The organism is Pseudomonas sp. Ga0074129 (genome assembly GCA_001465025.1).
Taxonomy (GTDB): domain Bacteria; phylum Pseudomonadota; class Gammaproteobacteria; order Pseudomonadales; family Pseudomonadaceae; genus Aquipseudomonas.
Window position 1 is genome coordinate 1 of the sequence record LNDO01000057.1, and the last position, 57,671, is coordinate 57,671.

Below are 57,671 nucleotides of genomic sequence, written 5' to 3' on the forward strand. Positions count from 1 at the left end.
TTGCTGCTGACGCAAACCCTCACCGATGGCGACGGCGACAGCGCCAGCGTGTCCATCGACCTCGGCGTGAAAGGCGTCTTCAACTTTGAAGACGATGCACCGCTGGCCCGACTCAACGTCGAAGCTCGACCATTACAAGCCGCCATCGTTGATGAAAGCCTGATCAGCCTCGGGGGTACTGGCAGCGACGGCGTGGCCAGCGCGGTGCTGAGTGCAACAGTGGTACAGGATCAATTCAACAGCCAATACGGCGCGGACGGTGCCGGTGCAGACGGCACCGTTTACCGCTTGGAACTGAACGGCGACGATGTGCCGAGCGGTCTGTTTGCGGTGGATGCCAGCGCTGCCGATGGCAAAGGCGAGCCAATCGTTCTCAACCAAGTGGGCAATGTCATCACCGGCAGTGCCGGCGGCGTGGCCTATTTCACCCTGACCATCGACCCGGCCAGCGGCGCTGTGACGCTGAACCTGCTCGATAATCTCTGGCACAGCGATGCGACCAATGCTGACGACAGCCAAAGCCTGAACCTCAGCGAGGGCACCTTGCTGCTGACGCAAACCCTCACCGATGGCGATGGTGACAGCGCCAGCGTGTCCATCGATCTGGGCACAAAAGGCGCTTTCAGTTTTGAAGACGATGCACCGCTGGCCCGACTCAACGTCGAAGCTCGGCCACTGCAAGCCGCCCTCGTCGATGAAAGCCTGATCAGCCTCGGTGGCGCTGGCAACGATGGCGTGGCCAGTGCAGTGCTGAGTGCAGCAGCGGTACAGGATCAATTTAATAGCCAATACGGCGCGGACGGTGCCGGTGCAGACGGCACCGTGTACCGCTTAGAACTGAACGGCGACGATGTGCCGAGCGGTTTGTTTGCGGTGGATGCCAGCGCGGCTGATGGCAAAGGCGAGCCAATCGTCCTCAACCAAGTGGGCAACGTCATCACCGGCAGCGCCTGCGGCGTGGACTATTTCACCCTGACCATCGACCCGGCCAACGGTGAAGTGACGCTGAACCTGCTCGATAACCTGTGGCACAGCGACGCGTCTAACGCGGACGACAGCCAAAGCTTGAACCTCAGCGAAGGCACCTTGCTGCTGACACAAACCCTCACCGATGGCGACGGCGACAGCGCCAGTGTGTCCATCGACTTAGGCGTGAAAGACGTGTTCCGCTTTGAGGATGATGCGCCGACTGCCGGCCAACTGACCGCTCAGGTTGTGCTGGATGATGAGGGTTTGGCGGGCGGTATCAATGGTGGTCCTGGGGATGTCAGCGGTGCGGCGACCAGCCTAAGTGGCAACCTTGTATTCACAGCCGGTGCTGATGGCTTTAAATCGTTGGCATTAAGTGGGCCGGCGACGCTTGGAACAGAAAGCGTGACCTCCAGTTGGGCGGAGGCCACACAGACCCTGACCATCAGCTCCGACCGGGGCGTTTTGGTGACGGTGCAGCTGACCGATCCTGCAAGTGGGGCTTACACACTGAATCTGCTTCAACCGCTGATGCATCCAGTCACCGGCACCGAGGACGACATCAGTCTGAACATTGGTTACACGGTTACTGACGGCGATGGCGACTCGGCAATGGGCTCGTTAGTGGTCAGCATTGATGACGACACCCCTACGATTCAAGCCGGCAGCATTGGCGTGAGCTCATTCGTGACTTTCCAAGGCACTAATGCCGGCTTCCACAACACCTATGGCTACTACAACAAAGCCGCTGATGGTACGCCGCTGGACGGCCAGGTGATCTGGGCTAACGTCAAGCTGCAATCCGTCGGTGCGGTGGCAGACCTGAGCGGCCTTGATCCTGCCAGCACCGGCTTCTTTATCATCCCCAATGGCGCGGCCAATCTGGCATTGAGCAATGGCGCGAGCCTCACCTTCGAACAGGTGGGTGGTAAGTGGACCGCCATGCTGGGTGGTCAACCGTTGACCGGTGCTGATGGGGCGAATGTGTTGTTCAGTGATGCGAGCCTCAACCCTGGCGGCTCGCATCTGCAAGACACCAGCAGTGCGGGTAATCAGAACTGGGAAGACCAGACCCTGACCTCTGATTTCGATTACAACGATGTCAGCACCAACGTCACTTGGGGCTCTTCGTTGCAGGTCGATGAGTCCAATCTGGCGTTTAATGCCACCGCTAATTTCAGCGGTGTATTCAATGTGCAGGCCGGTGCTGATGGTCTGAAAAATCTCAGCTATGACTTGAGTGTGCAGAACGCCAATTCAGGGCTTGTGGATGCCGAGACTAACGAGGCAGTGGTTCTCAGCTTGAATGCAGGCGTGATTGAAGGCCGCACCGCTGGCACAAATGAGCTGGTGTTTACCTTGAGCGTGAACGATTCCGGTGCAGTGACGCTCGATCAGATTCGCGCCATCGTTCACCCAACGGGCGACCCGGATGAAGCTAAATTCTTAGGTGCTGGACACGTCAAGCTGAACGCAACTGTCACCGATGGCGATGGTGATCAGGCCAGTGCCAGCATCGACATTGGCGCGGTGATCAGCTTCAAGGATGACGCGCCGCGCGCGCTACCTAATGCCCCCGTGCAACTGGATGACGACGCTTTACCCGGCGGGATTGCCGGTGGGGTGGGCGATGATGTTGAGTCAACCCTCACCAGTGGCACCTTGGGTCATCATTTCGGTGCGGATGGCGCCGGGAGTATGCAGTGGTTGGTCGGTGGTGCACCTGCGGGGTTCACCTACCAGACTTCGGGTAGCTCACTGCTGATTAAGCAGGGGGCTACCACCGTCCTGACTGTGACGCTGAATCAGTCAAACGGTGCTTATACGGTTACTCAAAACGCGCCCATCCAACATGCCACGGCTGATCAGGAAAACAACCAAGCCTTTACCCTGACGTATCAGGTGATTGATAAGGATGGCGACACCGCCACGGGTAGCTTGTCGATCAATGTTGACGATGACACCCCGCAAGCCCGGGACGACGTTGCCACCGTCCAGGCCTCGCAAGGCAAGGACTTCAATGTCGCCTTTGTGCTGGATTTCAGCGGCAGCGTTGATAACGCCGAACTCAATACCATGTTGCAGGCCGTTCGCGCGGCTGGGCAGGCCTTGTTCAATGGCACCTCGGGCGATGTCGTAATCAAGGTCGTTGCTTTCTCCGGGACTGCTAAATCCTTCGCTGCCGTCAGTGATTTTGCCGCTTTCTCAAATTTGATTGGTAGCCTCAATCCTGCAGAGAATGGCAGTCGTCCGTTCAATGGGCAGACGGACTTTACCGCCGCGGTTGAGGAAACCATGGCCGTCTATACACCGGTTGCCGGTGCGAGCAATCAGGTGTTCTTTATCAGTGACGGCAACCCTAATGAGCAGACGGGCACTAACGGCAACTCATTGTCAGACAGTACGGCGCAAGCCTGGCAAACCTTCCTCAGCAGCCATGCCATTGGAGTGACTGCGGTGGGCGTGGGCAGTGGCGTCAATATTGAGCGGTTGCAGGATGTTGATCTCGATGGCGTGGGCGCACCCATTCAGGTCGGCGATTTCACGGGCCTGATTGATACCTTACTGAGTCAGATCGGTGCGCTGGTCAGCGGCAATGTTTTGCTGGGTAGCGATGGTGTTGCTGGTGGTGGCGATGACGATGCTTTTGGCGCTGACGGGTCGGGCTATATCCAGTCCATCGTGATCAATGGCATCACCTACGTGTGGGACGGCGCAGGCACTATCGATCCGAGTTCTGGGCCTAACATTGCCGGCAGCCAGTTGAGCAATATCACGACGCCTGAAGGCGGCAAGCTGAGCTTCAACTTCAGCACCGGGGCGTGGACCTACCAGGCACCTATAAATGTCACCGGTGATAAGACCGAGGCCTTCACCTACAGCATCGTTGATAAGGACGGCGACCCCTCCAGCGCCAATCTGACCGTTAATGTGGCGGACATCAGCCCGGTTATTGCCAGGGTTGACGAGGACGAGTTGCCCGGCGGTATCACCGATAATGATGTGATTACCACGGTTGCCACCGGCAATGTTGGCGAACTGGTTGTGGGTTCGTCTGCGGGTGTTCAGTTCAGCCTCTCGGGCAGTACCGCAGGCCTGCAGCCAGCCAGTTCCGATGGCGTGGGCCTGGTCTACAGCGTTTCAAACAATACCCTGACCGCAAAAGCAGGCGCTGCTGGCCCGACCATCTTTACCTTGCAGGTGCAAACCAACGGCGACTACACCTTCACCCTCAGTGGCCCGCTGGACCATCCGGCGGCTGGGCGCGATGACAACGCGTTGCTGGTCATGAACTTTGCCAGCCTTCTGAAGGCCAGCGTTGGCGTGGATCCGGTTGCTCTGCTGGGTGATTTCTTGGTGCTTATCGAGAATGACATACCGACTGTCAGCGCCGGCTCGCCTGTTGCCGATTCCTTGCAGGTTGATGAAACCAATCTGGCGACCAATGCCAGCGCCGGCTTCGCATCATTGTTCTCTACCAACTACGGTGCCGATGGCCCCGGTAGTGCCACCACCTACAGCCTGCAAGTCAGCGTCAATGGTGTGGACAGCGGTTTGGACGATGTCGCGACCGGCAGCAATATTCTGCTGTACCTGGAAAGCGGTCAGGTCGTAGGTCGTGTTGGTGGTACGACAGGGGCTGTATCTTTCACCGTATCCGTAAATGCCAGTGGCGTGGTGACGCTGGATCAACAGCGGGCTATTGCGCATGCACCGAACACGACGGCGGATCAGGAGTCCAGCTTGGCCAGTGCCAATCTGGTGCAACTGAGCGCCACTGTCGTCGATGGCGATGGTGATTCCAGCAGCGCCATTTTGAATTTGGGCAGTGTCATCAGTTTCAGAGACGACGGCCCAAGCATAAGTGCTGGTGTCGCAACGGCTGATTCGCTGCAGGTGGATGAATCCAACTTGGCAACCAATGCCAACGTCAGCTTCGCCGGAGCATTTACGTCGAGCTACGGCGCTGATGGGGCTGGCACCATCACGTATGCGCTCACTGTCAGCGCCGCTGGGGTAGACAGCGGGCTTGATGACTCTGCCTCGGGTAGCAACATCCTCTTGTTCCTTGAGGGGGGTAATGTGGTGGGGCGTGTGGGCAGCGAAACAGGCGCTGTGTCATTCACTATTTCAGTGAACGCCAGCGGCGTGGTCAATTTGGATCAGCAACGCGCAATCATACATACGCCCAACAACGGGCCGAATCAGGAAGTCAGCCTGGCGTCTGCCAACTTGGTGCAACTGAAGGCGACCATCACTGATCGTGACGGCGATGGCAACAGTGCGACCATTAATCTGGGTGATGCTATCAGCTTCCGGGATGACGGGCCGAGCATCAGTGTCACTACCGCCGGCAACGATCGTCTGCAAGTGGACGAGAGCGACCTGGCAACCAATGTGACGGTTAACTTTGCGGGCTTGTTCACAGGGAGCTACGGTGCCGACGGTGCTGGCACCACCACCTATGGCCTGAATGTCAGTGCCGCTGGCGCAGACAGTGGTCTGGATGACTCTGCTACCGGCAGCAATATCCTGCTGTTTAACGAGGCGGGCGTGATTGTTGGCCGTGTAGGCAACGCCGGTGGCGCGGTGTCGTTTACTGTCTCGGTCAATGCGAGCGGTCAGGTCACCCTTGATCAACAGCGGGCGATTATCCATACCCCGAACAGTGAGGTAGATCAGGAGTCCAGTCTGGCAGCTGCCAACCTCGTGCAACTGAGCGCCACCATTACCGACAAGGATGGCGACACGGCTACGGCTTCGGTCAATCTGGGTAGTGCTATCAGCTTCCGGGATGATGGGCCGAGCATCAGTGCCACTGCCGCCGGCAACGATCGCCTGCAAGTGGATGAGAGCGACCTGGCAACCAATGCCACGGTTAACTTTGCGGGCTTGTTCACAGGCAGCTACGGTGCCGACGGTGCTGGCACCACCACGTATGCGCTCAACGTCAGCGCCGCTGGGGTAGACAGTGGTCTGGATGATTCTGCTACCGGCAGTAATATCCTGCTGTTTAACGAGGCGGGCGTGATTGTGGGCCGTGTAGGCAACGCCGGTGGCGCGGTGTCATTTACTGTCTCGGTCAATGCGAGCGGTCAGGTCACCCTTGATCAACAGCGGGCGATTATTCATACCCCGAACAGTGGGGCAGATCAGGAGTCCAGTTTGGCAGCTGCCAACCTCGTGCAACTGAGCGCCACCATTACCGACAAGGATGGCGACACGGCTACGGCATCGGTCAATCTGGGCAGTGCTATCAGCTTCAAGGATGACGGCCCGAGCATTAGCTCCAATGGGTTGGCCGCGGACAGTCTGCAGGTTGATGAGACCACTCTGTCCGGCAATACCAGCACCAGTTTTGCGGGTGCATTTACATCCAGTTATGGTGCCGATGGTGCCGGCACCACGGTTTATAGCCTCAATGTCAGTGCGGCAGGCGTGGACAGTGGTTTGGATGATTCGCTCACGGGTAGCAATATTCTGCTGTTCCTGGAGGCCGGCAGTGTGGTCGGTCGTGTGGGCAGTGCGGCGGGGGAGATTTCTTTCACCGTTGCAGTCAATGCCAGCAATGGCACCGTCTCCCTGGATCAACAACGGGCGATCATTCATACGCCCAATAGCGGGCCGAATCAGGAGGCCAGCTTGGCGGCAGCCAATCTGATCAAACTCAACGCCACAATCACCGACAAAGACGGAGATCAGGCCACGAGTTCGATTGATCTTGGGCATGCCATCAGCTTCTTGGATGATGCGCCAAACGCCGTCAATCAGGTCCACAGTGGTCAGGCGTCGACCCAGCTTAATACCAACCTAGTCATCATTCTGGACGTCTCGGACAGCATGAATAATGACTCGGGCGTTGGCGGCATGAGCCGTTTGCAAGTGGCCAAAAACGCGTTGCTGGAACTTTTGGAGCAGTACGATGCGCTGGGTGAGGTGAAGGTCAGCTTCACCACCTTTGCCACCAATGCTTCAAGCGCCGCGACTTGGTTGACACTTGATGCCGCGAAGGCGGCCATCGTGGCGGCCACTACCGGTTCGGTCACCAACTACGACGCGGCATTGATCGACGCCATCAACTCATTCAGTGAAAGCGGCAAACTCACCATGGGCAGCGTGCAAAACGTGGCTTACTTCCTCTCGGATGGTTATCCCAACCGACCAACGGGGGATGCAGGCATTTCAGATGTGGCGGGTACTGCGGCTGGTTGGCCGGCACCCTATGCCAATGGCGGTGTGTCAGAAGAACAGGCGTGGATCAACTTCCTCACGGCCAATAATATCCGGTCTTATGCCTTAGCTATGGGCTCGGGTGTGGATGCCGCAGCGCTGAACCCGATTGCCTACGACGGCACTAATGGCGGTAACAATACGGCTGCCACTGTCGTGGATGACTTCAACGATCTGACTGCAACCTTGGTGGCAACAGCCCAAGCGTCTCCCATCACTGGCAACCTCACAACCGGCGGCAGTTTTGGCAGTGACGGTGGTTTTGTTCATACGTTGGTGGTTAATGGCACGACCTACACCTATTCCAAATCGTCCAATACCGTTGTGGCGTCAGGAGGCACCAACAACGGCAGCCTAACGGGCACTTCGTTGAAGGTGCTGATGGGCTCTGGCTCTGACATCACCGTAAATATGCTCACCGGTGGCTACACCTATACACCGCCCAATACGATTACCACGGCCATTGCCTTGAGCATTGGTTTTACCCTGATCGATAACGATGCGGATGCCACTGCTCTGGGCAGTCTCAACATCGCGATCAGTCCGGACTCTGCCCCGTTGGTTGTGCGTGATGACCTCGTGTTGACCAATGTAAACACCCAGGACGGCAATGATGTCATCGCTATCCCAACCTGGGCATTGCTTGCCAACGACAGCGGGCCTAACAGCAGCCTGTTATCAGTATTAAACGTGGTAGGGGCTGTGGACGGCAGTGCAGCGCTGGTGGCCGCTACAGCGCGCTTTACTGAGGAAAGCGCAGGTGCAGCCGATGGTGGCAGATTCGCCTATGGTGCATCCATTAATGGCAGCACGGTTATAGATACCGGAGTTGTCGATGTTGTGCGCAGTGCCGATTCCACTTCGCTGACAGGTACTTTCCGCAATGAAATCCTTTTGGGCCGTGATGGTGGCAACGACACCCTTAGTGGGGGTGATGGCGATGACATTTTGATCGGCCTTGGGGGTAACGACACCCTGAACGGCGGTAATGGCAACGACATCCTGGCCGGTGGCGCCGGCAACGACACGTTAAATGGCGGAGCAGGTATCGATACTGCAAGTTATATCGATGCGGGCTCGGCTGTAACCGTCAGCCTTGTTGTTGCCACTGCGCAGAATACCGGCGGTGCAGGGACTGACACCCTCAATAGCATCGATAATCTGATCGGTTCCAGCTTTGGCGACACGCTAACGGGTAACGGCAGCGCCAACCTACTGTTTGGCGGCGCGGGTGGTGACACGCTAGTCGGTAATGGCGGTGATGACATCCTGATTGGCGGGTTGGGCGGTGACACCATGACCGGTGGCACCGGTAAAGACACCTTCCTTTGGCAAAAAGGCGGTTTGGGTGGCGGCCTGGATCACATCACAGATTTCACCATCAATACCAATGGCCTCAACTCCGACATTCTGGATCTGTCGCAGTTACTTTCAGGCGTTGGCACCGATCCAAATGTCCTGCAGGACTATCTGGATTTTGCCTTCTTGGGGACCACAACCACCATCAGCATCAGAACGGTTGCCAGTGGGCCGGTCGAGCAGCAGGTCATGCTTGATAACGTCAACCTCTCCACGCTTTATGGCAACAGCAATGAGGCGACGGTGATCATGAACATGCTGGATGACAATGCGCTGAAAATTGCCTAGCCCGTTTGCCCGGCTTATCGCCCTGCGATAAGCCGGTGGCAGGCATATTGTCTGTAATCGTCTGGATAAAAGCCGTCTAGGCGGTCGCCTGTTGCATCAGCCTGAGGTTTGTCGGGGCTTACGGCGTCTGCAACTGCCGCAGATAAGCCACCACATCTGGCGCCCCAGCCAGGCGCAGTCCCTCACCCAATGCAGTGGCTTCGGCCGAATGTTTGGGCAGCAGGAGAAACTCGGGTGAGCCCGCTCCAGCCAACAGTGACAACCGTGCATAAGGCAGGCCGCTGTCGAGCAGCAGCGCCATAAATGCTGGCTCGCTCCAGGCTGCATGCGGCATGGCCAGCACGTGGTAGTGCTGTTGCAGGTTATCCAGGCCGCTGTCACTTAAGCGGTAGTGGCTGATGATGGCCGGCAGGTTGACTTCCAGTCCGCGCATGCGCGCATACGCAATGGCGCAGGCAAAGGCTTCAGCGTGATGATCACCGCTCCAGAACAGCCGGTTATTGCGCCAGCTGGCTTGGCGCAGGCTGATTGCATCGCCTGCAAGAAAGCGCGGTAGGGCCAAACTGATGGTTTTGACGAAATCCTTGTAGCTGATGATCCGCACGGGGCGACATGACGTGCTGGCGGCGAATACCTCGAAGCTGGCATAACCCGCTTGCTCGGGGTTAAAACTGGACACGCCTTCAATCAGGCGCATATCAAGCGAACCCAGCGGCTGTTCCTGCGCCTCGATTATGCGCACTAACGTTGCGTGGGCCTGGGCTTTGTCCTCTTGTACGGGGCCGGAAAGCGCATTGCGCGGCAGATCTACCAGGCGCTGAAGCTGCAGGCCGTCTTGCCAGCAAATACTTGCACGCGGGGCGGGCAGGGGGCTGAAAGGCAGGCGTAGCTGACTGGCCCGATCAAGTATCTGGCGTTGGCCGCGACCGATAAAACCAAGGCGCTGTGCCAGCGCGCTTAGGCGAGCACTCAGGGTGACGTGCTGTTCAGACAGGCTCATGGTTGCCTCGTCATACGCCAGCTCCTACATCTCGCTTGCCGCTCGTGCTGAGCGCGAGCATTTTTGCGACAGTTTTCATGCCGAGCACGCGCGCCGTATATGGCAAGATTGCTGCAGTCAGTTGCAAAGGTGCCTCCATGCCCACTCTGGTGTTTGATATTGCGTTATCGGCCGAGCGCTTGCGGGTTGTGTATCAAGGCCATGCCAACCGGATATTAGTGCAAAGTCGCGATGGACGAAGCGTCAGTGTGCCAGCCCACTACTTTCGGCAATTTCTGACCCATGATGGCGTCTATGGTTCCTTCGAGCTTGAGTTCAGCACCGCCGGTAAACTGCTCAATCTTAAGCGCTTGGGCTGAGCGCCGCCGTGTGCCTCGCCTATCCGCTTCGCAGCCGGGTATAATCGCCGCCTTTGTAACTCTATCGAGCTAAGCCTGCCCATGTATACCCTGGCCCGCGAGCTGTTGTTCAAACTTTCCCCGGAATCGTCTCATGAACTGTCCATCGACCTGATCGGTGCTGCAGGTCGTTTGGGCCTTAGTGGGCTGCTGACCAAGCAGCCCGCTGCATTGCCGGTCACGGTAATGGGACTGGAGTTTGCCAACCCCGTCGGCTTGGCGGCCGGCCTCGACAAGAATGGCGACGCTATCGACGGCTTTGCCCAGTTGGGCTTTGGTTTTGTTGAAATTGGCACCGTGACTCCGCGTCCGCAGCCAGGCAATCCCAAGCCGCGTCTTTTCCGCTTGCCTGAGGCAGAGGCCATCATCAACCGCATGGGTTTTAACAACCTGGGCGTTGATCACCTACTGGCCCGTGTGCAAGCCGCCCAATACAGGGGTGTACTCGGCATCAACATCGGCAAGAATTTTGACACACCGGTCGAGAATGCCGTGGATGACTACTTGCTGTGCCTGGACAAGGTTTATCAGCATGCCAGCTACGTGACCGTTAACGTCAGTTCGCCCAATACCCCAGGCCTGCGCAGCCTGCAGTTCGGTGACTCGCTCAAGCAATTGCTTGAAGCGCTGCGCCAGCGCCAGGAAGACCTGGCCGCGCAGCATGGCAAGCGCGTACCGCTGGCGATCAAGATCGCCCCGGATATGAGCGATGAAGAAACCATTGAAGTGGCCAACGCTTTGGTTGAAGCCGGTATGGATGCGGTGATCGCCACCAACACTACGCTGAGCCGCGAAAGTGTCCAGGGGCTGGAGTACGCCGACGAAGCCGGTGGTTTGTCTGGCGCGCCGGTGCGTGACAAGAGCACCCACATCGTGAAAGTGCTGGCCGGTGAGTTGAAAGGTCGTCTGCCGATTATCGCCGTGGGCGGCATCAACGAGGGCAAGCATGCCGCAGAGAAGATCGCTGCCGGTGCGAGCTTGGTGCAGATTTACTCTGGCTTTATTTACAAGGGCCCTGCGCTGATTCGCGAGGCGGTTGATGCGATTGCGGCGCTGCCACACAAGGCCTGATAACAGAACAGCGATTAGCGTGTGCCATAAAAAAGGGCTCCTTAACGGAGCCCTTGGGCCTACGCCCGCCGCTCGGATGGAGCGCGCTTGGTGAGTCGGTAGGTTCCTGAATCAGCCGACGGCGTGAAGTTCGTTGAGTCGATGGATGCCGGCGGTGCCGGTCATGCCGTCCCAGTTGTCACCGCGACCTTCGCGCCAGCCGTTTAACCAAGCTTGGCGGACAGAGGGAAGGGTAAATGGACAGAGTTCGCGGGATTTGCCACTGATGCCGTATTGATAACCGCGCAAAAAAGCTCTTTCTAACGGATCACGCTTAAGTCTTCTCATAGGGTGTAGCCCTCAATGTTGACTGTTATGTCCCTTAGACCTTGAAGCAAGGTCAGGCAGAAATGGTCTGCCTACGGAGTTCGCTGCCGGCGTCGCGAGCCTCCTTGCCAGCGCCGTTGCAGCGCTGACCTAGGATGATTTCTAACCAATGTGCGGTTGCCTGTGAATGACCGTTTCGTCATAAGGCCGTAATGTTTTTGCGGGTCAGGCCATAAGGCGTTGTGGCAAGCACGTCGTTTTTTCGCGCAAAGGCCTATGCTGTGGGCGTAGGCGGGGCATGTGCTGTTAACGTGCTATCGCGAATGAATAGCGATTGAGACTATTGATTATTCCGACGAAGGGTCGCTCTGCGACTCGATAGTCACTTATTTTGGACGTGCTGAAAGCTCTGCACGCCGTTGATTGCCTTAGGCACTGGAAACCCCCATGTCGGATCGTTACGAACTCTTCCTCACCTGTCCCAAGGGCCTTGAAGGCCTGCTAATGGATGAGGCAACCCAGCTTGGCCTTGAAGAGGCGCGCGAGCACACCTCGGCCATTCGTGGCATGGCCGACATGGAAACGGCTTACCGCTTGTGCTTGTGGTCGCGCCTGGCCAACCGCGTGTTGTTGGTGCTCAAGCGCTACAGCGTGCAGGACGCTCAAAGCCTCTATGAGGGGGTGCTGGAGGTCGATTGGTTCGAGCACCTGGAGTCCACTGGCAGCCTAGCGGTTGAGTTCAGTGGCAATGGCTCGGGTATCGATAACACCCATTTCGGCGCGCTGAAAGTCAAAGACGCCATTGTCGATAAGCTGCGCCTGAAAGACGGCACCCGACCCTCGGTGGATAAGATCAACCCGGATTTGCGCGTGCACCTGCGTCTGGATCGCGGCGAGGCTATCTTGTCCCTCGACCTGTCCGGTCACAGCCTGCATCAACGTGGCTATCGCCTGCAGCAGGGTGCTGCACCGCTGAAAGAAAACCTCGCCGCTGCCGTGTTGATTCGTGCCGGCTGGCCGCGTATTGCAGCTGAAGGCGGCGCGCTGGCTGACCCCATGTGTGGCGTCGGTACCTTCTTGGTCGAAGCGGCGATGATCGCCGCCGACATCGCGCCGAACATGACCCGCGAGCAGTGGGGCTTCAGTAAATGGCTAGGCCACGTACCGGCCTTGTGGAAGAAAGTCCATGCCGAGGCCGAAGAGCGCGCAGCAGCGGGCATGGCCAAACCACCGCTGTGGATTCGCGGTTATGAAGCCGACCCTCGGTTGATCCAGCCCGCGCGCAACAACATCGAGCGTGCCGGTATGGGCGATTGGGTCAAGGTTTATCAGGGCGAAGTGGCGACCTTTGAGCCGCGTCCGGATCAGAACCAAAAAGGCCTGGTGATTTGCAACCCACCCTACGGCGAGCGTTTGGGTGAAGAAGCCAGTTTGCTGTACCTCTACCAGAACCTCGGTGAGCGTCTACGTCAGGCTTGCATGGGCTGGGAGGCGGCGGTGTTTACCGGCGCGCCGGACCTGGGCAAGCGCATGGGCATTCGCAGCCACAAGCAATACGCCTTCTGGAACGGTGCGTTGCCGTGCAAGTTGCTGCTAATTAAGGTGCAGCCCGAGCAGTTTGTCACGGGCGAGCGTCGTACCCCTGAGCAGCGTGAACGCGAGCGCGAACAGGCTGAGGCCGACAAGGCACCGCTTGAGCCGCTGGAGCGTCAGTACAACAAGAACGGCAACCCGATCAAACCCGCGCCAGCACCGGCGCCTGTGGTTGAGCAGGCGCGCTTGAGCGAAGGCGGGCAGATGTTTGCCAACCGCTTGCAAAAGAACCTCAAGCAGCTAGGTAAGTGGGCGCGTAAAGAGGGTGTTGAGTGCTATCGCTTGTACGATGCCGACATGCCGGAATATTCCATGGCGGTGGACTTATACGGTGATTGGGTGCACGTGCAGGAATATGCCGCGCCCAAGTCGATTGATCCGGAGAAAGCCAAAGAGCGTATGTTTGATGCCATCGCCGCGATTCCGCAGGCGCTGGGTGTTGACAAGAATAAGGTGGTGATCAAGCGCCGTGAACGCCAGAGCGGTACCAAACAGTACCAGCGCCAGGCCACGCAGGGGCAGTTCCTCGAAGTCCGCGAAGGCGGCGTCAAACTTTTGGTCAACCTGACCGACTATCTGGATACCGGCTTGTTCCTCGATCACCGGCCGCTGCGCCTGCGCATTCAGCGAGAGGCCGCCGGTAAGCGCTTCCTCAATCTGTTCTGCTATACGGCCACCGCCACTGTGCATGCGGCCAAGGGTGGTGCGCGCACCACTACCAGTGTCGATTTGTCGAAAACCTACCTCGACTGGGCGCGGCGCAACCTGTCGCTCAACGGCTACTCGGATAAGAACAAGCTGGAGCAAGGCGATGTAATGGCTTGGCTGGCCGAAGGCCGTGGTGAATACGAACTGATCTTTATCGATCCGCCGACCTTCTCTAATTCCAAGCGCATGGAAGGCATCTTCGATGTGCAGCGCGATCACTTGCAGTTGCTTGATTTGGCCATGGCTCGTCTAACCAAGGATGGGGTGCTGTATTTCTCCAACAACTTCCGCAAGTTTGAGCTCGATGAGAGCCTGGCCGCGCGTTATCAGGTGGAAGAAATCAGCGCGTCGACCCTTGATCCGGACTTTGCCCGTAATCCGAAAATCCACCGCGCCTGGCGGTTTAGCCTGCGCGGTTGAAATCGCCATGCCTTGTGGGAGGGGCTTTAGCCGCGAATAGCGCTTCCGATGGGCTTTGTCGCGGCGCGCCTCAACGGAACGCCGCGCGACCTAACCTACGGTTTATTGCGGATCAGCGTACGCAAGGCAAAACGATTCGGGTGACAGGCCTGTGCCACATCGACAGGCACGGGTAGCGGTTCGTCGTTTAGCCAGGCCGCAATCAACTCTCCGGACAGTGGCGCGGTAATTAGCCCACGTGAACCATGCCCGCTGTTGATATACAGGCCGTCGAGCCACGGACAGGTTATGTTCGGTACTTGGCGGGCATCCTTGCTCAGCACGGCATAGGCATCGGCAAATGCCGTGGCGTCAGCGAGTGGGCCAACAATCGGCAGGTAATCGGGGCTGGTGCAGCGAAAGGCGGCGCGGCCTTGCAGGTGCTCGTGATCAAGTGCTGCAGCATTCAGTGAGCTGGAAAGCGCTGGCGAAATTTCTTCCAGCAGTTGCAGATTGCTCGCGTGGTCGGCGCTGTTCAGTGTCAGGTCGTCACTGTTGAAGTCGAAGCTTGCACCTAGGGTGTGTTCGTCTTCGCGTACCGGCGCGATATAACCTTCAGCGCATACCACAGTGCTCAATGCGCGGCTGGTGGCTGTGGCGGGCAGGCGGGTGATCTGGCCGCGAATACGTTTGAGTGGCAAGTGTGCGGCCTGTTCAAAGCCTTTGATCTCTGCGGCGCTGGCCAGGATCACCACACTGGCGCTGGCCAGCAACTGCTCACCGTTCCAGGCGTGCCACTGGTCGTCAACCCGACGCAACTCCAGCGCTTGCTGATGCAGTTGCAGGTCAATGCTGGGCTGCTGACTCAGCCACTGGCACAGCGCTGGCGGATTAACCCAGCCCGCCTCGGGATAGAACAGACCGCCACTGGTCAGGGCAATGTCGGCTTTATCTTCGGCCTCGGCTTGCGTTAGTTCCACCAGCAAGTCGGCGGGGAATGCGGTTGCAAGCTGCGCCTGACGCTGGGCTTCCTTGGCATCAAAAGCCAGTTGCAGCACACCGCAGTTGTCCCAGTCCTGACCCTTGTGCAGGTGCTCCAGCACACGACGCGTGTGGCCGTAGCCGCTGACAATTAAGCGTGATAATGCGGTGTGATGGGCGGACAGCTTGAGGTACAGCACACCCTGCGGATTGCCCGAGGCTTCCTGGGCGATGCCATGGTGACGCTCCAGCAAGGTGACCTGCCAGCCGCGCTGCGCCAGGCTGGCGGCCGTTGCGCAGCCCGCCAGACCCGCGCCGATCACCAGCGCTGTGCGTTCACCTGTGACCGGTGTGGGGCGGGCGAACCAAGGTTTTCCTGCCGAGTCAGCGGTGCCGATAAAAGTGCCTTTAAGCACTTCCCATTTTTTCCCCAGGCCCGGTACGCGCTTCATCTTGAAGCCAGCGTCATTGAGCCGGCGGCGCACATAACCGGTGCTGGTAAAAGTGCCCAGCGTCGTATCGCTGTGGGACAGCCTGGCCAGTTGAGCAAACAGCTCCGGCGTCCACATGTCCGGGTTTTTCGCCGGTGCGAAACCGTCGAGGAACCAGGCATCGATCTTGGCGTCCAGTTGCCCGAAGAGCTCCAGCGCATCACCGATCAGCAGCGTCAGTACGATGCGCCCACCCGCCAGCACCATCCGTTGAAAGCCCGGATGCAGGGCCACGTACTGCGCCAGCAACTGTTCGGCGTAGGACGCCAGCTCTGGCCACAGCGCCAGTGCGCGTTGCAGATCGGCTTTGCTCAGGGGGTATTTTTCTACGCTGACAAAATGCAGGCGTGCGCCCGCCACCGCGTGCTGCTCAAACAATTGCCAGGCGCAGAGAAAATTAAGCCCCGTGCCGAAGCCGGTTTCGCCGATCACAAATTGCTCATGCGCCGTGAGCGCGTTGAAGCGTTCGGTTAATTGGTTATTGGCGAGAAACACATAGCGGGTTTCCGCCAGTGCGTTTTCGTTGGAGAAGTACACATCGGCGAACTCGCTGGACAGCGGTTGACCCTGCTCATCCCACTCAAGGCGGGCGTGCGGTAAGGCATTATCGGGGGCGGGGGGCATACTAGGCTTGGTCACGGGTAATCGATGGCCACGATGTACCAGGTTTTCTCGCCGGTGGGGGTGTGCACCCGCACTTCAGCGTCCAGGCCTTTACCAACCAGCGCGCGGGCCAGTGGCGAGTCGATGCTGATCAGGTGGTTTTTCAAATCCAGCTCATCCGGGCCGACGATGCGGTAGCGCGCTTCAATACCGTCTTCGTCTTCCACAGTGACCCATGCGCCGAAATAAACTTTATCCGGATCGCTGGGGTGTGTGCTGACCACTTTGAGGTTTTCCAGGCGCTTGGTTAGAAAGCGCACACGGCTGTCGATTTCGCGCAGCATCTTCTTGCCGTAGGTGTACTCGGCATTCTCTGAGCGGTCGCCCTGGGCGGCAGCCTCGCTGACGGACTGGGTCACTTGCGGACGGCGCACATGCCAAAGCTCATGCAGTTCGGCACGCATACGCGCTTCGCCTTCGGGCGTGATCAAAGGCGTGCCGGCGGAGCGGGGTGGGCGGTAGCGACTCATGGGTTCCTGTTCAACATCGGCTGCACGTCGAACCTACTGTTTAGTCAGTAGGTTCGACGGCATGAGAAAAATGCAGGCGCGAGTCTATCAGCCCTCGCGCAGCACCGTCAGCGGGCTGACGTTGAGTGCGCGGCGAGTGCCCATCACCCCGGCAGTGCCGACCAGCAATGCGCCGATCAGCGGCAACAGCAGCAGCCAAGGGTGCGGTTGCCAGACGAGGTCGAAAGCAAAGCGATACAGCAGAAAGCTGATCAGTTCACAGCCCACGGCTGCCAGCAGACCGCTTGACGCGCCCAGCAAACCGAATTCAGCCCGCCGCGCCTTGATCAACAGCTTGCGCTCAGCGCCCAGCGCGCGCAGCAGGGCGCCTTGGCGAATACGCTCATCAAGGGTGGCTTGCAGGCCGGCGAACAAAACAGTCAGCCCCGCAGCCAGGACGAACAGCAAGACGAACTCGATGGCCAGGGTGACTTGCGCCAAGATGCTGCGCAGTTGCTCAAGCAGCGCTTCCACCTGCAGCAAGGTCACGGCCGGGAAGGCGCGCGACAGCTCAACCAGTTGCTGCTCTTGATTGGGCGGCAGGTAGAAGCTGGTGAGGTAGGTCACGGGTAAGTCCTGCAACGTGCCAGGCTGGAAGATCATGTAGAAGTTGGGCTGAAAATTGTTCCAGTCCACTTCGCGCAGGCTGGTGACCACGGCTTCGCGGTTGAGCCCGCCAATGCTGAAACTCAGCCGGTCGCCCAGCTGCAGTTGCAGGCTTTCGGCCAGTTCGGATTCCACGGAAACGCCCGGTAATTCGCTGCTGTTGTTGTCTGACCACCAACTGCCGGCAATCAGTTGGTTGTCGGCGGGCAGGTCTGCGGCCCAGGTCAGGCTCAGATCACGGCGAATGGCGCGTTCGCCTTGCGATTCCTTGGTCACCGCTTGGCGCACGGGTTCGCCATTGATCATCACCAGACGGCCCGGCACTACAGGGAACAAGGGCGCTGGATGCGGCGAAAGTGCGTTCAATCGCGCGGCGAAGGCGTCTTGATCAGCCGGCAGAATATTCATCGCGAAGTGATTGGGGGCGTTTTCCGGCAGCTGATCCTGCCAGGTGTCGAGCAGTTCGCCGCGCAGCAGGGCAATCAGGGCCATGGCCAAAATGATCAGACCAAAGGCCAGCGACTGACCTGCAGCGGCAAGCGGGTGACGGAGCAATTGGCCCAGCCCCAGTCGCCACGGCAATGAAGCTTTGGCCAGCAAACGGCGCAGACTCTGCAAACCGACTAACAGCAGGCCACCGAGTATCACCGCTGTGACCAAGCCACCGCCCAGCAAAGCAAAGGTCAACGGCAGGTCCAGGCTCAAGCGCCACATGATCAGGCCCAGCGCGAACAGCGCAGCCCCATAAACCAGCCAGGAACTGGCCGGCACCGGCAGCATGTCGCGGCGCAGCACGCGCAGCGGCGGCACACGGCCAAGGGCTGCCAGTGGCGGCAGGGCAAAGCCGGCCAGCGCCACTAAACCGGTAGCCATGCCGGCGAAGGCGGGCCACAGGCCTCCGGCGGGAATCTGGGCGGGCAGCAAGTCCTGCAGCAGGTGAAACAGCGTGAGTTGCGCCAGCCAGCCGAGCAGCGCGCCAATCAGGCTTGCGCTGATGCCGAGCAGAGCCAGTTGCAGACTGAACAAGGCCAATGCCTGGTTGCGTGACAAGCCCAGGCAGCGCAGCAAGGCGCTGGCGTCAAACCGACGGGCGGCAAAGCGCGCGGCGGAAAGCGCAACGGCCACCCCGGCCAGCAATACTGCAGCCAGACTGGCCAGGTTGAGATAACGTTCAGCGCGGCCCAAGGCGTTGCCTACTTGGCGATTGCCGTCTTTGGCATCTTCCAGGCGCTGGTTGGGTTCCAAGGTGAGGCGTTGGCGATACTGCGCCAGCACCTCAGGCTCGCCACGCCACAACTCCTGATAACGCACGCGGCTGCCCGGCTGGACCACGCCGGTGGCGGCGAGGTCATCGAGGTGCATCAGCAGGTGCGGTGTCAGGCTGTAAAAATCGCCGGCTTCATCAGGCAGAAACGTCAGTACTCGGGTCAGACGAAGGGTTTTAGTGCCTACATCAATACTGTCGCCGGGCTTGAGGTTCAGGGCGACAAACAAGCGTGCTTCGGCCCAGGCTTCACCGGGCTTTGGACCGGGACTAATTTGCTCGGTGTCATACAAATTGGCGGCACTTTTAAGTGCGCCGCGCAGTGGGTAGGCGCTGCCCGCGGCTTTGACGCTGGCCAGTTGAATGCCTGCGTCACTGGCGATCACGCTGGAAAACTCCACCAGTTGGGCGTGATCAAGACCCAGTTCCTTGCCCAGGCTGATTTGTTCTGGCGTATTAGGTGAGCTGCCGGTTAGGCGCAGGTCGGCAGCGAGAAACTCGGTGGCGCGCATCAACATGCCGTCGTTCAAACGTGCGCTGAAGTAGCCAATGGCGGTGCTGGCCGCCACGGCAATCAGCAGCGCAAAGAACAGCACACGCAATTCGCCCGCACGGGCGTCGCGCAGTAACTGGCGAGCAGCCAGCGAAACAAGACGAGGCAGCGGTAAGTGGTTCATCAGGGTTCAACCTGATCGACCAAATGGCCGCCTTCCAGGCGAATCAGGCGCTGGCAGCGATGCGCCAGACGTTCATCGTGGGTGACCAGCACCAGTGTCGCGCCGCGTTCCTTATTCAATTCGAAGAGCAAATCGCTGATGCGCTCGCCTGTGTGGCTGTCGAGGTTGCCGGTGGGTTCATCGGCAAACAGCACCGCAGGCTCTGCGGCAAAGGCACGTGCAATGGCGACACGCTGTTGCTCACCACCCGACAATTGGCGTGGGTAATGCGTCAGGCGTTGCCCCAGGCCCACGCGCTCTAGCAGGGCGCGGGCGCGTTGGCGGGCGTCGGCATGGCCTTCAAGCTCAAGGGGCAGCATGACGTTTTCCAGGGCATTCAAACTGTCGAGCAACTGGAAGGACTGAAATACAAAACCCACATGCTCTGCTCGAACGCGGGCGCGCTGATCTTCATCAAGGGCGGCCAGGTCATTGCCTGCCAGTACCACGCTGCCGCTGCTGGGCAGATCAAGCCCGGCCAGCAGGCCGAGGAGGGTGGATTTACCCGAGCCGGAACTGCCAACAATCGCCAGGCTGTCACCTGAAACAAGTTCCAGGGACAGGTCATGGAGTATGGTTAGCTCGCCTTCCGTGCTGGGGACCACTTTGCTAAGGTTTCGCGCGGTGAGAATACTTGAGCTCATGGAGAATCCAATGCGTGCGTGGTTGATAGGTACTGCTCTAAGTCTGCTGTTGTGCGGCTCGTCGGCGTTTGCGGGTACCTTACTGGTCGTCGGCGATAGTATCAGCGCGGCTTTTGGCATGGATACCCGGCAGGGTTGGGTAGCTTTGCTGGAAAAACGGCTGGATGAGCAGGGTTTTGACCATCAAGTTGTTAATGCTTCGATCAGTGGTGACACCAGTGCGGGCGGTGCCGCGCGGCTGCCTGCGCTACTTGCAGAGCACCAGCCGGAGCTGGTGATTATCGAGTTGGGAGGCAACGATGGTCTGCGTGGCCAGCCTCCTGCGCAATTGCAACAAAACCTTGCGGCCATGGTTCAGCAGTCACAGAAGGTTGGGGCCAAAGTGCTGATTTTGGGGATGCAACTACCGCCTAATTACGGTGTGCGATACACAACAGCTTTCGCCGATGTGTTCCCCAAGGTTGCCAATGAGACTGGCTCAGCCTTGGTGCCTTTCGTGCTGGAGGGCATAGGTGGCGTGCCTTCCATGATGCAGAGTGATGGGATTCACCCTACTGCTGAAGCTCAGCCTCGGTTGCTGGATAACGTCTGGCCGATGCTGAAGCCGTTGCTCTGAAGTAGTCCCTGAGCTGGTCAGGAAGCGGCATATTAATGTTCGCCTCCGGGTGCCTGTCAACCGTGATTTGTCACACACTTGTGCCCCATTTGTGCCAGTCCACTGGGGCCCCGAGGGGGTAGTGGGCGGGCTTTGTATATTAGATGGGGGCTCGGATTTTTGACCCATTTTCTCAAGGACAACCACACGACAACCCTGAGCAACAATGCAGCCCCATAGATCAGCATCAGGCTACTCATGGTAAGTCCTACTAAAATAGTCGGGTATTGCAAAAAGAAGCCCTGAGACCCATTAGGTGCTCAGAGCTATCAAGGTGGTTCCTCAAGAACCAGTGTCCGCCAGTCGTCGGCATAAGGACTAAGTAGGACGGCCCCAGGTGTTCCCAGGGCTCATTCCTTGATGATGGGCAGGGATGGTTAAACAACCACCCTCTATCCCTACAGCGAATCACTGCGAGCCTTTACGGGCCTACAGGTGGGGCAGGCTGTTCTGCCAGGACAAGCTGTTTGACCAGTGGCAGCGCTACCTGTGTGGTCTCCCAATCAGAGCCGCCTACCTTGACTTCAACCATTGCGGTGGCCATTACGTCCACCACTGCGGAGACCTCAAGTTCCCAGCTCAGCAAGGAGCTATTGCGGGATAGCTCAACGCGCCACACGTCCCCTTCACTGTTCTCTCGGAAGGACAGCATGGCGAACGCCTTGGGAACCAAGAAGATGCCACGGTCTGTGCCGCTATAGACCTGCACACGGGTGCCCACGAGTTCGTCAATGTCCTCCAGGCCAGCCCGTTGGGCCGCACGGTTGAGCACAGGGCGAAGGCTTACCGGCACCAGCACGCCAAACTCTGAGATGTCGCGGCCCCAGTAGGTGTCCAAGTGAACAGCAATGAGGTCAAGGACATCCTCTGCCTGTGCGGTAGGTGTGCCAGTGATTGCCCCTGCGTAGACCTTCGACACAGAAGGCTGACCTTCCAGGCTCTCGGCGATCTTGCTCGCCATGCTTAGCTCAAGATCATTCAGTAGTTTTTCGCCTGTCTGCGCCATGCTTCGTTCAGTGAATCCAAACTGCACTGTGTGGTCGAGAATGGAGATGCGACCCGACACCAGAACGCCGACCTCTGGGGCCTCCATCGACACCAGCGAGCCCGCTACAGCTTCACCCTTGGTCACGGTGCGGCCATCGTAGGTCTGGCGAGGATCGAAGGTCACCGAGCGGTTATCCATCAGGGCCACTTGGGGGCACGTTGGGACTGAGCCGAACGGGCGAACCTCAGAGGGGAAAGCGTTATCCATGTTCTCACGCCACTCAGCGCCGTTAAGGTGCTCGTCGGCGACTTCCTGCATTGCCTGGGCGTAAACCGCTGGATCACTGGCTGCCATCTCCTGGGCGCGAACGTCTGAGCTGTGGAAAGACACCTGGGTCAGTCCAAGGGATGCCACGGATTGGGTGTAGGTGCGGTCTGGTGCTTTGTATTGAAACGGTTTCATGGTCTGTAACTCCTAATGGTCTAAGTGAATGGCTTTCAGCGGCCAAGCTGGCTGCGGATTTGTGCCCCGTGGTCTCGGATGGCCTGTGCCTTGCGCTCACGTTCGGCTTTGCGCTCTGCGATCTCTTTCGGTGTCGGGATATGGCAGCGGGCGGCGTGTGCCTGAGATTCAGCAAGTCGGCGGGCCTCAAGCTGCGCCTGTTCAGCCAGATGATCCCGATAGACACGCATGGTCATAGGGCTTGCCTGCAAGGACAGACCCGCACTGGCGAACGCCTGGGCCACCTTGAGGACGCCTGACTGGTCTTTGCCTTGAGCGGCTACGGGGCCTGAAGCGAAGGTAGTAGCGGCCATGCCTGCGGAAGTGCCAAGGCTTAGCGAGCTGTGTGGTCAGCTTGAGCGGCGCGATTTGTAACAGACTTGTGCCACTTTGGGCATTCGATTTGGCGGTCATTGGCTGGAACCCTTGAGTTTGTGGGGTTCCTGACCAGTGGGTGGGATTGCAACAAAACCTTGCGGCCATGGTGCAGGCCTCGCAGCAAAAGGGCGCCCAAGTGCTGATTTTGGGGATGCAACTGCCGCCTAATTACGGCCTGCGTTACACCACAGCGTTTGCGGCGGTGTTTCCACAGGTTGCCAGCGAGTTCAGCGTGCCGCTGGTGCCGTTCGTGCTGGAGGGCGTAGGGGGTGTGCCTGAGATGATGCAGGCCGATGGTATTCACCCCACTGCCGAAGCGCAGTCCAGGTTGTTGGAGAACGTCTGGCCAACCCTGAAACCTTTGCTCTGACAGGCTTTTCTGCCCTCGACCTTTCGGCTAATGTGGCGACCCTGTTCTGGAGCCCCCGATGCCGCGTCCTGCTTGGTCTTTGCATGCCTATCAATTGATCGAGCCAGATGAGCAGCTTGACCTGTTTGCCTGCCGAGAAGTACGTGTGCATTTGTTGGCGCGCCAGCTTGAGTTGGGCGAGTTTGCTGATCGAACGCTGTGTGGCAGTTTGTTACCGGCGCAGCCTGTGTGGCGTGTTCTGGACAAAGCAGGCTTACGTGATCAGCGTTTGTGTTCGGCTTGTAAGGTTGTGCTGGACGCGCAAAAGCGCGGTGAGCGCCCGTCCATTTAGCTGCAGTGGGCTTTCCAAGCGATTGATCAATCGGTGTACAATCGCGCTAAATATTACCAACCTTTTACGTCAGGAATTCCCGGATGTTGTCGCGTGCCTTTGCCGTCACCCGTTGCCTGCCTCTGGCGGCCTTGTTTGCCGTTTCATCTGCAAGCGCTCTTGAGTTGCCGTTGCCTCCACCTGGCGAAGACATCGCGGGTGAAATCCGTGTGCACAAAGCCAAGTACGAAGACACTTTCGCTGATCTTGGCTCGGCCAACGACTTGGGTTACTTGGAGATGGTCGCAGCCAATCCTGGCGTTGACGCTTGGCTTCCTGGCGAGGGCACAGACATCATTCTGCCTACCCGCTTTATTCTGCCGCCAGGCCCACGCGAAGGCATCGTGATCAACTTGGCTGAATACCGCCTCTATTACTACCCCAAAGGTCGTAACGTGGTTTACACCTACCCGTTGGGTATTGGTCGTGAAGGCTGGAGTTCGCCGGTAGCCAACGCACGTATCACCGCGATGACGCCTAACCCGGGCTGGACGCCGCCTAAATCAATTCTTGAGGAACATGCGGCCAACGGTGATCCGCTACCTGCCTACGTACCGCCAGGTCCAAACAATCCGCTCGGCCCGTATAAGATGGGTTTGTCTGTGCCGGGTTATCTGATCCATGGTTCGAACAAGAAATTTGGTATTGGCATGCGGGTCAGTCACGGCTGTTTCCGTATGCTGAACCATAACGTTTTGAAACTGGCCACCATGGTTTCGGTTGGAACCTCGGTGCGCATAATCAACGAGCCGTACAAATTTGGTCGCAGTGGCGGCAAGATCTATCTAGAAGCGCATGCACCGCTCAGTGATTCTGGCGAGGCATCAGTAGTTGATAAGCACACAGCGGTGATCAACTCGCTACTTAAGAATGATGAATTTGCCAACCTTCGCCTGGATTGGGAAATGCTTCGTGAAGTTGTTGCTGCTGAGGACGGTCTTCCAGTTGAAATCGCTCAGCCAGGTCAGGCTTTAGTCTCGACTGACCCTGCAATCTGATTGCGATCATTTGTATCAAGCCCGTCACGCCGCAAGGCTGACGGGTTTTTTATTGGCCCTAGAAATTGGCAGGCAATAAAAAAGCCGACCCAGAAACTGGGTCGGCTTGGCATAGCCTTGTGGGCTATTACTTGCGGCTGGCTTTTTCCAGCATACGCAGAGCGCGCTCGTTGGCTTCGTCAGCAGTTTGCTGAGCCTTCTGAGCGGCTGCCAGAGCGTCATCAGCCTTGCGGTAGGCTTCGTCGGCACGGGCTTGAGCGCGAGCTGCTGCATCTTCAGTTGCAGTCAGACGAGCTTCAGTTTCTTTGGACATGCTGCTGCAACCGGTAGCCAGAACTGCGGCCAATGCCAGAGCAGAGAATTTCAGAACGTTGTTCATCGTGTTCCCCTTGAGGTGGAGTTTTTCCATAAAAGCAATTTCCAGAAGTTAGGAAATTAGCCGGCGTACATACTACCTGTAACAGCTCGTAAGTAAACGGAGGCAAAGCTAGGAGGGGACATTTTTTTCGAGTTGATGTGATCTTTAACAGCTCCTGAGCAGTTTTTGGTTAAAAAACAATCAATAAGGTGTCGGTTACTGTTTCTAACAGGGTCTCTATGTGTTCAAGGTAGATACCGTTGAGGCTTGCTAAAAATATCGAGTTATCTATCGCGAGTTGCGCTGGCGAAAGCCGTTTACGTTTCATGGCTATCTGCGTTACGTGGCACGGGGCTGGCTGGCCTGATAGGATTGTTACAATTTCTTTAGACAGCCTGTTGAGAAGCGGGCTTTGACTTATTAACAGAGGGGTTGCAATGAGCGAGGAGTTGTCCATTCACCATGACTTGGTCAGTCACCATTTCGAGACCACGCTGGACGGTGATCGGGCGTACCTGGCTTACATGGATCTGGGAAAGCAGACGCTGGATATTTACCGCACCTTTGTGCCCAACTCGCTGCGGGGCCGGGGCGTAGCGGCGGCCTTGACCGAGCATGCACTCGTTTACGCTGAGCGTCTGGGCTATACGGTTATTCCTTCCTGCTCATATGTTGAGCGTTATATGCAGCGCCGTCAGCGTTCAGCCAGCTAGCGGTTGCCGTGCTCAATAAAAAGGCCAGTCTGACTGGCCTTTTTGTTATCAGTGTTTCGCAATCAGGTTTCCGGCGTGGAGGCCGCATTCCTTTTGCGTGGCTTCCTCCCACCACCAGCGCCCTTCGCGCTCGTGTTGATTGGGCAGCACGGGGCGCGTGCAGGGCTCGCAGCCAATGCTGATAAAGCCGCGTTCATGCAGGCTGTTGTAAGGCAACTCCAGCATGCGGATGTAAGCCCAAACGTCTTCACTGCTCATCTGCGCCAGTGGGTTGAACTTGTAGAGCGGGCGGCCTTCAGCAGAAAAGGCGGCATCAAGCTCAATTGCTGCCACCTGGCTGCGGGTGCCCGGGCTTTGATCGCGCCGCTGGCCGGTGGCCCACGCCTTAACCGTGGACAGCTTGCGGCGCAGTGGTGCGGTTTTGCGGATGCCGCAGCACTCGCTGTGCCCATCCTTATAAAAGCTGAACAAGCCCTTATCCTTGACCAAGGCTTCAAGCGCAGCTGTTTCAGGCGACAGAATGTCGATGCTGATGCCGTAGTGTTCGCGTACCTGATCGATAAAGCGATAGGTCTCCGGGTGCAGGCGGCCGGTGTCGAGGCTGAAGACCTTGACGTTTTTATTGATCTTCCAGGCCATGTCGATCAGCACGACATCTTCGGCCCCGCTGAAAGACAACCAAAGATCATCGCCAAAATGCTCGAAGGCCAGTCTGAGTATGTCTTGTGGCGACTTATTGGCGTAGTTTGCCGCCAGTTCGGCTGCATCGAAGGGTTGGCTCATCGGGCTGTATTCCTAGTTATGGTGACGCTGCGCGTCTTGTGCGGCGATGGTAGCAAACGCGAGTTATACGCCTAAATAACGATGTGCCAGGGTCTACCTTTGATTTGGGTATAAGGCTTGCGTTGCAGAGCCTTGGGTGAGTCGCTAGAGTGCCGCCTTCTTAGATAAATCCAAGTTAGGAGTGTCCTGTGGAAATCGCGTGTCTCGACCTGGAAGGCGTGTTGGTCCCGGAGATCTGGATTGCTTTTGCAGAAAAAACCGGCATCGAATCGCTAAGAGCGACCACCCGGGATATTCCGGATTACGACGTGCTGATGAAGCAGCGCCTGCGCATTCTGGATGAGCACGGCTTGAAGCTATCCGATATTCAGGCGGTGATCGCCACCCTCAAACCGTTGGACGGCGCGGTGGAATTTGTCGACTGGTTGCGTGAGCGCTTTCAGGTGGTGATTTTGTCTGACACCTTCTACGAGTTTTCTCAGCCGCTGATGCGTCAACTGGGCTTCCCGACGCTGCTGTGCCACAAGTTGATCACTGATGAAACTGACCGCGTGGTGGATTACCAACTGCGTCAAAAAGATCCCAAGCGTCAGTCAGTGTTGGCATTTAAGAGCCTTTATTACCGTGTGATTGCAGCTGGTGATTCGTATAACGACACCACCATGCTCAGCGAAGCTAATGCCGGCATCCTGTTCCACGCACCTGAGAATGTCATCCGCGAATTCCCGCAGTTCCCGGCTGTGCATACCTTTGAGGACTTAAAACAAGAGTTTCTCAAGGCATCTAATCGCTCGTTGAGCCTGTAATACGCCTTCACGTGGTATGTAATAAAAAGCCGATGCCGGGTAACTGGCATCGGCTTTTTGTTGCGCTAGGCTCAGCCAAACAGCGGTTTCGCTGCGGCTAATCGCAGCATTGCTCCAGGGTGTCGAGCAGCACTTTGACCTTGGTGATGGACTCTTGGTATTCGGCTTGGACGTTTGAGTCCGCCACAATACCGCCGCCGCCCCAGCAGCTGATTTGCCCGTCTTTAGCCAACAGGCTGCGGATGGCAATCGAGCTGTCCATTTCACCGCGTACATCCAGATACAGCAGGGAGCCGCAATACAGCGCTCGGCGCGTAGGTTCCAACTCATCGATGATTTGCATGGCGCGGATCTTCGGTGCGCCGGTGATCGAGCCACCTGGAAAGCTGCCAGCGATCAGGTCCAGCGCATCTTTGTCTGCCGCCAACTCACCGGTCACAGCGCTGACCAAATGGTGCACATTGGGGTAGCTCTCCAGCGCGAACAGTTCTGGCACTTTGACCGAGCCCGTGCGGCATGTGCGGCCCAAATCATTGCGCAACAGGTCAACAATCATCAGGTTTTCAGCGCGGTCTTTAAGGCTACCGAGCAAGTCTTCCGCTTGGGCCTGATCCTGAGCCGGTTCCGCGTGGCGAGCTCGTGTCCCTTTTATAGGGCGCGTTTCGACCTGGCCCTTGCTGATGCGCAAAAAACGCTCGGGCGAGAGGCTGATAATGGCGGCGCCATCCGCTAACACCTGATAACCCGCAAAAGGCGTTGGGCACGCTTTGCGCAATGCCAAGTAGGCGTTCCAGGGTGAGCCTTGATAGCGTGCGCGAAACCGTTGGGCAAAGTTGACCTGGTAGCAATCGCCAGCCTGGATATAAGCCTGGATGCGCGCGAAGCTCGCTTGATAGTCAATTTCGCTGAGGTCTGATTTAAACCGCTCCAGCAGCTTGAACGGCTGTGTAGCGGCGGGCTGACCACAGCTAAAAAACTCAAAAAGCCGCTTTTGCTCGGCATCGCTCACGCTCGGATGAACGACCAACAGGCTGCTTTGCTGTTGGTGATCGGTGATCAGTGCCCAGGCATACAGCCCAAAGCGCGCATCCGCCAGGTTGAGGTCATCCACCGCCAAGGCGGGCAGGTGCTCCACGCGGCGTCCGAAGTCATAGCTGAGATAACCAATCAATCCGCCGACAAACGGTAAATCAAGATCATCCGGCGCATGACACTCACCAAGAACGCCAAGGCTCTGCCGCAAGCGTTGCAGGAAAGCGTTGGCCGTTTCGTCGGCGCTTGGTGCCAGTTCTGCCAATGGCCAAGCGCTAAGAAGATCATAGCGTCCGCGCTGCGCCGTGGGCCGGCCTGCATCGAGCAGGACGGCACCCGGCGCATCGATGAGCATACTGAAGTAAAGGGAAGGGTCTGCGTGATAGGGCAGAGCCTGTACATGACAAGTAGGCATATGACACGTTCACAGTGTGCGAAGGCTGATTGTAGAGCCTCGCCCACATTCATCCTAGCGCTGAAGATGGGTTTACTCGGAAGCCTTACGCTCATTAGTATGAGTGCAGCCCCGGATATTCACGCAACGCCTAAAACAATAATGACTACGGGATAAAGGCAATGGATGACGTTATGGATCCAGCCGCTGGAAGCCTCCTGCGTGCCAAATTGATGCCTCCTCAAGCTGTTTCGGACAATCTGCTCCGGCCGCAGTTGGAAGCAGCGCTGTGTGCCAATGTTCATGCCCGTGTGCTCTTGCTGGCCGCTCCCGCGGGCTTTGGTAAAACCAGTGCCCTGGCCGCCTTGGCGCGGCTGCGCAAAGAGCAAGGCCACAACGTTGCCTGGCTGTCGCTCGGGCCTGGCGATGACGAACCCTCACGTTTTCTTCTGCAGCTGATTGAGGCGCTGTGCAGTGCCTTGCCGAATTTTGGTAATGAGGCTCTGGCTTACCTGCAGAACACCATGCGCGTGCCCGTTGCTGCTGTTATGGAAAGCCTGCTGGCGGAGTTGGTGCAACTGGAAGCACCGCTGCTACTGGTGGTGGATGATCTGCATCTGATTCAGGACACCGAGTTGCTTGCTGCGCTCAATCGACTGATCAAGTTCGCCCCTGACAGCTTTACCCTGGCCATTGGCAGCCGCTCTCAGCCGGCGCTCAACTTGGCGACGCTGCGCGCTAAAGACCTGCTGGTAGAAATTGGCGAACAAGAACTGCGGCTGAGCAAGGCAGAAACTCGCGATTATTTGCAGCGCAGTGGCCTGCAATTGGATGCGGTGGCGTTTTCGGCGCTGTACAGCCAGACCGAAGGTTGGATGGTGGGCGTGCACCTTGCCAGCTTGTGGTTGCGCCATCAGCCCCAGGCCGCCGCGCAGATTGCTGATATGGGCACTGATCAGGTGGCTGTGGGCGACTATTTACTGCGCAGTGTGTTTGAACAGTTACCGGTGCAAAAGCAGGAGTTGCTATTGGCGCTTGGCATCGCGCAGCAGCTCAGCGGTGACTTGGCCAATGCCCTGACGGGGCGGCAAGATGGTCAGCAACTGCTGGAAGAGCTTGAGGCGATGCAGTTGTTTTTATTGCCCCTGGACCGTGAGCGGCTGTGGTATCGCTTCCATAATCTCTTCGCTGATTTCTTACGCAATCGTTTAAAAGAGCGTGACCCCGAACGCTTTAAACAACTGCATTTCAATGCCAGCCTCTGGTTCACCAATCACCATATGCAGAATTTAGCCATCGAGCATGCGTGCCTGGCTGAAGATGCTGAAATGCTGGCGGCCTTGGTAGATGGCTGCGGTCTTGAGTTGATCAATCGGGGTCAGCTCAATTTGATCTACAAGTGGCGCCAGCATGTGCCGGATGAGATTGCCGAGCGCTTTCCGATATTGGTCTTGGCCGATGTGTGGATCCGCGCTGCCGAGCTGAGTCTTAACGAAGCCAACCGCATGCTTGATGAGTTGCTCGATCACTGGAATGAGAGCAAATCCAGCGGACCATTGAGCGATAAAGTACTGGCCACCATGGCGGTCAAATCGGTTATTGCCCTGCAGAAAGATGATCTGCCGTCTTGCATAAGCCTGGCGCGGCGTATTGAAGCGCAATTGGGTCAGCACAGCGCTTTTCTCGAAGTGGCCATGTTGATCGTCGGTGCGCTGGCCAGCGTCATGAGCGGTCAGCCGGATCAGGCCAAACGTTTATTGGCCCTGGCGCAACAGCGCAATCACTTTCTCGAAGGTCGCTACCTGGATATGCAGTTGGCTAACGTCGAAGTGTTGATGAGTCTTGAGCAGGGACAGGTTCGCCAGGCTGAATTGTTGTTTGCACAACTGCGTGCCCGTGTAATGCCTTGGTTTTCGGATCGCTCACGGGCCTTGGCGTTGCCAACTATCAGTGAGGCGCTGATTGGTTATGCGCAAGGGCGCTGGGAGGGCACCGAAGAGCGCCTTCGCTGGGCCTTATCCACTGTTGATGTGATCAACCCAGTGGATATCTATGCGCAGGGCATGTTGTGCATGGCCCATGTGCAGCGCATACAAGACAATCCTAAAGACGCTCACGCCACGCTGGTGCTGATGCAGAACCTCGCAGCGCGCAATCAATCGTGGCGGTTTTATGCCCAGTCAGTGGGCGATGAAGTGGCGCAGATCCTTCAAGAGCCTGCCGCTGATCGTTTCAAACGCGCTGAGCTACGCCTCAAATCAGTGGACTGGAACAAGCTGGCTGAGCATTACCCGCACATGCGCTTGAATCCCGTGCTGTGGGTGCGTGGCCTCACGCGTATTCGCTTGCAGCAGGCGCGCGGGCATTACAGCGAGGCGTTACATGAAATTACTCAACTGCGCAGCACCTTGCTCGACAACTGGCACGGCCTGCAGCGCTTGCGTCTCGACCTGCTGGCGGCGCTGAGTTATCAGCGCTTGGGGTACCAGGAGCGTGCGCAAAGCCTGCTGGTGCAATGCCTGATTGGCGCTGAGCGTGAAGGCGTGCGCAGCCTGTTTATCGAGGAAGGCGAGTCCATCCGTTTGCTTCTGCAACAACTTGAGGCCGCCGAGCGTCAGCCTGCCTTGCAAGGCTTTATTCGTGGGATTTTGCTGATTTGGCCTGGTAGCAGTGGGCGGCAATCGCTAGAGGTGCTGGAGGAGGGCCTTACCGAGCGTGAGCGCGAAGTGGTGTGTTTGGCCGCGCAAGGCATGTCCAACGAAGAAATTGGGCTGCAACTTTCCCTGGCGCTGGGAACGGTCAAGTGGCACCTGCACAATATTTACGAAAAGCTCAAAGTGCGTAATCGCACCCAGGCCATCCGGCGTGCCCGCGAACTGAGTCTTCTGGACCTATGAACAGTCAATTTTCGCCCGCCCAGGGCACACTCCCGTTGCTGCGTACCAAGCTGTTCCCGGCGGAGTCTGCCGGGCGCCCTTTGCTTGAACGCTCGGTTTTGCTGGATCGCTTGTTCAATGCCCGCTCGCAGCGGCTGATTCTGCTAAGTGCGCCCGCCGGGTTTGGTAAAAGCACAGTGCTGAGCCAGTTACGTTTGCGCTTGCTGCAAACCGGTGCCTGTGTAGCGTGGCTGTCATGTGATGAGGCCGACAGCGAGCCGCAGCGTTTGCTGCATTACCTGATTGCCTCGATTGAAGCGCAGTTAACGGGCTTTGGTGTCAGTACGACGCGTGTGTTGCGCGATGACATGAGTGCGCTTAACGAAGTCTTGCTGGACTCTTTCATCGCCGATCTAAAAAAAGTTCAGGGTGAGTTGTACCTGATTTTTGATGATTTTCACCGCGTGCGTCACGCTGACCTCGGGCCTTTGGTCAAGTATTTCTTCCAGCAACTGCCGGCGAACGTTCGCGTCATCGGCAGCATGCGGCACAAACCCAAAGCGCCGGAGCAAGCCCCGCTCAGCGGATCCTGGTTTACGTGGATTCAAGCCGACGAGTTGCGACTCAGTCGCGCCGAGACGCAAGCCTACTTTAGTGATCTCAAGCAGATCGAGCTCAGCAGTTCTGAACTGGACTTGCTGTATCGGCGCACCGAAGGCTGGGTGACGGCGTTGCACTTGGTTGCTCTGGCCCTTGCGCGGCATCCGGATCGCAGCAGTTTTCTCAAGCGGCTCTCTGGTACGGAGCGCAATATCGCCGATTATCTGGCTGAGGATGTGCTAAGTCACCTGCCCGCTGAGCAGCAGCAGTTTCTTGAGCAAACTTCGGTGCTCGATGAATTTAATGCCGAGTTATGCAATGCCCTGACCGGGCGCTCCGATGCTGAGCAAATGCTTAAACGTCTGCAAACGGCGCAGCTGTTTGTGATTGCGCTGGATGAGCAGGGCGAATGGTTTCGTTATCACCATTTGTTTGCTGAGTTTTTGCAAGGCCGCTTGAGCCGTCAGGGTGATCCTACCCATTTGCTGCATGCCGCCGCGCGTTGGTGTGACAGCCACGAGCTGACCGATAAATCCGTCAAATACGCCTTGCGCGCGCGTGATTACGCTTTTGCTGCTGAATTGCTCGAGCGTCAGGGTGCCACCCTGATCGCCGGTAATCAGGTGTACGGCATTTTGGCGATTCTCAAGGATGTACCGGCTGAAGTGATCCGCGAACATCCGGTCTTCCAGATTTACTACGCCTGGCAACTGGCATTCGAACAGAAATACGCCGAGGCCGAAGCGCTGATTGAAGAGGTGAGTTCGCGTCTTATGCAGGGCCGTGGCAAACCGATGCATTTTGGTCTGGCGGTTTTGTTGGCGGTGGCGCAAGTGCTTAAAGCGTTGGTGCTGCTTTACCAGGACAAGCTTGAGGCCGCTCTCAAGGTGGCGCGCCACTGGCTGGCGCTGGTGCCGGATAATCAACCGGTTTTCCGTGCCAGCATGTCCTGTATTCAAGCCGCCGGCTATGCGTTGCTCGGTGAGTTTGGCGATGCGGCCAAAGCCATTGCGGTGGCCCGGGCCAACCTGGAGCGGGCTGACAGTGAGTACTTGCATGCGGTGGTCAGCCTTATCGAATCGTTGATCTGTAAAGAGATGGGGCAGCCCGAGCGTGGGCGTCGCTTGGCGGAGGCTGCTAGAGCGCGCGTCGAACAGGTATTTGGTCGTCGCAGCCGTGTCGGCGGACCGCTCTCTTTGGCGTACGCAGACTTGCTGTACGAACAAGATCGGCATGCGGCGATTCTGGCCGAGCTGCCTCTGGCCACTACCTGGCGTGATGTGGCTACGCCTGTTGAATTGGTCAGTCGCGGCAAATTGGTCATGGCCAAGGCACGTTTTTTTGCCGGCGAGGGCGAGCAGGCGCTGGCTGATTTAGATGAATGGCTAGCGGGGTTGCATGGGCCAGGCTATGAGCGGGTTTACGCGTTGGCTATGGGTTGCAAGGTGCATTTTCTGCTGTGGTTAAGTCGACCGAACGAGGCCGAGCGTACCTGTATGCAGTTGCAACGACACTTGGCCGTATTAACGCCTGGCCGTTACAGCGACGTTGAGGCCGCTTTAGCGCTGTGTGAGGCGCGGCTAGCCCTGACTGAGCGGCGTGCTGACAAGGCGCAGAGCACGCTTGAACTGGCCCTGACCAAACAGTCGGCGGAACACCAGCGCGACCGGCGTTTGCGCCTGGCCCTGTTACTTTCTGTGGCGTACTGGCGCAAAGGTAACAGCGATAAAGCCTTCGCCCTGTTCCGTTCAACCCTCGAAGACGCTTGGGGATGTGGTTACCGACGAATCTTTCTCGATGATGCGCTGTGGTTGTTGCCGCTCTGGGATGCGTGGTGCGCGGCAGAGCCTGGCCAGGCGCATGCATGGCAAGGGCTCGCTGAACAGTTGCGCGAGCAGTGCCGTAGGCTGTCTATAAATTTAGAAAATATCGATGATAATCAAGATGTTAGTCATCGTGAGCGAGAGATATTGCGATTGGTGGCGGCTGGTTTGTCTAACCGTGACATCGCCCAGGCTGTGCATTTGTCAGAAGCGACCATCAAATGGCATCTGCACAATCTGTTCGCCAAGCTGGGCGTGCGCAGCCGCACGCAGGCTGTTCTAAAAGGCAAAAGTTTGGGGCTGTTGAGTGAAGCCTGATGACCGCGCTCATCCAGCTTGCTCGTTTGGCGCTCCATCCCTTGGATGGGCTGCCAGCCAAGGCTGAGGCCAGTAACTTTGTTACAGGACGAGAAGCATGGTGCTTCACGATTCCAAGCCTGGCACGAATAGGGAAGCAGTGTCAGACCTGGTGAGTGGCGTGAGCTGCTGTAGCTGATACGGACAGGAGTCCGGTGCAGCCTGCCGGGGACAACCCATTAGTGAACTGTGGAGACAATAACAATGAAAACCCTCAAACAACTGGCTCTGGCTACCGCTGTTCTGGCTGTTCCTTTCATGGCTCAAGCTGAACTGAAAGCTATGGATGACAACGCTCTGTCCAGCGTAACCGGTCAGGACGGCATCAGCATTTCCGGTAGCTTCAACGGCTCTATCGGCAGCGTTGTGTACACCGATGGCGATACCAACGGCGGTTCGCTGCGTCTGGAAACCATTGCCTTTACTGGTTTCAACATTGCCGATAATGCTCCGGTCAAAGTTGACGTTGTGACCACTAGCATCACTCCTTCCGGTGGCGGTACAGCGGTTGCCACTCAGCAACTGCAAATCAGCCTGCCGACCATCACGGGTCAGCTGAGCGTTGGCGCAATCAAAGTTGGTGGCGCGGGCGCTGCTAGTATTGGTTCCTTGGCTGTCAACGACATGAACATGGCTGGCACCACTGTAAAAGTCTGGGGCCACTAAGTTCGCTTAGCTGCTTGATGTTCTGAAAAGTCTTATCGGTTTAGGCCGGTAAGGCTTTTCTATTGGGGTTTAGGGGTGCAGTAAGCCAATGGTTGAGATTTTATTGGGCAGTCTGATCAGCGTATGGGGGTTCACCGAAGCGGTGGATACCAAGCCGCCTGCTCCGGGCACCGTGTATATCAACCAAAACGGGCTACCCAACGGACCTTTGCGTGAATCGGTCACGCTCGAGCCCATGAGCCAGATGCAGTTTCGCAACGTGATCCGTCAGGCCTATGACTACAGTTGCGGGTCTGCAGCACTGACATCGCTGCTAGATTATTTTCTCGGGCTTAACTTGCAAGAGCGCCAGGTGATGGAAGGGCTTTTGCAGTTTGGTGAGGCCGATAAAATTGTTGAGCGACGCGGTTTTTCATTGCTCGATATGAAACGGCTGGTCACCGCGCTGGGTTATAAAAGCGGTGGTTTTCGCGCTGAATTTGCCGACCTTGATGCACTTGAACACCCGGCCATCGTGCCGATTGAGTACGCTGGTTTTAAGCATTTTGTGGTCGTGCGTGATGTGTACAACGATCACGTCTTTGTTGCCGATCCGGCGCTGGGTAACATCAGCTTTACCCGCACCCGTTTCGAAGAGGTGTGGGATCAGAACGTGCTTTTTGTAATTTTCCCTAACGGCAATGAACCGCCCAATGCTCTCGCATTAAGCGAGCAGGATTTACGCTTGGTCGATGACAGAACAGTCAGCTTGCTGGCATTTCGCGAGTTTCCGGAAATGACCAAATTTACCGACAACCAAGCCACAGAGTTGGGGTCGCAGGGCGATCTTCGGTATATCCGTCGTAAATAAACCGCCCGATATAACAATAAATATGTGGGGGCTTTGCCATGAAAGTGTTGCCTTGTGTATGGCTGGCCATTTTGGCGGGTACTGTTTGTATTAAAGCGAATGCCGACACAGCCTCGGTTGACGATGCCCGTGAGGCGCTGAGCAAACAGGAAGACGATGCCGACAGTGCCAAAGCGCTGGAGCAAGTGTTTCAAGCCGCTGAAAAAAGCTACACCCTGCTTAAAAAGGGTGAGCGCACCCTGACCTATGGCGTTGACTACTCTTTGGTGCGTGACACGCTCATCGAGACTGTGCGTACCAGCAATAACAATGTGTTCAGCGTAATAGGTCAGAGCGAGGCGCAGCACACCTTCACCAACTCCTTCACGTTTGACTATGGGGTGTGGGACAACCTGACCTTCAGTGTGCGCCTGCCACTGGTTGCCAAGTACGACACCGAGCGTGACCTTAACGCCTACAGCCTTGGCGATGTGTCGGCCAGTTTACGTTGGCAGCCATGGACATCGTTACGCGGCAAGCCGGTCACTACTCTCTACGCCACATTGGGTTTGCCCACGGGTAACAGCCCCTATGACATCAATACGCAGAGCGATCTGGCCACCGGCAGTGGTGCTTACAGCCTGGGCGTGGGTGCCAATCTTTCTTATGTGATCGACCCTGTGGTGCTCTTTGGGTCGCTGGGTTACACCTACAACGTTCCCATAACGGGTATCGGCCAAGTGCGCGGTGGTCGGTTACTGGAAGAGGTGGATCCCGGTTCATCGTTCTCGCTGAGTATGGGCTTCGCTTATGCCTTGTCCTACGACGTGTCACTGGCCACCTCCTATCAAATGTCGCATTCGCTTAAGCCCACCTTCTCGTTTGCTGATGGCGACGCTGAAGGGCGAGGGCAAACCAGTGCAGTGATGAACTTTTCGCTCGGTTTGCGAACCTCGCCAGAGCGCATTGTTAACGTCAATGCGGGCTTTGGTATGACGGAAGATTCGCCGGATGTGTTGCTGGGCATCTCGATGCCTTTGGACATCAAAGGCCTCAAGGCCCAATAAAGGCGAGCGAACTCATCATGATTAAGCGAGTTTCGCTGCTTGCGCAGGCGATTGCCGGGGCTGCTGCGCTTTATGCCGGGCTGGCCGATGCTCAGTTGGCGCAGAACCTGACCATTGGCAGCCCCAAAGCCATGGCATTAGGCAATGCCATCACGGCCGACTTTAGCGGTATTGATGCCGTGCATTACAACCCTGCGGCTCTGACCAAGCTCAAAGGTCGGCAAACCACCATGAAATTCATCACAGGCATGATGGACATCCGGGCTGAGTTTGATGCGCCAGCGGGGTACGGCAGCAATTTCCTAGGTCTCAATGATGACCCTGTGGCCAACTCATCCAGCCGCGCAGGTTCGGCCATGATGTACCTGCCGGGTGTCGGTGGTGCTGTCGAATTGCCGATGCTGTTTGCGCCCTTGGCCGGGTTGTCGATAAACCCTCCGGGTTCCAAGATTACCTTCGCCACCAACGTGTATACCCCGCAAGCCCTCGGCTTTGCCCGTGAGGATGACGATCCTGGTCGTTATCAAGGTAAGGAGTTGGTGATTCAGCGGCTGACCTATTTTTCCCCGTCGGTGGCTTATCAGGTAAACGATGAGCTGTCTGTCGGGCTATCAATCGGTTTCTCACATCAGGCCATGGCGCTCAACCAAGACTTCCGTGCCCCTGGTGTTCTGACCGGCTTTACCGGCGTTGCGCAAGATGCGCTGTGTACGGTGCAAGGCAACCCCTTCGAGTTGTTGCTTAATTTGTGCGGTGGCGATTTGGGGCCGTTCACTGATATTGCCAATATCGATATCGACATGCAGCAAAGCCTTTCACCCACCTGGAATATTGGCTTTCTCTGGGAGCCGACTGACTGGTTCGCCTGGGGGGCGGTTTACCAGAGTGAAGCCAAGATGCGTCTCAAAGGTCGTTATGTCGTTGAGTACTCCGAGGACTGGCAGGGCTTTTGGCAAGGTCTTGATTCATCACTTATAGGCGCAATCTTTAATAGTCTGACGCCCAGCGGCGTGTTCAACGAGGAAGTCGGTAATGTCTCGCTGGACATGACCTATCCCGCGCACTTTTCAACGGGCCTGAAACTCAAGCCGCATGATCGCTGGCAGATCAATTTTGATCTGAAGTGGACTGACTATGCTGCGTGGGACAAATTTGAGCTCGAGTTTGATCGCGAACTGGATGTCCTGACCATTGCCAAGTTGTTTTCGCCCAATAATGCAACGTCCACCAGCATCATCTTGGATCGCGGTTATGAATCGGTCTGGAGTTGGGCGGTGGGCGTTGAATACCAGGTCAATGATCGCCTGAGCCTGCGCATGGGCTACGAGCCGCGTCCCTCTGCCATTCCGGCTAACAAGGCCGATGTGCTAGCCCCATTAGGGGATGCCAATTTGTATGGCCTGGGCGTGGGGTATCAGTGGGACAAAGATACCGTCATCGATCTGGGTTTCAACTACCTGGTCAGCAAACAAGACATCCCCGCCCGCTCCAGTTGCAACATCAACTGTTCGACCATCGACAGCATGGTGTACAACCCCTATGCCGATCTTGATGTTAAAACCCGCGTCAAAGCTTATGTCTTGGCATTGACCTATCGCACCACTTTTTAGGGCCAGGGTATGCGTGCTTATTGGGTGCTATGCAGTCTGTTGGTCAGCCTCGATGCGACAGCCTCCGGTCGCTACCTAACGTGGGTGGATGATCAGGGTCGAGTGCACAATACCTTTGTCGGCGAGCGTTTGAATGCCCATCAACGCTCTGCCGCCAGCACGATCCAGCGCACGGATGATGCGCGAATGAATGAGCCAGCCAGTGGTGGTTGGCCCGGTAGTTCACGTAGCGGGGAGAGCAAGCGTCGCTATTTCACGTGGGTTGATGCCAGTGGCAATCTGCAAAACAGCTTTTATGCCGGACGTCAGGTACAGGCCGGTGGCAATGAAATGCTGCTGGATACCGGCGAGCAGGCAGACGCATTTATCAGCTCTGACGTACTGGAGGGGCGTGATTTCGCTCGCAGCGAAGAGGATGGCCGCTATTTCACCTGGGTGGACGAACAAGGACGTATGCGCAACTCCAAGGTTGCCGCTCAGGGTGCCGTAACACAGCCGCCAGGGATGCGTACTGTTGTGCCCACGCAAGGCCGCGAAGTGAGTTTTGCCGCAAGGCCGCAGGCCTTGCCAGGGCTCGACGGCCAGCCGAATGCCGCTATGCAGGCGCTGTTGAAGGGGGCTGATGGTCGCCAGAGCGGTCGCTACCAGGCGCTACAGGAGCGTTGCTGTGGCCAGTTGAACGATGATAATTTTTCTGTGCTCAGTGCAGATGAACCCCGCTACGAAGAGCTCAATCGCTTCTCGCCCAGCCTGGATTTCCCCATGGGTAAAAGCTACTACGCCGCGTTGAGACTGCCGCGTTCGCAGTATGACTACGGATTGCGCGTGCGCAGTTTTGCCAATAAAAAAGTGGCTTATCCATCGCTATTGTTTCTTGACCAGGCCAAGCAACCCACACGCTTGGTAAGCGATGCGGTTTATCAATTGCATGCAGAAACTTGGTATCGCTATGCGTTTATCGAAGGCACCGTACCGGTGCGTGCAGCAGCGGGAGAGCAGTACGTATTGCTGTTGACCACGGACGAAGATCGCAGTTTGCAAACGCTTGATAACAGGCCTTTCAAACGTCCGCTGCAGGCTCTGACTGTAGATGAAGAGGGCATGCAGGCCCATGCACACAGCGAAGAAGGTGCCTTCGAATTGGCGGTCGTGCGCTAGCCATCGCATTGAGTCCGCTCGCAACGCAGTAGGTCTTGCCAGCCATCGATAATCGGATGCTGAGCAATATCTATTTGACTGCGCCGGAGCCTCACATGTGTCACCAGGAATGTGATCAGCTGAGCGCTATCCATCCCATCCCCGTCGTCAACGGAAAGCCCTGTGTCAGGTCATACGTCGATAAGCAAAAAGCCCGGAGGTTTTCCGGGCTTTTTGATGTTACAGAGACTCAGATCTGAGCGATGGAAACGTGACCAAAGAGTTCTTGAGAGAAGCGCACACGCTCTTCAGGGGTTTCCACAATGCCTTTCTTGGCCAGTTCTGCAATGCGCGCCTCAACAGCGTGGGCGCGGTGGGTTAGGCCACAGTCATTGGCGATCTGAATGTTCAAACCAGGACGGGCGTTAAGTTCGAGAATCAGCGGGCCTTTGTCCTGATCCAGCACCATGTCTACGCCGATATAACCCAAGCCGCACAGCTCATAACAGCCCGCAGCCAGTTTCATAAAGCCATCCCAGTTCGGCAATTGCACACCATCAACAGCGTTGGCGGTGTCCGGGTGCTTGCTGATTTTGTTATTTAGCCAAGTCCCGCGCAGCGTAATGCCTGTCGCCATATCAACACCCACACCGATCGCGCCTTGGTGCAAGTTGGCCTTACCGCCGGATTGGCGGGTGGGCAAACGCAGCATGGCCATCACCGGATAACCCATAAGCACGATGATGCGAATGTCTGGCACACCTTCATAGCTGATGCTTTTGAAGATCGGATCAGGGGTGACGCGATACTCGATCAGTGCGCGGTCGCGGTGACCGCCGAGTGAGTAAAGGCCCGAGAGAATGCTGGAAATCTGCTGTTCGATCTCTTCGTGGCTGATGATCTTGCCGGAGACGGTCTTGTACTTTTCCTCAAAGCGATCAGCGATGACCAGAATGCCGTCACCGCCGGCACCCTGGGCAGGCTTCACCACAAAATCAGGGCGCTCGCCGATGATGTCGCGCAGTTTTTCAATGCCCTTTTCCGTGTCGATGATGCCGTACATTTCCGGCACATCGATGCCGGCTTCGATGGCGCGCATCTTGGTGATGATCTTGTCGTCGACAATCGGATACAGGTGCCGTTTGTTGTACTTCAGCACGTAATCCGCGTTGCGCCGGTTGATACCCATGATGCCTTTGGCCTCAAGGGCTTTCCACGTCTTGATCAGACCGAACATGGCATTAATCCTTGAGGAAGGCTTTAAAGCGGAACAGCTCAGTCAGGCGGTAGCCACGGTAGCGACCCATCGCCAGCATGAAGCCCACCAGAATCATGAGAACGGCCGGGAAGGTGAAAATAAAGTAATTCAGCTCCGGTACGCTCATCAGCAGGTGCGCCAGGGTGGCGGCGAACAGGGTGCCAATAGCCACTTTAAAGGCGTGCGAGCCGCCTCGCTCTTCCCAGGTAATCGACAGGCGTTCGATGGTCATGGTCAGAATCACCATTGGGAACAGTGCCACCGACAGACCGCGCTCAAGGCCCAGCTTATGGCTGAACAGGCTGATGGCCGCGATTAACACCACCACAAACGTTAGCACTACCGAGAGTCGTGGCAGCATTTGCAGTTTGAGATGTTCCAAGTACGAGCGTAGCGACAAGCCGAGGGCAGTGATCACAGTAAACAGGAAAATACCAAAGCCCAGTTGCGTTTCGCGGAAGGCCAGAGCAATCAGCACAGGGGTAAAGGTTCCCAGTGTCTGAAGGCCGCCCAGGTTACGCAGGATCAGAATGACCAGCACACCGATCGGGATCATGACCATGACCATAAAGGTCTGCTGCGTTTGCAGTGGCAGGCCATAAAGGCTGTATTCAAGGAAGTCAGCGTCAGTGTTTTCGTCGGTCAGCTTAGCCAGGCGTATGGCATTCATTTCGCTGTTATTCAAGCTGAAGCTAACTTGCGCCTGCTTACCACCTTCAAGGGTCACCAGGTTTTCGTCACCAATCCACCACACCAAACGGTCAACTGGCAGGCCTTGTTCGCCGGTTTCCGGATTGAAGTAAAGCCATTTTTCACCGTTGAAACTGCGCAGCCACAGTTCAGGGCTTTGCTGGATTTCAGAAGCCAGGCGAATGGTGTGCACACGCTCCATAGGGACGTGAGCGATAGACAGCAGCAACTCAATGGCTTTTGATTTGTTGGATGTTGACGCATCGCCGCCAAGCAACAGTTTTACGTTGTCATCGTTGGGGTTGTTGACGCGTTTGATGGTTTCACTGATGAAGGTTTCCACATCCGCAGAGTGCTGACGGATGGGGGCCAGCAGGGCTTCGGCCGCAATTTTTTCGGCACCTTCGACTGGGATGCTATCGCGGAAGATCGGTCCCTTCGCCTTGGCTTGTTCACCGCTATAGCGCTTGGTCAGCACCAGGCGGTAGTACAAGGTTTGTTTACCGTTGGCGCGACGGGCTGACCAGGTCACCTTACGGTTTCCGTCCGCGCGGTTGATGCTCACACCGTAGTTATTGGAAATGAAGCTTTCATTGAGGCTGACATAATCCTGAGCCAGGGGCGGCACAAACATCTGCAGTTTGACCGGCTCGCGCGGGCTGGCCTGGAATTCGACTTTGGCGTCGATGTTCCAAAGATCATCAGTCTCATCGGCGGTCATGGGGATGCCGAGGATGAAAATCTGGTAGGCCGTGATCAGAACGCCCAGGCTCACAAGGAGAATAATCAGGACTTTCAGATGAAGGGTAAGAGAGCGCATGGGAATTACTCGCCAGGGTTTGCGTCAGGGGTGCAAGCAGGCTTGCCTGCTGCGTATTTAAGGCTGGGGTCGACTACTGCTGAGAAACGCGTCAGTGCATCGGAGCCTATCAATAATGGGTATTGGAATGCACTGCGGTCAGTCAAGTTCACTTCAATGCTGCGCAAGGTTTGCCCCATGCACACGTCCATCTCGATAACGGGACGCGCTGTATAGGTTTTGCCTTCTTCAGGATCATAGTCGCCTGCGCGGCGTTTGATTTTGCTGATGCGCGCAAGCGGGCGTTCAATTGGGCTGCTCTGGGCTTGATCAATGCCTAGGTAGAAACGAACCCAGGTTTCACCGTCACGTTTGAAGCGTTTGATATCGCGCGCACTGAGCGAGGCTGTTTTGGCGCCAGTATCGAGTTTGGCTGCAAGCTTTAGATCCAGATCCAGCAGGCGCACATATTCATTGAGCCCATATACGGTTTTTTGCTCGGCCACGGCTGTGCCGAAGCCAGTAGCAATCAGTAGGCACAATAGAAGGTAGGTGGGTTTGAGTGTCATAGAGCCTGTAGGTATCGGGGTAGGGCGAAGAGGTGCGGTGTATTACTGAATAGTATTGCTGACGTTGAGTCTAGCAGGCGTGACGGATTTACCTTCGGGCCTTCAGCGGGCGGCATTCTATCATGGGCTTTTTCAGTGCGGACAGGCGCTTAGACGCCTTTATGCAAGTAAAGATGGATGTAAGGTTCGACTAAAGTCAGTACGTATATTGTCGACACATTGTTGCTTTTAATTGACTGATTTGGATCTTGAGGGTAGTTTTAGCCTATAAAATCAGGCTGGTGTCGACAATATGCTGGAAGTGATTGAGCCTATCGATACGCTGCAGGAGGATTCCGAAACCCTCTCGGAGCAGGTTTTTCGGCGCATTCAGGCGGCCATCGTCAAAGGAGAGATCGCGCCGGGCAGCAAAATATCTGAGCCTGAGCTGGCGCGTACCTATGGCATCAGCCGAGGTCCGTTGCGTGAGGCCATCCATCGCCTTGAAGGGCAGCGGCTGCTGGTGCGCATTCCGCATGTCGGCGCACGGGTGGTTTCGTTGTCTCATGCCGAACTGATTGAGCTGTATGAAATTCGCGAATCGCTTGAGGGAATGGCCTGCCGCCTTGCCGCTGAGCGCATGACGCAAAAGGAAATCGATGAGCTGCGCCAAGTGCTGGACCTGCACGAGCAGGATGAAGCATTTAAGGCGGGCGTCGGTTACTACCAGCAGGAAGGTGATTTTGACTTCCACTATCGAATCATTCAGGGCAGCGGCAACAAGACGTTGACGCAAATGCTCTGCGGCGAGCTGTATCAGTTGGTGCGCATGTACCGCTTGCAGTTCTCCGCTACGCCCAAACGTCCACGCCAGGCCTTTGCCGAACACCACCGTATTCTCGATGCCATTGCTGACCGCGACGGTGAGTTGGCCGAGTTGCTGATGCGTCGCCATATCGGCGCTTCCAAACGCAATATTGAGCGTCACTTCACCCTCAGTACGGGGCAGGGCGCACCTTCCAAGACAGCCAAAAACCGAGGTGAGTTATGAGTCAGCTTTCTCCAGGTCAGCGTTTCCGTCAGGCCCTTGCTATCGAGACGCCATTGCAGGTTATCGGCGCGATCAACGCCAACCATGCGCTTTTGGCCAAACGCGCAGGCTTTCGGGCTATCTACCTGTCGGGTGGCGGCGTGGCGGCGGGCTCCCTTGGTTTGCCGGATTTGGGCATCAATACGCTGGATGACGTACTCACTGATGTGCGTCGCATCACCGATGTCTGCGATCTGCCGCTGTTGGTCGACATCGATACCGGTTTTGGTCCCTCGGCCTTCAATATTGAACGCACTATCAAGAACCTGATTAAAGCTGGCGCCGCTGCCGCGCATATCGAGGATCAGGTGGGGGCCAAGCGTTGTGGTCATCGCCCTGGCAAAGAAATCGTAACCTGCGAAGAAATGGTCGACCGCGTGCGCGCTGCCGCTGATGCCAAAACCGACCCGGATTTCTTTCTGATCGCCCGTACTGATGCCATCCAGGCCGAAGGTGTAGACGCAGCGATTGAGCGTTGCCAGCGTTACGTGGAGGCGGGTGCCGATGGCATTTTTGCCGAAGCCGCCTACGACTTGCCAACCTACAAGCGCTTCGTCGACGCGCTGAATGTGCCGGTGCTGGCCAATATCACCGAATTTGGTGCTACGCCGTTGTTTACCCGCGACGAATTGGCGTCGGTTGGCGTGGCCATCCAGCTTTATCCGCTGTCGGCGTTCCGCGCGGCCAACAAGGCGGCTGAAAGTGTCTACACCTCGATTCGCCAGCAAGGCCATCAGCAGGATGTGATCGAACTGATGCAGACCCGTGCCGAACTCTATGACCGCATTGGCTATCACGCTTTTGAGCAAAAGCTTGATGCCCTGTTCGCGGCAAAAAAATAAGACCGGACTTGAGGAGATAACCATGAGCAGCGAAACCACCCCAGGCTTCAAACCGAAGAAATCTGTGGCCCTCTCCGGCACCGCCGCCGGTAATACGGCCCTGTGCACCGTAGGCCGTAGCGGTAACGACCTGCATTACCGTGGCTATGACATTCTGGATGTCGCCACCACCTGTGAGTTTGAGGAAATCGCTCACTTGCTGGTGCACGGCAAGCTGCCCAATGTGGCCGAACTGGCCGGCTACAAAGCCAAGCTAAAAGCCCTGCGTGGCTTGCCGGCGGCGTTGAAAACCGCCTTGGAGCAACTGCCACCTTCGGCTCACCCGATGGATGTGATGCGCACGGGTGTTTCCGTGCTTGGCTGCCTGTCGCCCGAGAAGGACGACCACAACCATCCCGGCGCGCGTGATATCGCCGACAAGCTGATGGCGTCGCTCGGTTCCATGCTGCTGTACTGGTATCACTTCAGCCACAACGGCAAGCGCATTGAGGTGGAAACCGACGACGATTCCATCGGTGGTCACTTTTTGCATTTGCTGCACGGTGAAGCGCCGCGTGAGTCTTGGGTGCGCGCCATGCACACCAGTCTGGTTCTCTACGCCGAGCATGAATTCAATGCATCCACGTTCACCTCGCGGGTGATCGCCGGCACCGGTTCCGACATGTTCAGCTGCATTGCCGGTGGCATTGGCGCGCTGCGTGGGCCCAAGCACGGTGGTGCCAACGAAGTGGCCTTCGAGATTCAGAAACGTTACGACAACGCGGATGAAGCCGAGGCGGATATCCGCGCGCGCGTGGAGAAAAAAGAAGTGGTGATCGGCTTCGGTCACCCGGTTTACACCGTCAGCGACCCACGCAACAAGGTGATCAAAGACGTGGCCCGCGAGCTGTCGGCTGAGCAGAGCAACATGAAGATGTACGACATAGCCGAGCGCCTGGAAAGCACCATGTGGGAAATCAAAAAGATGTTCCCCAACCTCGATTGGTTCAGTGCCGTCAGCTACCACATGATGGGCGTGCCGACCGCTATGTTCACCCCGTTGTTCGTCATCGCCCGCACCTCGGGCTGGTCCAGTCATGTGATTGAGCAGCGTATCGACGGCAAGATTATTCGCCCGAGCGCCAACTATGTAGGCCCCGAAGACCTCACCTTCGTGCCGCTCAAGGACCGTAAATAATGAGCACCTCACTGAATACTCAATACCGCAAGCCGCTGCCCGGCACGTCGCTCGATTACTTCGACACCCGCGAGGCGATTGATGCCATCGCCCCCGGTGCCTACGCCAAACTGCCCTACGTATCCCGCGTTCTGGCTGAGCAGCTGGTGCGTCGCTGTGAGCCGGCCGCGCTGACTGATTCGCTCAAGCAGCTGATCGAGCGCAAGCAGGACCTGGATTTCCCCTGGTACCCGGCTCGCGTGGTCTGCCACGACATCCTCGGTCAGACCGCGTTGGTCGACCTGGCCGGCCTGCGTGATGCCATCGCCGAAAAGGGTGGTGATCCGTCCAAGGTCAACCCGGTAGTGCCGACCCAGCTGATTGTCGACCACTCCCTGGCCGTGGAAGCGCCGGGCTTCGATCCGGACGCCTTCGATAAAAACCGCGCTATCGAAGACCGCCGCAACGAGGACCGATTCCACTTTATCGAGTGGACCAAGACCGCGTTCAAGAACGTCGACGTGATCCCGGCCGGTAACGGCATCATGCACCAGATCAACCTGGAGAAAATGAGTCCGGTGATTCAGGCGCGTGGCGGCGTGGCCTTCCCGGATACCTGCGTGGGCACCGACTCGCATACCCCGCATGTCGATGCTCTGGGTGTGATTGCCATCGGTGTTGGCGGTCTGGAAGCTGAAACCGTGATGCTCGGCCTGCCATCGATGATGCGCCTGCCCGACATCGTCGGCGTGCAGCTTACTGGCAAGCGCCAGCCTGGCATTACCGCCACCGATATCGTCCTGGCTATCACCGAGTTCCTGCGCAAGGATCGTGTAGTCGGTGCTTGGGTCGAGTTCTTCGGCGCGGGTGCGGACAGCCTGTCGATCGGCGATCGCGCGACCATTTCCAACATGTGCCCGGAATACGGTGCCACCGCGTCGATGTTCTACATCGACCAGCAAACCATCGATTACCTCAAGCTCACCGGTCGCGAGCCGGAGCAGATCGAGCTGGTAGAGAACTACGCCAAGACCACCGGACTCTGGGCTGATGCCCTGGTCAGCGCCGAGTATGAGCGCGTACTGAGCTTCGATCTTTCCACCGTCGTGCGCAACATGGCTGGCCCGTCCAACCCGCACAAGCGCCTGCCGACTTCAGCGCTGCATGAGCGCGGTATTGCCGATGAAGCCAAGCTGGCCGCCGGCAAGCTCGAAGAAGCTGAAGGCCTGATGCCCGACGGCGCGGTGATCATCGCCGCCATAACCAGTTGCACCAACACCTCCAACCCACGCAACGTGGTGGCTGCCGGCTTGCTGGCGAAGAAGGCTAACGAGCTGGGTCTGCTGCGCAAACCGTGGGTCAAAACGTCCTTCGCTCCGGGTTCCAAGGTTGCCAAGTTGTACCTGGAAGATGCTGGTCTGCTGTCGGAGCTGGAAAAGCTCGGTTTTGGCATCGTCGGTTATGCCTGCACCACCTGTAACGGCATGTCCGGTGCTCTGGATCCGGTGATCCAGCAGGAAATCATCGACCGTGACCTCTACGCCACGGCGGTGCTGTCCGGTAACCGTAACTTCGACGGTCGTATCCACCCCTACGCCAAACAAGCGTTCCTGGCTTCACCGCCGCTGGTGGTGGCTTACGCGATTGCCGGCACCGTGCGTTTTGATATCGAGCAGGATGTGCTCGGCCACGACCGCAATGGCAATCCGGTGACGTTGAAAGACCTGTGGCCAAGCGATGAAGAAATCGACGCGATTGTTGCCGCCTCGGTGAAACCTGAGCAGTTCAAGCAGATCTACATCCCGATGTTTGATCTGGGCACCATTCAGGAAGCAGAAAGCCCGCTGTATGACTGGCGTCCGATGTCCACCTACATCCGCCGTCCGCCTTACTGGGAAGGTGCGCTGGCCGGTGAGCGCACGCTCAAGGGCATGCTGCCGCTGGCGATCCTGCCAGACAACATCACCACCGATCACCTGTCGCCGTCCAACGCGATCCAGATGAACTCAGCCGCCGGTGAATACCTGCACAAGATGGGCTTGCCCGAGGAGGACTTCAACTCCTACGCCACCCACCGCGGCGACCACCTGACGGCGCAGCGCGCTACGTTCGCCAACAAAGAACTGGTCAATGAAATGGCCGTTGTTGACGGTGCGGTGAAGAAGGGTTCGCTGGCGCGTGTCGAGCCGGAAGGCAAGGTCATGCGCATGTGGGAAGCGATCGAAACCTACATGAGCCGTAAGCAGAACCTGATCATCGTTGCCGGGGCTGACTACGGTCAGGGCTCGTCGCGTGACTGGGCAGCCAAGGGCGTGCGCTTGGCGGGTGTGGAAGTGATCGTGGCCGAAGGTTTCGAGCGCATCCACCGCACCAACCTGGTCGGTATGGGTGTGTTGCCGGTGGAGTTCAAGCCGGGAACCACCCGCCTGACCCTCGGTCTGGATGGCACCGAAACCTACGACATCGAGGGCGAGGTATCGCCGCGTTGCGAACTGACCCTGGTGGTCAATCGCCGCAATGGCGACGTGGTCAAGGTGCCGGTGATCTGTCGTCTGGACACCGCTGCTGAAGTCAACGTCTACAACGCCGGCGGCGTGTTGCAGCGCTTCGCTCAGGACTTCCTGGAAGGCGCGGTGGCTTGAGTCTGTAGGGCGGATCACGCTTCACCCATCCACCGTTGAGTTCTGCTTGGTGGATGGAAAGCGTCATCCGCCCTGCGTCTAGGTTTGGCGTTGTAGGAGGGGGCTTTAGCCGCGATTTAGCGTTAAGAAGCTCGCGGCTAAAGCCCATCCTACATGCGCAGTCGTCACATAATTTGGAGTAGGTATTACCCATGTCCAACGCCCCCCAAATCAAAATCCCCGCCACTTATATGCGTGGCGGTACCAGCAAGGGCGTGTTCTTTCGCCTTGATGACCTGCCCGCCAACTGTCAGGTGCCGGGCGCGGCTCGCGACAAACTCTTTATGCGCGTTATCGGCAGCCCTGATCCTTATGCCGCGCAGATCGACGGCATGGGCGGCGCGACATCGTCCACCTCCAAGTGTGTGATTTTGAGCAAGAGCAATCAGCCGGATCACGACGTGGACTATCTCTATGGCCAAGTTTCCATCGATAAAGCCTTTGTCGATTGGAGCGGTAACTGCGGCAACCTATCGACTGCAGCAGGTGCTTTTGCTCTGCAGGCTGGTCTGGTCGATCCGGCGCGTGTGCCTGAAAATGGCGTGTGTGTGGTGCGTATTTGGCAGGCCAATATCCACAAAACCATCATCGCCCATGTGCCAGTCAGTAACGGGCAGGTTCAGGAAACCGGCGATTTCGAGTTGGATGGCGTGACTTTTCCGGCAGCGGAAATTGTCTTGGAGTTTCTTGACCCCTCCGATGATGGCGAGGCGGGTAGCTCGATGTTTCCCACGGGCAATCTGATCGATGACCTCGACGTGCCGGGTGTTGGCATCTTTAAAGCGACCATGATTAGTGCCGGGATTCCAACCGTATTCGTTAATGCCGAAGACATCGGTTACAGCGGCACAGAACTGCGCGAGCAGATCAATGGCGACCCCGCGCAATTGGCGCGCTTTGAGGCGATTCGCGTTGCTGGTGCGTTGCGCATGGGGCTGATCAAAACCCCTGAAGAAGCATTGACTCGCCAGCACACACCCAAGATTGCCTTTGTCGCCAAGCCAAAAAGCTACAACGCCTCAAGCGGTAAGCTTATCGAAGCTGGTGAGGTTGATTTGCTGGTGCGGGCGCTGTCGATGGGCAAATTGCATCACGCCATGATGGGCACCTGCGCAGTGGCCATTGGTACGGCCGCGGCGGTGCCAGGGACGCTGGTCAATCTGGCCGCCGGTGGCGGTACGCCTGATGCCGTGCGCTTTGGTCATCCTTCCGGCACTTTGCGCGTGGGCGCGCAAGCGGCGCAGGTAGATGGCCAATGGACCGTGACCAAAGCCATCATGAGCCGCAGCGCACGCATCCTGATGGAAGGCTGGGTGCGCGTACCGAGCGATTCTTTCTGACGGCTGTGTAGGGTGGGGCGCTCAGAAAGGGCGGCGAGTGGCTTGAATCAACCCTCGCGCCGCCAAACCTGGCTACTTGAGGCGGCGCTCTACACCTTTTTCCACGAGAATCTTCGCGGAGATTTCCTCCACCGAGAAATGCGTGGAGTTGATGAAGTTGATGTTCTCGCGGCGGAACAGGTTTTCCACCTCGCGCACTTCGAATTCGCATTGGGCGTAACTGGCATAACGGCTGTTGGGTTTGCGCTCGTTGCGGATGGCGGTAAGGCGATCTGGGTCAATGGTTAACCCAAACAGTTTGTCCTTGTACTGTTTAAGCGCCGCAGGCAGTTGCAAACGCTCCATGTCGTCTTCCGTGAGCGGGTAGTTGGCGGCGCGAATACCGTACTGCATGGCCATGTAAAGACAGGTTGGCGTTTTACCGCAGCGCGAGACACCGACCAAAATCAGATCAGCTCTATCGTAATAATGCGTGCGCGCGCCATCGTCGTTGTCGAGGGCAAAGTTCACCGCATCGATACGCTCCATGTAGTTGGAGTTATGGCCAATGGAGTGTGACTTGCCGACTGAGTAAGACGAGTGTGACGTCAGTTCTTGTTCGAGCGGCGCGAGGAAGGTGGAGAAGATATCGATCATGAATCCATCAGATTCAGCGAGGACATCACGGATATCTTGATTGACGATGGTGTCGAAGATGATCGGGCGGGCGCCGTCTTGCTCTGCCGCCTTATTAATTTGTTGTACCATGGCCCGTGCTTTTTCGACGCTGTCGATATAAGGACGGGTCAGTTTGGTGAAATTGATGGTTTCAAACTGAGCCAGCAGGCTTTGCCCCAAGGTTTCGGCGGTGATGCCGGTGCCGTCGGAGATGAAGAAAGCGGTTCGTTTCATTTGCACCCTAGGCCTTAAGCTGGGAAAGAATCTTGGCTATCATAGGCCCGCCTTTGCAGGGCCGAACTGGCTGGCATTGTTACTTATTTTCCAGGGACAGGCCACAATCGAGCGGGCACAGACCGCCGAACCACCCAGCTCCTGAGTTTTTCCAACACCGTTAGTGGAGAGATCACCTTGGTAGAGTACGTAGTTTCCCTCGATAAGCTCGGCAATCACGATGTTGAGCACGTAGGGGGCAAGAACGCATCCCTCGGCGAGATGATCAGCAACCTTGCCGGTGCCGGAGTTTCGGTGCCTGGCGGTTTCGCCACTACGGCCCAGGCCTATCGCGACTTTCTCGAACTGAGCGGCTTGAACGATCAGATTCATGCGGCGCTTGACGCGCTGGATGTCGATGACGTCAACGCCCTGGCCAAGACCGGCGCGCAGATCCGTCAGTGGGTGATGGATGCTTCTTTCCCTGAAGAGCTGAACACGCAAATTCGCACTGCTTTCGCAGCCATGGCCAATGGCAACGAAAACATGGCTGTTGCTGTGCGCTCCTCGGCCACTGCCGAAGACCTGCCGGATGCCTCGTTTGCCGGCCAGCAGGAAACTTTCCTGAACATCCGTGGTGTGGAAAACGTCATTCGCGCCGCCAAAGAAGTGTTTGCCTCCTTGTTCAATGACCGCGCCATCGCCTATCGCGTGCATCAGGGCTTTGACCACAAATTGGTCGCCCTGTCTGCCGGTGTGCAGCGCATGGTGCGCTCGGAAACGGGAACCGCTGGGGTGATGTTCACCCTGGATACCGAATCAGGCTTCCGTGATGTGGTGTTTATCACCGGCGCGTATGGCCTTGGCGAAACCGTGGTACAGGGCGCGGTTAACCCTGACGAATTCTATGTGCACAAGCAGACGCTGGAAGCCGGTCGCCCGGCCATCCTGCGCCGCAATCTGGGCAGCAAAGCTATCAAGATGATCTACGGCGACGAGGCCAAGGCCGGTAAGTCGGTCAAGGTCGTCGATGTAGATCGCGCTGAGCGCGCACGCTTCTGCCTGAGCGATGCCGAGGTCAGCGAGCTGGCCAAGCAGGCGATGATCATCGAGAAGCACTATGGCCGCCCGATGGATATCGAGTGGGCCAAAGACGGTGATGACGGCAAGCTGTACATCGTCCAGGCTCGCCCTGAAACGGTGAAAAGCCGCACCAATATCAATGTTATGGAGCGTTACCTGCTCAAGGAAACCGGCACTGTGTTGGTTGAAGGTCGCGCTATCGGCCAGAAGATCGGTGCCGGCAAAGTGCGCGTGATCCATGACGTTTCCGAGATGGACAAGGTTCAGCCAGGCGACGTACTGGTTTCGGATATGACCGATCCAGATTGGGAGCCGGTGATGAAGCGCGCCAGCGCAATCGTCACCAACCGTGGTGGGCGTACCTGCCACGCCGCGATCATCGCGCGTGAGTTAGGTATCCCGGCCGTGGTCGGTTGCGGTAACGCCACTCAGGTGCTGAAAGATGGCATGGGTGTCACCGTCTCCTGCGCCGAAGGTGATACCGGCTTTATCTTCGAGGGTGAACTGGGCTTCGACATCCGTAAGAACTCGGTCGACGCCATGCCCGAACTGCCGTTCAAAATCATGATGAACGTCGGTAACCCAGACCGCGCATTCGACTTTGCCCAGCTGCCGAACGCCGGCGTTGGCCTTGCGCGTCTGGAGTTCATCATCAACCGCATGATTGGTGTGCACCCCAAAGCGCTGCTGAACTTTGCCGGCCTGCCGCCAGAGATCAAGGACAGTGTCGAGAAGCGTATTGCCGGTTACGACGATCCTGTTGGTTTCTATGTCGAAAAACTGGTCGAAGGTATCAGCACCTTGGCAGCGGCGTTCTGGCCGAAGAAAGTCATCGTGCGCCTGTCGGACTTCAAGTCCAACGAATACGCCAATCTGATCGGTGGCAAGCTGTATGAGCCCGAAGAAGAGAATCCGATGCTGGGTTTCCGCGGCGCTTCGCGTTACATCAGCGAGTCGTTCCGTGACTGCTTTGAGCTGGAATGCCGCGCGCTGAAAAAAGTCCGCAACGAGATGGGCCTGACCAACGTCGAGATCATGGTGCCGTTCGTTCGCACCCTCGGCGAAGCCAGTCAGGTGGTCGAACTGCTCGCTGCCAACGGCCTGGCCCGTGGTCAAGATGGTCTGAAGATCATCATGATGTGCGAGTTGCCGTCCAACGCCATTCTGGCTGAAGAATTCCTTGAGTTTTTCGACGGCTTCTCCATTGGCTCCAACGACCTGACCCAGCTAACGTTGGGTCTGGATCGTGACTCTGGCATCGTCGCGCACCTGTTCGATGAGCGTAATCCTGCAGTGAAAAAACTGCTGAGCAACGCGATTCAGGCCTGTAACAAGGCGGGCAAGTACATCGGTATTTGCGGTCAGGGCCCATCGGATCACCCGGACTTGGCGCGCTGGCTGATGGAGCAAGGTATCGAAAGCGTATCGCTCAACCCCGATTCGGTGCTTGATACCTGGTTCTTCCTGGCTGAAGGCCAGTCGGTTTGACGACGGTTTAACCTCTTGCTTTAAAGGGCGGGTTTAACCTGCCCTTTTTTGTGTTCAGTACGTGCCATTGTGCTGAAAACCGTTTTGAGTTTTACCCTCCGGGTCGTCGCGTGCGGCGTGAATGTGCTCCCGGCAACTGGATGTACCAGAGCGAAGATAGATGCAAAGCAGCAGTGATCTTTTTCCCGTCGCCTTGATCAGCGCGGAGTTTCGTGGCGACCTGAGTGAGGACGTTTATCGTCTCAAACCGGGTAACAGCCCCGACAGCAGTGTTGAGTTGGCCTTGACGCGCCTGGGGCGCGCTGGGCATGAGCAAGCACGTGGTATTCCCGTTATTTTGATCCCCGGCAGCTTTTCCAATCGACGGTTTTGGTATTCGCCCAACTGCATTGGCCTGGGGCCATTTTTGGCGCGTGCCGGGTTTGATGTATGGATCGCCGAAATGCGCGGCCATGGCCTGTCACCGCGCAATCGAGACTATGAGTGCAACACAGTCAGTGATTATGTGCGTTATGACGTGCCTGCCATTGCTGACTTTGTCTTCGAGCAGAACCCACAAAAAGCTCATTGGCTGGGGCATTCGCTGGGCGGCATTGTTTTGGCCGGTGCCCTGGGTGGTCATTACCTGGATCAAACCCGGGTGGCTTCGAGTGTGCTGTTTGGTAGCCAGGTCAGTCGGGTTTACTGGCCGCTGAAAATACCACCGGTGGAGTGGGGCAGTCGTTTTCTGCTTAAGCGTTTCTCTGTGCTGTCTGGCTCGCGGTTAAAGCGTGGCCCTGAGGACGAGCCGATCGGCCTGGCTGTCGAAAGCCTACGTTGGCATGGGCTGTTCGGTCGCTTTGGTGATGCCGACCGCGATTGGTGGCAAGGTTTGGCTGAGGTGTGCGTGCCGGTAATGGCGGTGGCTGCACTTGGCGATCACCAAGACCCTGCATGGGCCTGCGAGAAGCTGCTCAAACAATTCGGCTCACCTTTGAGTGAGTTTCTGTGTTTGGGCAAAAAACATGGTTTTACCAACGACTTCGGTCACGTTGAAATGCTGATCAGTAAGGAAGCGCAGCGAGAGGTTTGGCCGCTTGTTGAGCAGTGGCTGCGCAAAAGTCCTCAAGTGGCTGCCGAACTTGAACGTGAACGTGAGTCTGCGCCTGAGTGAGCGTTGTATATCTGATGCTGATGTGCCCCGTTCTGGTATCGGCGCGGGCGTGGCAGTAGAGTGACCGTTGCGTTGGCTGGGTTTAAGTTTTTTAAAGCTGCGCGCAATACCCGCGATCTTTCAGTAAATGATGCTTAACAAGGAGATTTCTCATGCATTACATCACCCCTGATTTGTGCGACGCCTACCCAGAACTTGTGCAGGTTGTTGAGCCGATGTTCAGCAATTTTGGTGGGCGTGACTCCTTTGGTGGCGAAATCGTTACCATCAAATGCTTCGAGGACAACTCGCTGGTCAAGGAGCAGGTCGAGCAGCCTGGCAAAGGTAAAGTCATGGTGGTGGATGGCGGCGCGTCCATGCGTCGTGCGCTACTCGGTGACATGCTTGCTGAAAAAGCCGCCAAGAATGGTTGGGAAGGCATTGTGGTGTACGGCTGCGTGCGCGACGTCGACGTGCTGGCGCAAACTGATCTGGGTATTCAGGCGCTGGCCAGTCACCCAATGAAAACCGACAAGCGCGGCATTGGTGATCTGAATGTCGCCGTGACCTTTGGTGGCGTCACTTTCCGCCCTGGCGAGTTCATTTATGCCGACAACAATGGCGTGATCATCTCCCCATCTGCACTGCAAATGCCGGAGTAAACCGCCTTGCAGGAAACCGTGATGCGTGAGGAAGACAATGCCCAGTGGGGCTTGGTGCATGCCTTTGTCCTGAACGGGCGCGGCGGTGCGCGCGGCATCACCCGCCAAGAGTTACAAAGCCTCGTGCTGCAGGAGCAAGAGAGCCTTTGGTTGCACTGGGATCGGGGGCATCCGTATACACAAAGCTGGCTGCGGGCGCAGAGCGGGCTCAACGAGTTCGCCTGCAACCTGCTGCTGGAGGAAAACACCCGACCGCGCTTGCTGGCGCTGCCAGAGCAGCAATTGCTGCTGTTTTTGCGTGGGCTCAACCTCAACCCTGGGGCGGAACCGGAAGACATGGTTTCGGTGCGTATTTTTGCTGATGCGCAGCGGGCCATTACCTTGCGTTTGCGGCCGCTGCGCGCCACAGAAGCCTTGATTGAGGATTTGCTGGCTGGCCGTGGGCCAAAGAACGCGGCTGAGTTGATCCTGCGGCTTGCGCATTATCTGACGGATAAAATTGAGCTGTTGATTGGCGAGTTGTCTGAGCAGATCGACGAGCAAGAGGAGCGCGCCGACGCTGCTCAGACTCGTATGCTGGACCATGCCGATCTGCTGCAGATGCGCCGTCGTGCAGCCAGTTTGCGGCGCTTTTTGGCTCCCCAGCGCGATATCTATGGTCAGCTCACCGCCAGTGCTCAATCCTGGTTTGTTGGCACCGACAGCAGTCACTGGAATGAGCTAAACAACCGCCTGACGCGTTACCTGGAGGAGCTTGAGTTGAGCCGTGAGCGCGTCAGTTTGTTGCTGGAGGCCGAGAACCGCCGCATGGACGAGCGCATGAACCACACCATGTACCGTTTCGGCATCATCACCGGCATTTTCCTGCCAATGAGTTTTCTCACCGGTCTGCTCGGCATCAATGTTGGCGGTATTCCGGGCGCAGAAAGCCCCTATGGTTTTCTGTTGGCTTGTTCGCTGATGGGGGCTGTTGCGCTCGGTCAATGGCTGCTGTTTCGTCGGCTGCGCTGGATCTGATGTGACTTACCCTGATTACCCCTCGTCTAGCCGTCACATCCTGTGAGGTGCGCCATGCACGATCCCTTTGAAGAATCACTGCGCGATTTGCTTAAGTCGCCCGCCTCAAATCATGACGATGATGCTTGCTTGCATCGTGTGCTGAAAACCGCAAACCGTCAGGTCGGTGCGGGTGACCTGTTTGCCCTGATGGGGCACTGGCTAAGCGCGCTGATGATTGCCCTGAATAATGGCTCATCACACCTCGCACCTGTTTCACGCCAAAAACCTTCAAACCGCTCGACTGATAAGGCCGACTGAAATGGAACTTGATCCCTGGACTCAAAGCCTGATTGCCGCCATGACCGCGTTATGGACCAAGGTGGCCGGCTTTATTCCAAACCTCTTCGTTGCACTGATTCTGGTTCTGCTGGGGTTTGTGGTGGCGAAACTGCTCGACACTCTGTTGTCCAAGCTTTTGGGCAAAATTGGTTTGGACCGTCTGATGACTGGGACTGGCTTGACCAAGCTGCTTGGTCGTGTCGGCATTCAGGTGCCGGTGTCGACGCTGATTGGCAAGATCATTTACTGGTTTGTGTTGCTGATCTTTTTGGTCTCGGCCGCAGAGTCCCTTGGCCTGGAGCGGGTCTCGTCGACGCTTGATGTGCTGGCCTTGTACTTGCCAAAAGTCTTTGGCGCAGCCTTGGTGTTGCTGGCGGGCGTGCTGCTTGCGCAACTGGTCAGTGGGCTGGTGCGTGGCGCGGCAGAGGGCGTTGGCTTGGAGTACGCCCATGGTTTGGGGCGCATTGCGCAGGGGCTGGTAATTATCATCAGCATCTCTGTTGCCATTGGCCAATTGGAGATCAAAACAGACCTGCTCAATAACGTCATCGCCATTGTGCTGATTTCGGTAGGTCTAGCAGTGGCCTTGGCGCTTGGCTTGGGCAGTCGGGATATCGCCAGTCAGATTCTGGCGGGCATTTATGTGCGTGAGTTGTACCAGGTTGGGCAACATGTTCAGGTGGGCGCTGTCGAAGGCCAGATCGAGGAGATTGGCACGGTGAAAACCACCGTGTTGACGGACGCGGGTGAGTTGATTTCCGTGTCCAATCGCACCTTGCTTGAACAGCAGGTAAACAGCCGCTAAGGCGATTACCTGTTATTGTATGCGGCCAAATCGCAGTCTGATTTCAGGCTGTGTTGGCTTTTGTCCTGACTGTCGGCCCGACTCGTTTTGAATAAAGCCCATCCTGTCTCTGTGCGTTACGATCCCCGCGAACTCTCGGACGAAGAGTTGGTGGCTCGTGCGCATGACGAACTGTTTCATATTACCCGCGCGTATGAAGAGCTGATGCGCCGCTATCAGCGCACGTTGTTTAACGTGTGCGCGCGATACTTGGGTAATGAGCGCGACGCTGACGATGTGTGTCAGGAAGTCATGCTCAAAGTCTTATATGGCTTGAAGAACTTTGAGGGCAAGTCAAAGTTTAAAACCTGGCTATACAGCATTACCTATAACGAATGTATTA

At 57.1% G+C, this 57,671-nt stretch carries 43 protein-coding genes and 1 pseudogene (1 of these 44 running past the window's edge); 29 read left to right on the forward strand and 15 right to left on the reverse strand.

Going from position 1 to position 57,671, the window contains the following annotated elements; all coding sequences use genetic code 11:
* Nucleotides 1-48: 48 nt before the first annotated feature.
* A complete protein-coding gene (locus AUK77_RS05315; protein WP_296126952.1) occupies nucleotides 49-8,847 on the forward strand; it encodes a DUF5801 repeats-in-toxin domain-containing protein in 8,799 nt (2,932 codons plus the stop codon).
* 118 nt (nucleotides 8,848-8,965) lie between these two features.
* Here the strand turns inward: AUK77_RS05315 and AUK77_RS05320 are convergent, their stop codons facing one another.
* Nucleotides 8,966-9,847: a DUF6685 family protein gene (locus AUK77_RS05320; protein ID WP_296126954.1), complete on the reverse strand. Its 882-nt coding sequence runs from the start codon at nucleotides 9,845-9,847 to the stop codon at nucleotides 8,966-8,968.
* A 137-nt stretch (nucleotides 9,848-9,984) separates the two neighbouring features.
* Between AUK77_RS05320 and AUK77_RS05325 the strand changes: the two genes are divergently transcribed.
* Together AUK77_RS05325 and AUK77_RS05330 are read left to right on the forward strand one after the other, a co-directional pair.
* Nucleotides 9,985-10,206: a DUF2835 domain-containing protein gene (locus AUK77_RS05325; RefSeq protein ID WP_296126956.1), complete on the forward strand. Its 222-nt coding sequence runs from the start codon at nucleotides 9,985-9,987 to the stop codon at nucleotides 10,204-10,206.
* Nucleotides 10,207-10,287: 81 nt separating this feature from the next.
* Nucleotides 10,288-11,316, forward strand: coding sequence for a quinone-dependent dihydroorotate dehydrogenase (locus tag AUK77_RS05330; RefSeq protein WP_296126958.1), 1,029 nt, complete (start codon nucleotides 10,288-10,290; stop codon nucleotides 11,314-11,316).
* A gap of 111 nt (nucleotides 11,317-11,427) precedes the next feature.
* Here AUK77_RS05330 and rmf read toward each other — a convergent pair whose 3' ends face one another.
* Complete coding sequence (rmf, locus tag AUK77_RS05335) at nucleotides 11,428-11,643, reverse strand: ribosome modulation factor (RefSeq protein ID WP_090255928.1); 216 nt, start codon at nucleotides 11,641-11,643, stop codon at nucleotides 11,428-11,430.
* A 426-nt stretch (nucleotides 11,644-12,069) separates the two neighbouring features.
* On the opposite strand from rmf, the gene rlmKL reads away from it, so the two are divergent.
* Nucleotides 12,070-14,343 carry a bifunctional 23S rRNA (guanine(2069)-N(7))-methyltransferase RlmK/23S rRNA (guanine(2445)-N(2))-methyltransferase RlmL gene (gene rlmKL, locus AUK77_RS05340; RefSeq protein ID WP_296126961.1) on the forward strand — a complete coding sequence of 758 codons (2,274 nt, stop codon included), beginning with the start codon at nucleotides 12,070-12,072 and terminating at the stop codon, nucleotides 14,341-14,343.
* A 95-nt stretch (nucleotides 14,344-14,438) separates the two neighbouring features.
* On the opposite strand, the gene mnmC is transcribed toward rlmKL, so the two are convergent.
* The 4 genes from mnmC to AUK77_RS05360 form a co-directional block, all read right to left on the reverse strand.
* On the reverse strand, nucleotides 14,439-16,418 hold the full coding sequence (gene mnmC / locus AUK77_RS05345) for a bifunctional tRNA (5-methylaminomethyl-2-thiouridine)(34)-methyltransferase MnmD/FAD-dependent 5-carboxymethylaminomethyl-2-thiouridine(34) oxidoreductase MnmC (protein WP_296127192.1): 1,980 nt from the start codon (nucleotides 16,416-16,418) through the stop codon (nucleotides 14,439-14,441).
* 11 nt (nucleotides 16,419-16,429) lie between these two features.
* Nucleotides 16,430-16,927: a transcription elongation factor GreB gene (gene greB, locus AUK77_RS05350; protein ID WP_296126963.1), complete on the reverse strand. Its 498-nt coding sequence runs from the start codon at nucleotides 16,925-16,927 to the stop codon at nucleotides 16,430-16,432.
* Between the two features lie 87 nt (nucleotides 16,928-17,014).
* The gene (locus tag AUK77_RS05355; RefSeq protein WP_296126965.1) at nucleotides 17,015-19,513 is read right to left on the reverse strand and encodes an ABC transporter permease; all 2,499 of its coding nucleotides are present in this window, start codon (nucleotides 19,511-19,513) and stop codon (nucleotides 17,015-17,017) included.
* Nucleotides 19,513-20,196 carry an ABC transporter ATP-binding protein gene (locus AUK77_RS05360; RefSeq protein ID WP_296126966.1) on the reverse strand — a complete coding sequence of 228 codons (684 nt, stop codon included), beginning with the start codon at nucleotides 20,194-20,196 and terminating at the stop codon, nucleotides 19,513-19,515. Before AUK77_RS05360 ends, AUK77_RS05355 begins: the two co-directional genes overlap by 1 nt.
* Before the next feature lie 10 nt (nucleotides 20,197-20,206).
* Here AUK77_RS05360 and AUK77_RS05365 point away from each other — a divergent pair, with 10 nt between their 5' ends.
* On the forward strand, nucleotides 20,207-20,812 hold the full coding sequence (locus tag AUK77_RS05365) for an arylesterase (RefSeq protein ID WP_296126968.1): 606 nt from the start codon (nucleotides 20,207-20,209) through the stop codon (nucleotides 20,810-20,812).
* A gap of 460 nt (nucleotides 20,813-21,272) precedes the next feature.
* Here the strand turns inward: AUK77_RS05365 and AUK77_RS05370 are convergent, their stop codons facing one another.
* Together AUK77_RS05370 and AUK77_RS05375 are read right to left on the reverse strand one after the other, a co-directional pair.
* Nucleotides 21,273-22,301: a hypothetical protein gene (locus AUK77_RS05370; protein WP_296126970.1), complete on the reverse strand. Its 1,029-nt coding sequence runs from the start codon at nucleotides 22,299-22,301 to the stop codon at nucleotides 21,273-21,275.
* 35 nt (nucleotides 22,302-22,336) lie between these two features.
* Nucleotides 22,337-22,654: a hypothetical protein gene (locus tag AUK77_RS05375; protein WP_296126972.1), complete on the reverse strand. Its 318-nt coding sequence runs from the start codon at nucleotides 22,652-22,654 to the stop codon at nucleotides 22,337-22,339.
* A gap of 146 nt (nucleotides 22,655-22,800) precedes the next feature.
* Between AUK77_RS05375 and AUK77_RS05380 the strand changes: the two are divergent.
* The 3 genes and pseudogenes from AUK77_RS05380 to AUK77_RS05390 form a co-directional block, all read left to right on the forward strand.
* Nucleotides 22,801-23,088, forward strand: a pseudogene (locus AUK77_RS05380) (arylesterase); the annotation flags it as partial.
* Between the two features lie 58 nt (nucleotides 23,089-23,146).
* Nucleotides 23,147-23,419, forward strand: a complete 273-nt coding sequence (locus tag AUK77_RS05385) for a hypothetical protein (RefSeq protein ID WP_296126975.1) — start codon at nucleotides 23,147-23,149, stop codon at nucleotides 23,417-23,419.
* A gap of 83 nt (nucleotides 23,420-23,502) precedes the next feature.
* Nucleotides 23,503-24,456: a L,D-transpeptidase family protein gene (locus tag AUK77_RS05390; protein WP_296126977.1), complete on the forward strand. Its 954-nt coding sequence runs from the start codon at nucleotides 23,503-23,505 to the stop codon at nucleotides 24,454-24,456.
* Nucleotides 24,457-24,583: 127 nt separating this feature from the next.
* Here AUK77_RS05390 and oprI read toward each other — a convergent pair whose 3' ends face one another.
* The gene (gene oprI, locus AUK77_RS05395; protein WP_257779487.1) at nucleotides 24,584-24,835 is read right to left on the reverse strand and encodes an outer membrane lipoprotei OprI; all 252 of its coding nucleotides are present in this window, start codon (nucleotides 24,833-24,835) and stop codon (nucleotides 24,584-24,586) included.
* A gap of 416 nt (nucleotides 24,836-25,251) precedes the next feature.
* Between oprI and AUK77_RS05400 the strand changes: the two genes are divergently transcribed.
* Nucleotides 25,252-25,527, forward strand: coding sequence for a GNAT family N-acetyltransferase (locus AUK77_RS05400; RefSeq protein ID WP_296126979.1), 276 nt, complete (start codon nucleotides 25,252-25,254; stop codon nucleotides 25,525-25,527).
* Nucleotides 25,528-25,575: 48 nt separating this feature from the next.
* Here the strand turns inward: AUK77_RS05400 and AUK77_RS05405 are convergent, their stop codons facing one another.
* Nucleotides 25,576-26,310 (reverse strand): phosphoadenylyl-sulfate reductase, encoded by a 735-nt coding sequence (locus AUK77_RS05405; RefSeq protein WP_296126982.1) that lies wholly within the window; start codon nucleotides 26,308-26,310, stop codon nucleotides 25,576-25,578.
* Between the two features lie 188 nt (nucleotides 26,311-26,498).
* Here AUK77_RS05405 and thrH point away from each other — a divergent pair, with 188 nt between their 5' ends.
* Nucleotides 26,499-27,116: a bifunctional phosphoserine phosphatase/homoserine phosphotransferase ThrH gene (gene thrH, locus AUK77_RS05410; RefSeq protein WP_296126983.1), complete on the forward strand. Its 618-nt coding sequence runs from the start codon at nucleotides 26,499-26,501 to the stop codon at nucleotides 27,114-27,116.
* A gap of 97 nt (nucleotides 27,117-27,213) precedes the next feature.
* Here the strand turns inward: thrH and pabB are convergent, their stop codons facing one another.
* On the reverse strand, nucleotides 27,214-28,563 hold the full coding sequence (gene pabB, locus AUK77_RS05415; RefSeq protein ID WP_296126985.1) for an aminodeoxychorismate synthase component I: 1,350 nt from the start codon (nucleotides 28,561-28,563) through the stop codon (nucleotides 27,214-27,216).
* A 161-nt stretch (nucleotides 28,564-28,724) separates the two neighbouring features.
* Here pabB and AUK77_RS05420 point away from each other — a divergent pair, with 161 nt between their 5' ends.
* From AUK77_RS05420 to AUK77_RS05450, 7 genes are all read left to right on the forward strand, one after another.
* Nucleotides 28,725-31,439, forward strand: a complete 2,715-nt coding sequence (locus AUK77_RS05420; RefSeq protein WP_296126987.1) for a LuxR C-terminal-related transcriptional regulator — start codon at nucleotides 28,725-28,727, stop codon at nucleotides 31,437-31,439.
* Nucleotides 31,436-34,159 carry a LuxR C-terminal-related transcriptional regulator gene (locus AUK77_RS05425; protein WP_296126989.1) on the forward strand — a complete coding sequence of 908 codons (2,724 nt, stop codon included), beginning with the start codon at nucleotides 31,436-31,438 and terminating at the stop codon, nucleotides 34,157-34,159. Before AUK77_RS05420 ends, AUK77_RS05425 begins: the two co-directional genes overlap by 4 nt.
* A 243-nt stretch (nucleotides 34,160-34,402) precedes the next feature.
* Nucleotides 34,403-34,864 (forward strand): DUF6160 family protein, encoded by a 462-nt coding sequence (locus AUK77_RS05430; RefSeq protein WP_296126991.1) that lies wholly within the window; start codon nucleotides 34,403-34,405, stop codon nucleotides 34,862-34,864.
* 88 nt (nucleotides 34,865-34,952) lie between these two features.
* On the forward strand, nucleotides 34,953-35,714 hold the full coding sequence (locus AUK77_RS05435) for a C39 family peptidase (RefSeq protein ID WP_296126992.1): 762 nt from the start codon (nucleotides 34,953-34,955) through the stop codon (nucleotides 35,712-35,714).
* A 38-nt stretch (nucleotides 35,715-35,752) separates the two neighbouring features.
* Nucleotides 35,753-36,760, forward strand: coding sequence for a transporter (locus AUK77_RS05440; RefSeq protein ID WP_296126993.1), 1,008 nt, complete (start codon nucleotides 35,753-35,755; stop codon nucleotides 36,758-36,760).
* Nucleotides 36,761-36,777: 17 nt separating this feature from the next.
* Nucleotides 36,778-38,370 (forward strand): outer membrane protein transport protein, encoded by a 1,593-nt coding sequence (locus AUK77_RS05445; RefSeq protein WP_296126995.1) that lies wholly within the window; start codon nucleotides 36,778-36,780, stop codon nucleotides 38,368-38,370.
* 9 nt (nucleotides 38,371-38,379) lie between these two features.
* Nucleotides 38,380-39,528: a MalM family protein gene (locus tag AUK77_RS05450; RefSeq protein WP_296126997.1), complete on the forward strand. Its 1,149-nt coding sequence runs from the start codon at nucleotides 38,380-38,382 to the stop codon at nucleotides 39,526-39,528.
* Between the two features lie 229 nt (nucleotides 39,529-39,757).
* On the opposite strand, the gene AUK77_RS05455 is transcribed toward AUK77_RS05450, so the two are convergent.
* The 3 genes from AUK77_RS05455 to AUK77_RS05465 are packed head-to-tail and all read right to left on the reverse strand — an operon-like array spanning nucleotide 39,758 to nucleotide 42,823.
* Nucleotides 39,758-40,744, reverse strand: a complete 987-nt coding sequence (locus AUK77_RS05455) for an alpha-L-glutamate ligase-like protein (protein ID WP_296126998.1) — start codon at nucleotides 40,742-40,744, stop codon at nucleotides 39,758-39,760.
* A gap of 4 nt (nucleotides 40,745-40,748) precedes the next feature.
* The gene (locus AUK77_RS05460; RefSeq protein ID WP_296127000.1) at nucleotides 40,749-42,275 is read right to left on the reverse strand and encodes an inactive transglutaminase family protein; all 1,527 of its coding nucleotides are present in this window, start codon (nucleotides 42,273-42,275) and stop codon (nucleotides 40,749-40,751) included.
* 5 nt (nucleotides 42,276-42,280) lie between these two features.
* Nucleotides 42,281-42,823, reverse strand: coding sequence for an ATP-dependent zinc protease (locus AUK77_RS05465; protein ID WP_296127002.1), 543 nt, complete (start codon nucleotides 42,821-42,823; stop codon nucleotides 42,281-42,283).
* A 292-nt stretch (nucleotides 42,824-43,115) separates the two neighbouring features.
* On the opposite strand from AUK77_RS05465, the gene AUK77_RS05470 reads away from it, so the two are divergent.
* The 5 genes from AUK77_RS05470 to prpF all read left to right on the forward strand — a co-directional run bounded on the left by AUK77_RS05470 (nucleotide 43,116) and on the right by prpF (nucleotide 49,911).
* Complete coding sequence (locus AUK77_RS05470; RefSeq protein ID WP_296127003.1) at nucleotides 43,116-43,853, forward strand: GntR family transcriptional regulator; 738 nt, start codon at nucleotides 43,116-43,118, stop codon at nucleotides 43,851-43,853.
* Nucleotides 43,850-44,734, forward strand: a complete 885-nt coding sequence (gene prpB, locus AUK77_RS05475) for a methylisocitrate lyase (protein ID WP_296127005.1) — start codon at nucleotides 43,850-43,852, stop codon at nucleotides 44,732-44,734. Before AUK77_RS05470 ends, prpB begins: the two co-directional genes overlap by 4 nt.
* Nucleotides 44,735-44,756: 22 nt before the next feature.
* On the forward strand, nucleotides 44,757-45,911 hold the full coding sequence (gene prpC, locus AUK77_RS05480; RefSeq protein ID WP_296127008.1) for a 2-methylcitrate synthase: 1,155 nt from the start codon (nucleotides 44,757-44,759) through the stop codon (nucleotides 45,909-45,911).
* Between the two features lie 11 nt (nucleotides 45,912-45,922).
* Nucleotides 45,923-48,532 carry a Fe/S-dependent 2-methylisocitrate dehydratase AcnD gene (gene acnD, locus AUK77_RS05485; protein ID WP_296127194.1) on the forward strand — a complete coding sequence of 870 codons (2,610 nt, stop codon included), beginning with the start codon at nucleotides 45,923-45,925 and terminating at the stop codon, nucleotides 48,530-48,532.
* A gap of 191 nt (nucleotides 48,533-48,723) precedes the next feature.
* Nucleotides 48,724-49,911: a 2-methylaconitate cis-trans isomerase PrpF gene (gene prpF / locus AUK77_RS05490; RefSeq protein ID WP_296127011.1), complete on the forward strand. Its 1,188-nt coding sequence runs from the start codon at nucleotides 48,724-48,726 to the stop codon at nucleotides 49,909-49,911.
* A gap of 72 nt (nucleotides 49,912-49,983) precedes the next feature.
* Here the strand turns inward: prpF and AUK77_RS05495 are convergent, their stop codons facing one another.
* Nucleotides 49,984-50,802, reverse strand: coding sequence for a pyruvate, water dikinase regulatory protein (locus tag AUK77_RS05495; RefSeq protein WP_296127013.1), 819 nt, complete (start codon nucleotides 50,800-50,802; stop codon nucleotides 49,984-49,986).
* A 177-nt stretch (nucleotides 50,803-50,979) separates the two neighbouring features.
* On the opposite strand from AUK77_RS05495, the gene ppsA reads away from it, so the two are divergent.
* From ppsA to sigX, 7 genes are all read left to right on the forward strand, one after another.
* Entirely contained in the window at nucleotides 50,980-53,352 is a 2,373-nt protein-coding gene (ppsA, locus tag AUK77_RS05500; RefSeq protein ID WP_296127015.1) for a phosphoenolpyruvate synthase, read from the forward strand.
* Between the two features lie 160 nt (nucleotides 53,353-53,512).
* On the forward strand, nucleotides 53,513-54,505 hold the full coding sequence (locus AUK77_RS05505) for an alpha/beta fold hydrolase (RefSeq protein ID WP_296127017.1): 993 nt from the start codon (nucleotides 53,513-53,515) through the stop codon (nucleotides 54,503-54,505).
* A 152-nt stretch (nucleotides 54,506-54,657) separates the two neighbouring features.
* A complete protein-coding gene (gene rraA, locus AUK77_RS05510; RefSeq protein ID WP_108488143.1) occupies nucleotides 54,658-55,146 on the forward strand; it encodes a ribonuclease E activity regulator RraA in 489 nt (162 codons plus the stop codon).
* Nucleotides 55,147-55,167: 21 nt separating this feature from the next.
* Entirely contained in the window at nucleotides 55,168-56,163 is a 996-nt protein-coding gene (locus AUK77_RS05515) for a zinc transporter ZntB (RefSeq protein ID WP_296127018.1), read from the forward strand.
* Nucleotides 56,164-56,217: 54 nt separating this feature from the next.
* Entirely contained in the window at nucleotides 56,218-56,463 is a 246-nt protein-coding gene (locus AUK77_RS05520) for a CrfX protein (RefSeq protein ID WP_296127020.1), read from the forward strand.
* 1 nt (nucleotide 56,464) lies between these two features.
* Nucleotides 56,465-57,289, forward strand: coding sequence for a mechanosensitive ion channel domain-containing protein (locus tag AUK77_RS05525; RefSeq protein WP_296127022.1), 825 nt, complete (start codon nucleotides 56,465-56,467; stop codon nucleotides 57,287-57,289).
* Between the two features lie 87 nt (nucleotides 57,290-57,376).
* Nucleotides 57,377-57,671: the start of an RNA polymerase sigma factor SigX gene (gene sigX / locus AUK77_RS05530; protein WP_296127024.1), read on the forward strand. The gene runs 296 nt beyond the window's last position; the window shows 295 of its 591 coding nt (coding positions 1-295); it begins with the start codon at nucleotides 57,377-57,379; the stop codon falls past the right edge of the window.

Excerpts from the sequence above, each read along its gene's own strand:
- AUK77_RS05320 (WP_296126954.1), bottom strand. The coding sequence starts at position 9,847 with ATGAGCCTGTCTGAACAGCACGTCACCCTGAGTGCTCGCCTAAGCGCG.
- AUK77_RS05325 (WP_296126956.1), top strand. The coding sequence starts at position 9,985 with ATGCCCACTCTGGTGTTTGATATTGCGTTATCGGCCGAGCGCTTGCGG.
- AUK77_RS05330 (WP_296126958.1), top strand. The coding sequence starts at position 10,288 with ATGTATACCCTGGCCCGCGAGCTGTTGTTCAAACTTTCCCCGGAATCG.
- rmf (WP_090255928.1), bottom strand. The coding sequence starts at position 11,643 with ATGAGAAGACTTAAGCGTGATCCGTTAGAAAGAGCTTTTTTGCGCGGT.
- rlmKL (WP_296126961.1), top strand. The coding sequence starts at position 12,070 with ATGTCGGATCGTTACGAACTCTTCCTCACCTGTCCCAAGGGCCTTGAA.
- mnmC (WP_296127192.1), bottom strand. The coding sequence starts at position 16,418 with ATGCCCCCCGCCCCCGATAATGCCTTACCGCACGCCCGCCTTGAGTGG.
- greB (WP_296126963.1), bottom strand. The coding sequence starts at position 16,927 with ATGAGTCGCTACCGCCCACCCCGCTCCGCCGGCACGCCTTTGATCACG.
- AUK77_RS05355 (WP_296126965.1), bottom strand. The coding sequence starts at position 19,513 with ATGAACCACTTACCGCTGCCTCGTCTTGTTTCGCTGGCTGCTCGCCAG.
- AUK77_RS05360 (WP_296126966.1), bottom strand. The coding sequence starts at position 20,196 with ATGAGCTCAAGTATTCTCACCGCGCGAAACCTTAGCAAAGTGGTCCCC.
- AUK77_RS05365 (WP_296126968.1), top strand. The coding sequence starts at position 20,207 with ATGCGTGCGTGGTTGATAGGTACTGCTCTAAGTCTGCTGTTGTGCGGC.
- AUK77_RS05370 (WP_296126970.1), bottom strand. The coding sequence starts at position 22,301 with ATGAAACCGTTTCAATACAAAGCACCAGACCGCACCTACACCCAATCC.
- AUK77_RS05375 (WP_296126972.1), bottom strand. The coding sequence starts at position 22,654 with ATGGCCGCTACTACCTTCGCTTCAGGCCCCGTAGCCGCTCAAGGCAAA.
- AUK77_RS05385 (WP_296126975.1), top strand. The coding sequence starts at position 23,147 with ATGCCGCGTCCTGCTTGGTCTTTGCATGCCTATCAATTGATCGAGCCA.
- AUK77_RS05390 (WP_296126977.1), top strand. The coding sequence starts at position 23,503 with ATGTTGTCGCGTGCCTTTGCCGTCACCCGTTGCCTGCCTCTGGCGGCC.
- oprI (WP_257779487.1), bottom strand. The coding sequence starts at position 24,835 with ATGAACAACGTTCTGAAATTCTCTGCTCTGGCATTGGCCGCAGTTCTG.
- AUK77_RS05400 (WP_296126979.1), top strand. The coding sequence starts at position 25,252 with ATGAGCGAGGAGTTGTCCATTCACCATGACTTGGTCAGTCACCATTTC.
- AUK77_RS05405 (WP_296126982.1), bottom strand. The coding sequence starts at position 26,310 with ATGAGCCAACCCTTCGATGCAGCCGAACTGGCGGCAAACTACGCCAAT.
- pabB (WP_296126985.1), bottom strand. The coding sequence starts at position 28,563 with ATGCCTACTTGTCATGTACAGGCTCTGCCCTATCACGCAGACCCTTCC.
- AUK77_RS05420 (WP_296126987.1), top strand. The coding sequence starts at position 28,725 with ATGGATGACGTTATGGATCCAGCCGCTGGAAGCCTCCTGCGTGCCAAA.
- AUK77_RS05425 (WP_296126989.1), top strand. The coding sequence starts at position 31,436 with ATGAACAGTCAATTTTCGCCCGCCCAGGGCACACTCCCGTTGCTGCGT.
- AUK77_RS05430 (WP_296126991.1), top strand. The coding sequence starts at position 34,403 with ATGAAAACCCTCAAACAACTGGCTCTGGCTACCGCTGTTCTGGCTGTT.
- AUK77_RS05435 (WP_296126992.1), top strand. The coding sequence starts at position 34,953 with ATGGTTGAGATTTTATTGGGCAGTCTGATCAGCGTATGGGGGTTCACC.
- AUK77_RS05440 (WP_296126993.1), top strand. The coding sequence starts at position 35,753 with ATGAAAGTGTTGCCTTGTGTATGGCTGGCCATTTTGGCGGGTACTGTT.
- AUK77_RS05445 (WP_296126995.1), top strand. The coding sequence starts at position 36,778 with ATGATTAAGCGAGTTTCGCTGCTTGCGCAGGCGATTGCCGGGGCTGCT.
- AUK77_RS05450 (WP_296126997.1), top strand. The coding sequence starts at position 38,380 with ATGCGTGCTTATTGGGTGCTATGCAGTCTGTTGGTCAGCCTCGATGCG.
- AUK77_RS05455 (WP_296126998.1), bottom strand. The coding sequence starts at position 40,744 with ATGTTCGGTCTGATCAAGACGTGGAAAGCCCTTGAGGCCAAAGGCATC.
- AUK77_RS05460 (WP_296127000.1), bottom strand. The coding sequence starts at position 42,275 with ATGCGCTCTCTTACCCTTCATCTGAAAGTCCTGATTATTCTCCTTGTG.
- AUK77_RS05465 (WP_296127002.1), bottom strand. The coding sequence starts at position 42,823 with ATGACACTCAAACCCACCTACCTTCTATTGTGCCTACTGATTGCTACT.
- AUK77_RS05470 (WP_296127003.1), top strand. The coding sequence starts at position 43,116 with ATGCTGGAAGTGATTGAGCCTATCGATACGCTGCAGGAGGATTCCGAA.
- prpB (WP_296127005.1), top strand. The coding sequence starts at position 43,850 with ATGAGTCAGCTTTCTCCAGGTCAGCGTTTCCGTCAGGCCCTTGCTATC.
- prpC (WP_296127008.1), top strand. The coding sequence starts at position 44,757 with ATGAGCAGCGAAACCACCCCAGGCTTCAAACCGAAGAAATCTGTGGCC.
- prpF (WP_296127011.1), top strand. The coding sequence starts at position 48,724 with ATGTCCAACGCCCCCCAAATCAAAATCCCCGCCACTTATATGCGTGGC.
- AUK77_RS05495 (WP_296127013.1), bottom strand. The coding sequence starts at position 50,802 with ATGAAACGAACCGCTTTCTTCATCTCCGACGGCACCGGCATCACCGCC.
- AUK77_RS05505 (WP_296127017.1), top strand. The coding sequence starts at position 53,513 with ATGCAAAGCAGCAGTGATCTTTTTCCCGTCGCCTTGATCAGCGCGGAG.
- rraA (WP_108488143.1), top strand. The coding sequence starts at position 54,658 with ATGCATTACATCACCCCTGATTTGTGCGACGCCTACCCAGAACTTGTG.
- AUK77_RS05515 (WP_296127018.1), top strand. The coding sequence starts at position 55,168 with ATGCGTGAGGAAGACAATGCCCAGTGGGGCTTGGTGCATGCCTTTGTC.
- AUK77_RS05520 (WP_296127020.1), top strand. The coding sequence starts at position 56,218 with ATGCACGATCCCTTTGAAGAATCACTGCGCGATTTGCTTAAGTCGCCC.
- AUK77_RS05525 (WP_296127022.1), top strand. The coding sequence starts at position 56,465 with ATGGAACTTGATCCCTGGACTCAAAGCCTGATTGCCGCCATGACCGCG.